This window comes from Candidatus Rickettsiella isopodorum (assembly GCF_001881495.1).
Lineage (GTDB): Bacteria > Pseudomonadota > Gammaproteobacteria > Diplorickettsiales > Diplorickettsiaceae > Aquirickettsiella > Aquirickettsiella isopodorum.
In genome coordinates, this window is the sequence record NZ_LUKY01000032.1 from 115,343 (window position 1) to 173,013 (window position 57,671).

General features: G+C 39.2%; 55 protein-coding genes, 6 tRNA genes and 1 riboswitch (2 of these 62 running past the window's edge). Of the genes, 22 read left to right on the top strand and 39 right to left on the bottom strand.

All coding sequences use genetic code 11. The features are described 5' to 3' along the window. On the bottom strand, positions 1-205 hold the 5' end (the start) of the coding sequence (uvrA, locus tag A1D18_RS02690; RefSeq protein ID WP_071662512.1) for an excinuclease ABC subunit UvrA. It extends 2,666 nt beyond the left edge of the window; 205 of the gene's 2,871 nt are visible here — the first part of the coding sequence; it begins with the start codon at positions 203-205; its stop codon lies beyond the left edge, outside the window. A 187-nt stretch (positions 206-392) separates the two neighbouring features. On the opposite strand from uvrA, the gene ssb reads away from it, so the two are divergent. Continuing rightward, entirely contained in the window at positions 393-863 is a 471-nt protein-coding gene (ssb, locus tag A1D18_RS02695) for a single-stranded DNA-binding protein (protein WP_071662287.1), read from the top strand. A 433-nt stretch (positions 864-1,296) separates the two neighbouring features. Continuing rightward, a complete protein-coding gene (locus tag A1D18_RS02700) occupies positions 1,297-1,626 on the top strand; it encodes a BON domain-containing protein (protein WP_071662288.1) in 330 nt (109 codons plus the stop codon). A gap of 131 nt (positions 1,627-1,757) precedes the next feature. Here the strand turns inward: A1D18_RS02700 and A1D18_RS02705 are convergent, their stop codons facing one another. Next, entirely contained in the window at positions 1,758-3,608 is a 1,851-nt protein-coding gene (locus tag A1D18_RS02705) for a transglycosylase SLT domain-containing protein (RefSeq protein ID WP_071662289.1), read from the bottom strand. Positions 3,609-3,635: 27 nt separating this feature from the next. On the opposite strand from A1D18_RS02705, the gene A1D18_RS02710 reads away from it, so the two are divergent. Further along, positions 3,636-4,832, top strand: a complete 1,197-nt coding sequence (locus A1D18_RS02710; RefSeq protein WP_071662290.1) for a DNA recombination protein RmuC — start codon at positions 3,636-3,638, stop codon at positions 4,830-4,832. A gap of 106 nt (positions 4,833-4,938) precedes the next feature. On the opposite strand, the gene A1D18_RS02715 is transcribed toward A1D18_RS02710, so the two are convergent. After that, positions 4,939-5,163, bottom strand: coding sequence for a DUF378 domain-containing protein (locus A1D18_RS02715; protein WP_071662291.1), 225 nt, complete (start codon positions 5,161-5,163; stop codon positions 4,939-4,941). A gap of 241 nt (positions 5,164-5,404) precedes the next feature. Between A1D18_RS02715 and A1D18_RS02720 the strand changes: the two genes are divergently transcribed. After that, a complete protein-coding gene (locus A1D18_RS02720) occupies positions 5,405-7,048 on the top strand; it encodes a hypothetical protein (protein WP_071662292.1) in 1,644 nt (547 codons plus the stop codon). A gap of 120 nt (positions 7,049-7,168) precedes the next feature. Here A1D18_RS02720 and A1D18_RS06855 read toward each other — a convergent pair whose 3' ends face one another. The 16 genes from A1D18_RS06855 to A1D18_RS02795 form a co-directional block, all read right to left on the bottom strand. Next, positions 7,169-7,309, bottom strand: a complete 141-nt coding sequence (locus tag A1D18_RS06855; RefSeq protein ID WP_171910809.1) for a hypothetical protein — start codon at positions 7,307-7,309, stop codon at positions 7,169-7,171. 326 nt (positions 7,310-7,635) lie between these two features. After that, positions 7,636-8,082 carry a universal stress protein gene (locus A1D18_RS02725; RefSeq protein ID WP_071662293.1) on the bottom strand — a complete coding sequence of 149 codons (447 nt, stop codon included), beginning with the start codon at positions 8,080-8,082 and terminating at the stop codon, positions 7,636-7,638. A gap of 203 nt (positions 8,083-8,285) precedes the next feature. Beyond that, positions 8,286-8,362 (bottom strand) — tRNA-Pro (locus A1D18_RS02730). Between the two features lie 123 nt (positions 8,363-8,485). After that, a complete protein-coding gene (locus tag A1D18_RS02735; RefSeq protein WP_071662294.1) occupies positions 8,486-8,785 on the bottom strand; it encodes an integration host factor subunit alpha in 300 nt (99 codons plus the stop codon). A gap of 6 nt (positions 8,786-8,791) precedes the next feature. Then, complete coding sequence (pheT, locus tag A1D18_RS02740) at positions 8,792-11,167, bottom strand: phenylalanine--tRNA ligase subunit beta (RefSeq protein ID WP_071662295.1); 2,376 nt, start codon at positions 11,165-11,167, stop codon at positions 8,792-8,794. 1 nt (position 11,168) lies between these two features. After that, the gene (gene pheS, locus A1D18_RS02745) at positions 11,169-12,188 is read right to left on the bottom strand and encodes a phenylalanine--tRNA ligase subunit alpha (RefSeq protein WP_071662296.1); all 1,020 of its coding nucleotides are present in this window, start codon (positions 12,186-12,188) and stop codon (positions 11,169-11,171) included. 86 nt (positions 12,189-12,274) lie between these two features. Next, complete coding sequence (locus A1D18_RS02750) at positions 12,275-12,463, bottom strand: Trm112 family protein (RefSeq protein ID WP_071662297.1); 189 nt, start codon at positions 12,461-12,463, stop codon at positions 12,275-12,277. Continuing rightward, positions 12,456-13,154, bottom strand: a complete 699-nt coding sequence (tsaB, locus tag A1D18_RS02755) for a tRNA (adenosine(37)-N6)-threonylcarbamoyltransferase complex dimerization subunit type 1 TsaB (RefSeq protein ID WP_071662298.1) — start codon at positions 13,152-13,154, stop codon at positions 12,456-12,458. Before tsaB ends, A1D18_RS02750 begins: the two co-directional genes overlap by 8 nt. 5 nt (positions 13,155-13,159) lie before the next feature. Continuing rightward, positions 13,160-14,875, bottom strand: a complete 1,716-nt coding sequence (locus A1D18_RS02760; protein WP_071662299.1) for a hypothetical protein — start codon at positions 14,873-14,875, stop codon at positions 13,160-13,162. Positions 14,876-14,964: 89 nt separating this feature from the next. Further along, on the bottom strand, positions 14,965-15,288 hold the full coding sequence (gene fdxA / locus A1D18_RS02765; protein ID WP_071662300.1) for a ferredoxin FdxA: 324 nt from the start codon (positions 15,286-15,288) through the stop codon (positions 14,965-14,967). 73 nt (positions 15,289-15,361) lie between these two features. Beyond that, positions 15,362-15,448 (bottom strand) — tRNA-Leu (locus A1D18_RS02770). A gap of 29 nt (positions 15,449-15,477) precedes the next feature. Then, positions 15,478-15,551 (bottom strand) — tRNA-Cys (locus A1D18_RS02775). Positions 15,552-15,720: 169 nt separating this feature from the next. Next, a tRNA-Gly gene (locus tag A1D18_RS02780) sits at positions 15,721-15,796 on the bottom strand. A gap of 36 nt (positions 15,797-15,832) precedes the next feature. Then, positions 15,833-16,381: a CDP-diacylglycerol--glycerol-3-phosphate 3-phosphatidyltransferase gene (pgsA, locus tag A1D18_RS02785; RefSeq protein WP_071662301.1), complete on the bottom strand. Its 549-nt coding sequence runs from the start codon at positions 16,379-16,381 to the stop codon at positions 15,833-15,835. A gap of 176 nt (positions 16,382-16,557) precedes the next feature. Then, on the bottom strand, positions 16,558-18,393 hold the full coding sequence (gene uvrC / locus A1D18_RS02790) for an excinuclease ABC subunit UvrC (protein WP_245756771.1): 1,836 nt from the start codon (positions 18,391-18,393) through the stop codon (positions 16,558-16,560). Between the two features lie 190 nt (positions 18,394-18,583). Continuing rightward, entirely contained in the window at positions 18,584-18,883 is a 300-nt protein-coding gene (locus tag A1D18_RS02795) for a hypothetical protein (RefSeq protein ID WP_071662303.1), read from the bottom strand. Positions 18,884-19,222: 339 nt separating this feature from the next. Between A1D18_RS02795 and A1D18_RS02800 the strand changes: the two genes are divergently transcribed. Continuing rightward, positions 19,223-20,119, top strand: a complete 897-nt coding sequence (locus tag A1D18_RS02800) for a hypothetical protein (RefSeq protein ID WP_071662304.1) — start codon at positions 19,223-19,225, stop codon at positions 20,117-20,119. 53 nt (positions 20,120-20,172) lie between these two features. Further along, positions 20,173-21,048 (top strand): hypothetical protein, encoded by an 876-nt coding sequence (locus A1D18_RS02805; protein ID WP_071662305.1) that lies wholly within the window; start codon positions 20,173-20,175, stop codon positions 21,046-21,048. Positions 21,049-21,076: 28 nt separating this feature from the next. On the opposite strand, the gene uvrY is transcribed toward A1D18_RS02805, so the two are convergent. The 5 genes from uvrY to rlmB all read right to left on the bottom strand — a co-directional run bounded on the left by uvrY (position 21,077) and on the right by rlmB (position 23,893). Further along, on the bottom strand, positions 21,077-21,754 hold the full coding sequence (gene uvrY, locus A1D18_RS02810; protein ID WP_071662306.1) for a UvrY/SirA/GacA family response regulator transcription factor: 678 nt from the start codon (positions 21,752-21,754) through the stop codon (positions 21,077-21,079). A gap of 34 nt (positions 21,755-21,788) precedes the next feature. Beyond that, positions 21,789-21,878: transfer RNA gene (locus A1D18_RS02815), tRNA-Ser, on the bottom strand. A 329-nt stretch (positions 21,879-22,207) separates the two neighbouring features. Then, positions 22,208-22,669 (bottom strand): tRNA adenosine(34) deaminase TadA, encoded by a 462-nt coding sequence (tadA, locus tag A1D18_RS02820; RefSeq protein WP_071662307.1) that lies wholly within the window; start codon positions 22,667-22,669, stop codon positions 22,208-22,210. 122 nt (positions 22,670-22,791) lie between these two features. After that, positions 22,792-23,028: a hypothetical protein gene (locus tag A1D18_RS02825; RefSeq protein WP_071662308.1), complete on the bottom strand. Its 237-nt coding sequence runs from the start codon at positions 23,026-23,028 to the stop codon at positions 22,792-22,794. Between the two features lie 103 nt (positions 23,029-23,131). Further along, positions 23,132-23,893: a 23S rRNA (guanosine(2251)-2'-O)-methyltransferase RlmB gene (rlmB, locus tag A1D18_RS02830; RefSeq protein WP_071662513.1), complete on the bottom strand. Its 762-nt coding sequence runs from the start codon at positions 23,891-23,893 to the stop codon at positions 23,132-23,134. A gap of 47 nt (positions 23,894-23,940) precedes the next feature. Here rlmB and A1D18_RS02835 point away from each other — a divergent pair, with 47 nt between their 5' ends. Next, positions 23,941-24,987 carry a hypothetical protein gene (locus tag A1D18_RS02835; RefSeq protein WP_071662309.1) on the top strand — a complete coding sequence of 349 codons (1,047 nt, stop codon included), beginning with the start codon at positions 23,941-23,943 and terminating at the stop codon, positions 24,985-24,987. A gap of 9 nt (positions 24,988-24,996) precedes the next feature. Here the strand turns inward: A1D18_RS02835 and rnr are convergent, their stop codons facing one another. Together rnr and A1D18_RS02845 are read right to left on the bottom strand one after the other, a co-directional pair. After that, the gene (gene rnr, locus A1D18_RS02840; protein WP_071662310.1) at positions 24,997-27,210 is read right to left on the bottom strand and encodes a ribonuclease R; all 2,214 of its coding nucleotides are present in this window, start codon (positions 27,208-27,210) and stop codon (positions 24,997-24,999) included. A gap of 281 nt (positions 27,211-27,491) precedes the next feature. After that, a complete protein-coding gene (locus tag A1D18_RS02845) occupies positions 27,492-28,217 on the bottom strand; it encodes a 16S rRNA (uracil(1498)-N(3))-methyltransferase (RefSeq protein ID WP_071662311.1) in 726 nt (241 codons plus the stop codon). Between the two features lie 40 nt (positions 28,218-28,257). Between A1D18_RS02845 and lolB the strand changes: the two genes are divergently transcribed. From lolB to A1D18_RS02890, 9 genes are all read left to right on the top strand, one after another. Further along, entirely contained in the window at positions 28,258-28,869 is a 612-nt protein-coding gene (gene lolB, locus A1D18_RS02850; RefSeq protein WP_071662312.1) for a lipoprotein insertase outer membrane protein LolB, read from the top strand. Between the two features lie 4 nt (positions 28,870-28,873). Then, a complete protein-coding gene (ispE, locus tag A1D18_RS02855; protein WP_071662313.1) occupies positions 28,874-29,752 on the top strand; it encodes a 4-(cytidine 5'-diphospho)-2-C-methyl-D-erythritol kinase in 879 nt (292 codons plus the stop codon). Beyond that, a tRNA-Gln gene (locus tag A1D18_RS02860) sits at positions 29,732-29,806 on the top strand. The genes ispE and A1D18_RS02860 overlap by 21 nt, the downstream gene beginning before the upstream one ends. A gap of 59 nt (positions 29,807-29,865) precedes the next feature. Beyond that, positions 29,866-30,816 (top strand): ribose-phosphate pyrophosphokinase, encoded by a 951-nt coding sequence (locus A1D18_RS02865; protein ID WP_245756776.1) that lies wholly within the window; start codon positions 29,866-29,868, stop codon positions 30,814-30,816. A gap of 217 nt (positions 30,817-31,033) precedes the next feature. Further along, the gene (locus A1D18_RS02870; RefSeq protein ID WP_071662315.1) at positions 31,034-31,744 is read left to right on the top strand and encodes a 50S ribosomal protein L25/general stress protein Ctc; all 711 of its coding nucleotides are present in this window, start codon (positions 31,034-31,036) and stop codon (positions 31,742-31,744) included. A 9-nt stretch (positions 31,745-31,753) separates the two neighbouring features. Further along, on the top strand, positions 31,754-32,344 hold the full coding sequence (pth, locus tag A1D18_RS02875) for an aminoacyl-tRNA hydrolase (RefSeq protein ID WP_071662316.1): 591 nt from the start codon (positions 31,754-31,756) through the stop codon (positions 32,342-32,344). Positions 32,345-32,356: 12 nt separating this feature from the next. Further along, positions 32,357-33,448: a redox-regulated ATPase YchF gene (gene ychF, locus A1D18_RS02880; RefSeq protein ID WP_071662317.1), complete on the top strand. Its 1,092-nt coding sequence runs from the start codon at positions 32,357-32,359 to the stop codon at positions 33,446-33,448. A 276-nt stretch (positions 33,449-33,724) separates the two neighbouring features. Then, complete coding sequence (locus tag A1D18_RS02885) at positions 33,725-35,467, top strand: hypothetical protein (protein WP_071662318.1); 1,743 nt, start codon at positions 33,725-33,727, stop codon at positions 35,465-35,467. A gap of 167 nt (positions 35,468-35,634) precedes the next feature. Further along, positions 35,635-37,401: a glycosyl hydrolase family 18 protein gene (locus tag A1D18_RS02890; RefSeq protein WP_171910810.1), complete on the top strand. Its 1,767-nt coding sequence runs from the start codon at positions 35,635-35,637 to the stop codon at positions 37,399-37,401. Positions 37,402-37,520: 119 nt separating this feature from the next. On the opposite strand, the gene A1D18_RS02895 is transcribed toward A1D18_RS02890, so the two are convergent. The 10 genes from A1D18_RS02895 to rluB form a co-directional block, all read right to left on the bottom strand. After that, complete coding sequence (locus A1D18_RS02895) at positions 37,521-38,498, bottom strand: PLP-dependent cysteine synthase family protein (protein WP_071662320.1); 978 nt, start codon at positions 38,496-38,498, stop codon at positions 37,521-37,523. After that, entirely contained in the window at positions 38,495-39,364 is an 870-nt protein-coding gene (gene sucD / locus A1D18_RS02900) for a succinate--CoA ligase subunit alpha (RefSeq protein WP_071662321.1), read from the bottom strand. Before sucD ends, A1D18_RS02895 begins: the two co-directional genes overlap by 4 nt. Positions 39,365-39,426: 62 nt before the next feature. Continuing rightward, the gene (gene sucC, locus A1D18_RS02905; RefSeq protein ID WP_071662322.1) at positions 39,427-40,602 is read right to left on the bottom strand and encodes an ADP-forming succinate--CoA ligase subunit beta; all 1,176 of its coding nucleotides are present in this window, start codon (positions 40,600-40,602) and stop codon (positions 39,427-39,429) included. Positions 40,603-40,707: 105 nt separating this feature from the next. After that, on the bottom strand, positions 40,708-41,937 hold the full coding sequence (gene odhB / locus A1D18_RS02910) for a 2-oxoglutarate dehydrogenase complex dihydrolipoyllysine-residue succinyltransferase (RefSeq protein ID WP_071662323.1): 1,230 nt from the start codon (positions 41,935-41,937) through the stop codon (positions 40,708-40,710). A 46-nt stretch (positions 41,938-41,983) separates the two neighbouring features. Next, complete coding sequence (locus A1D18_RS02915; protein ID WP_071662324.1) at positions 41,984-44,773, bottom strand: 2-oxoglutarate dehydrogenase E1 component; 2,790 nt, start codon at positions 44,771-44,773, stop codon at positions 41,984-41,986. Positions 44,774-44,900: 127 nt separating this feature from the next. Beyond that, a complete protein-coding gene (locus tag A1D18_RS02920; protein WP_071662325.1) occupies positions 44,901-45,599 on the bottom strand; it encodes a succinate dehydrogenase iron-sulfur subunit in 699 nt (232 codons plus the stop codon). Between the two features lie 82 nt (positions 45,600-45,681). Then, entirely contained in the window at positions 45,682-47,448 is a 1,767-nt protein-coding gene (gene sdhA / locus A1D18_RS02925; RefSeq protein WP_071662326.1) for a succinate dehydrogenase flavoprotein subunit, read from the bottom strand. A 3-nt stretch (positions 47,449-47,451) separates the two neighbouring features. Continuing rightward, positions 47,452-47,808: a succinate dehydrogenase, hydrophobic membrane anchor protein gene (sdhD, locus tag A1D18_RS02930; protein ID WP_071662327.1), complete on the bottom strand. Its 357-nt coding sequence runs from the start codon at positions 47,806-47,808 to the stop codon at positions 47,452-47,454. Then, positions 47,802-48,173 (bottom strand): succinate dehydrogenase, cytochrome b556 subunit, encoded by a 372-nt coding sequence (gene sdhC / locus A1D18_RS02935; protein WP_071662328.1) that lies wholly within the window; start codon positions 48,171-48,173, stop codon positions 47,802-47,804. Before sdhC ends, sdhD begins: the two co-directional genes overlap by 7 nt. A 208-nt stretch (positions 48,174-48,381) precedes the next feature. Then, positions 48,382-49,119, bottom strand: a complete 738-nt coding sequence (gene rluB, locus A1D18_RS02940; protein WP_071662329.1) for a 23S rRNA pseudouridine(2605) synthase RluB — start codon at positions 49,117-49,119, stop codon at positions 48,382-48,384. Positions 49,120-49,274: 155 nt separating this feature from the next. Here rluB and A1D18_RS06860 point away from each other — a divergent pair, with 155 nt between their 5' ends. After that, entirely contained in the window at positions 49,275-49,442 is a 168-nt protein-coding gene (locus A1D18_RS06860) for a hypothetical protein (protein ID WP_171910811.1), read from the top strand. An 89-nt stretch (positions 49,443-49,531) separates the two neighbouring features. Here the strand turns inward: A1D18_RS06860 and A1D18_RS02945 are convergent, their stop codons facing one another. Genes A1D18_RS02945 through scpB form a run of 3 tightly spaced genes read right to left on the bottom strand, consistent with a single transcriptional unit; the run spans position 49,532 to position 51,071 of the window. Further along, positions 49,532-49,876 carry a transporter gene (locus A1D18_RS02945; RefSeq protein ID WP_071662330.1) on the bottom strand — a complete coding sequence of 115 codons (345 nt, stop codon included), beginning with the start codon at positions 49,874-49,876 and terminating at the stop codon, positions 49,532-49,534. Between the two features lie 47 nt (positions 49,877-49,923). Then, complete coding sequence (locus tag A1D18_RS02950) at positions 49,924-50,466, bottom strand: gamma carbonic anhydrase family protein (RefSeq protein ID WP_071662331.1); 543 nt, start codon at positions 50,464-50,466, stop codon at positions 49,924-49,926. Positions 50,467-50,477: 11 nt separating this feature from the next. Further along, positions 50,478-51,071: an SMC-Scp complex subunit ScpB gene (gene scpB / locus A1D18_RS02955; protein ID WP_084028707.1), complete on the bottom strand. Its 594-nt coding sequence runs from the start codon at positions 51,069-51,071 to the stop codon at positions 50,478-50,480. Between the two features lie 80 nt (positions 51,072-51,151). Continuing rightward, a riboswitch (TPP riboswitch) is annotated at positions 51,152-51,259 on the top strand. Here scpB and thiM point away from each other — a divergent pair. The 5 genes from thiM to A1D18_RS02980 all read left to right on the top strand — a co-directional run. Continuing rightward, the gene (thiM, locus tag A1D18_RS02960; protein WP_084028708.1) at positions 51,249-52,118 is read left to right on the top strand and encodes a hydroxyethylthiazole kinase; all 870 of its coding nucleotides are present in this window, start codon (positions 51,249-51,251) and stop codon (positions 52,116-52,118) included. Its footprint overlaps the riboswitch before it by 11 nt. Further along, positions 52,115-52,756, top strand: a complete 642-nt coding sequence (gene thiE / locus A1D18_RS02965) for a thiamine phosphate synthase (protein WP_071662332.1) — start codon at positions 52,115-52,117, stop codon at positions 52,754-52,756. The genes thiM and thiE overlap by 4 nt, the downstream gene beginning before the upstream one ends. Further along, complete coding sequence (thiD, locus tag A1D18_RS02970; RefSeq protein ID WP_071662333.1) at positions 52,743-53,561, top strand: bifunctional hydroxymethylpyrimidine kinase/phosphomethylpyrimidine kinase; 819 nt, start codon at positions 52,743-52,745, stop codon at positions 53,559-53,561. The genes thiE and thiD overlap by 14 nt, the downstream gene beginning before the upstream one ends. A gap of 11 nt (positions 53,562-53,572) precedes the next feature. Further along, positions 53,573-54,223 carry a thiaminase II gene (gene tenA / locus A1D18_RS02975; protein ID WP_071662334.1) on the top strand — a complete coding sequence of 217 codons (651 nt, stop codon included), beginning with the start codon at positions 53,573-53,575 and terminating at the stop codon, positions 54,221-54,223. A gap of 210 nt (positions 54,224-54,433) precedes the next feature. Beyond that, positions 54,434-57,671 carry the 5' portion of a hypothetical protein gene (locus tag A1D18_RS02980; protein ID WP_071662335.1) on the top strand. Its footprint extends 479 nt past the window's final position, so only the first 3,238 of its 3,717 coding nucleotides appear in the window; its start codon is at positions 54,434-54,436; its stop codon lies beyond the right edge, outside the window.

The following is a 57,671-nucleotide window of genomic DNA, read 5'->3' on the forward strand; positions in this document are numbered from 1 at the left end:
CCATCATGGACAAAAATTGCCGGGCATAAGACGACAGAGATTCTACATAACGACGCTGACCTTCAGCATATAAGGTATCAAACGCTAACGAAGATTTACCTGAACCGGATAATCCAGTCACCACAATTAATTGATCACGTGGAATATCCAGATCAATATTCTGAAGATTATGGGTGCGAGCACCACGAATGCGAATTGTATCCATAGATAAACATGAAAGCTCTGGTACAAAAGTTAAAAACTTTATCAACCTTTGTGGAAACCCCACACTATAACCTTGAAAATAACGAAAAGAAACCTTTAAAAAACTCCTTTTTATTGCTTTCTTTTTTACGCTACAAGCTTTAGAATTTATAGTTGTTTTGATTTTGTTACTGTGGGAGTATTCAAACATGGCCAAAGGTATTAATAAGGTTATTTTAATCGGCAACTTAGGTGCTGATCCGGAGATTCGTCATATGCCTAACGGTGCGGCGGTTGCTAATATTAATCTAGCCACCAGCGAAAGCTGGAAAGACAAAAATACCGGTGAACTTCAAGAACGCACCGAATGGCATCGTGTCGTTTTATTCCAACGCCTTGCTGAGATTGTCGCCGAGTATTTAAAAAAAGGCTCTAAAGTTTATATTGAAGGTCGCTTACAAACACGTAAATGGCAAGATAAAACGACCGGTCAAGATCGCTACACCACCGAAATTATTGCCAATGAAATGCAAATGTTAGACAGTCGCAGCGGCGGTGCGACAGGCAGCGAGCCCCCCCTTTCTACCACACAGAATACTTCCGCTACGCGACCCAAACGCGAAACTACCCCATTACCTGAAATGGCCAGCGAAGCATTTGATGACGATATTCCTTTTTAGCTGATCATTTTTCGTTTCAACGCTCTCCGAATACAAACGTTGCAGGCGCTGTATATAAATTGTACAGCACCTAGCGCCATTAAAATGAGTTAACTTGATTTATCTGTCGACTTGGCTAATCTTTTTATAAGGAACATTTATTCTCAAAGAAGAGTGTAAACGAGGAGAGAGGATTATGAAATATTTAATTGCTTGGTTATTAGGCATCCCTATTGCTGTATTGTTACTTATTTGGTTATTCAGTCATCTATTTTAAAATCTAACTCTATATAGAATAAAATTTACACTCAAAAATGCTCCAGGTTTATGATCCAGGTTCTCACTCACAGCAATTGGATTTTTGGCGAGTACCGTGAAGAAGATTGCGAGTTAAGCGGACGCAGACAAAAATTCAAGTGCGAAGAGTATATTTTCAAGTAGGAGTATTCATACTATGAAAGCAAAGTTATTTGTTATCTTAGGCTTAATCGCATTACCTATGGCCGCCACGATAGCCATGAGCAATCATCGTGCTATGCAAAAAGAAACCACGGGTCAATATGTTGACAGTAGTGTCATCACTTTAAAAGTAAAATCTAAACTATTAGCCGACCCTGCGATAAAAGGTCTTGCTATTTCAGTCATGAGTTATAAAGGTCAAGTCAAACTCACCGGTTTTGCGGATAATTGGTCACAAAAACAAAAAGCCGGTATGCTTGCTAAACAAGTCGAAGGTGTCACCGGTGTCACCAATAACATTGTTGTGAAAAAAATGCATCGCTAAGCTTGAACCGTATTTTTTTCCAGGTAAAAAATAAAAAAAGTTAATATAAAGAAAAACAAGGTTTAACCTTGTTTTTCTTATTTCTCACCCAACAACCCACTATCAAAAAACGCTGTATGAGAAAAATTAGTTTAAATTTGACTATAAATACTACGCGCTAAGCGCACACTTTTTACGTAATCACGTGTTTCTTTCCAAGGTAAAATTTCCACCCAAACATCTTTCGGTAATCGCTGATACAAACCTTGAAAGCGTTTAATCCGATTAGGACCCACGTTATAAGAAGCTGTTGCTAAAGTTGCATTACCATCAAATAATTTTAATAATTGTCTTAAATAAGTACTGCCTAAACGAATATTCTGTTCTGGATCGAGTAAATTGACTCGACGTAAAGCCAAATCACGCGCCAACTGCTTACCCGTACTCGGCATAATTTGCATTAAGCCTAATGCCCCTGCACTGGATTTAGCATTCCACATAAAAGCACTTTCTTGGCGCATAATCGCCCAGACCCAAGCCGAATTTAAATGCGTTTTACGCGCTGCAGCCAGTACTGAACGTCGATACGCAAAAGGGAAACGTAATCTAATATCATTGTGAATATTTGCTTTGCTGGCACCAACGATAGCTAAATCATACCAGCCCCATTGTTTAGCCAATTGTGCAGCCGCTTCGCGTTCTGGCACACTTAAGCTATCCAATGCCCATAACCATTCCTGGCGTGCCTCACCAACAAAACCTAAGGCCAGCAATTCTTTAGCACGTTGTATAGCTGAATTATTTTTCAGCGCTTGACGATCACCCACCCTGCTGCGCGTAGTAGGATGATAGTTTAATTTCAAACGTTGACTCGCTAACACACCATAATAATCAACCTCTTTAGCTAGGCTTGCATAAATGCTATTCGCCGCTGCGGTTTGTTGTGTCTCCGCTAATGCCCTCGCCCGCCAATATCGCCAACACGCTTGGTGTTGTTCTTTTCGTGATAGATGATCCAACCAAAAAAGCACTTTCTCCCATTGACCCGTTAATAAACTATTTCGTACCCGCCACTCACGTAACGTCGCATCTGCATAAGCCGGTTTAATTTGTTTTAACCAATCACCTGCTGTGCTGTGACCTCGCCTGGCTAAACCGACAGCTAAATCGGCTAATATCCTCTGTTTTTCTGATTCGGTTAAATCATAACTTTTACTCATTTTCGACCAGTTTTCTGCCAATTCTATCGGATCCTTATTCGCTAAGCGTTTCATACCAAACAATACAATTTTTCGGTCGATAGCATTATCAAGATCAAATTGATCACTCTGCTCAACTAATAAAGGATGACGTTGTACTTGATACCAACGCTTAATTTTTTGGCGTTGTGTCGGCGGTAAAAATTGTGCCATATGTTGTACGACATTCCTATTATTTTTGCTCATTGCTCGATCTAATTTTTTCCAAATTAATTCCGAATTCAATCCTCCTGATTGTTCCCAACGACTAAAAACTTTACGACACACGCTAGGAGGTGAATTAACGTGTAACCAAAGTGTTGATATTTTTCTGAAAGCTAATGATTTCTGCTGAGTGGCTAATAACGATTGCAGGTAGTAACACTGTAATGGTGTACCATAAATAGGTTGATAATAATGGATAAAATCTTCCCAATGTTGTTTTTTAGCTAAATAACCCAACCAATCAGCACGTAACCTTACGGCTAATGGTGTATCATTATAGGCTTGCAAAAACTCGTCGATTTCATCACTACTTGTATAAGGCCATTGTTGTTTTAATTTGATAAAAATTAAGTAAGGATATAAAGGATAATCTTTTAGTTTGACTTTTAAAACAGAGAATTGTTGATAATGTTTACTCATTAACAACTGTCTCGCCTGCCAAAATAGTTTTCGTTGTTGATCTTTATTCTCAGCGTGAGCTAAACATGGCCAAGTTAATACTAAACCTATAATAAAAACGGTACTTTTTATCGTCCCCATAGCACATTCTAAGAGTAGGAAAAATTTATGCCCCTCTATTTTATATATATCACTTTAGCTCTGCTTACCAGCTTAATCGGTTTTACGTTGTTGCATTTTTATAAATTAGAACGTCAACATGACAAACTCATTCAAATGGAAAGTCGTTGGACAGATATCAATCGTTTATTAAATCAACTGCATGATGCACGGGTAATTGATCAACGTCATACGGCTGCCAATAAAGAGCAGCTGTTACTTGAGCTCAATACCTATCGACAACAATTTGATCGACACCAACTCAGTAGTTTAAAACTGCTACAAGATAGTTTACAGCAAGGGTTGCAACATATTAGTCAACGTATGGATAAATTAACCGAAAACACGCAAGAAAAATTACTTGCCATTAGTGGTCAAGTTGAAAAACGTTTATTCGATGGGTTTGCCCAAACCACTGCCACCTTTGCAGATGTTGTGAAGCGACTGGCATTGATTGATGAAGCACAAAAACGCATCACCGAACTTTCCAGTAATGTCGTCAATTTGCAACAAATTCTTGCCGACAAACGTTCGCGCGGTGTTTTTGGTGAAGTGCAATTAAATGCCTTAATCGAAAATGTCTTACCCGCTAAAAATTACAGTTTGCAACATACCTTAAGTAACGGTAAACGTGTCGATTGTCTGTTATTGTTACCCGCACCCACTGGTAGCATCGCCATCGATGCTAAATTCCCTCTAGAAGGCTTTCGAAAATTAACCGAAATCGATCAGCCAAAAAGTGAGCAGCGCGCCGCAGCGGCACAATTTCGTCAAGATATTCGCCATCATATCCAAGCCGTCGCAAGTAAATATATTATTCCCGGTGAAACCTCAGAAGGTGCGTTATTGTTTATTCCTGCTGAAGCTATTTTTGCTGAAATTCACGCCCATTATTATGACTTAGTCGAAGAAGCGCAGCGCCAGCGTGTCTGGTTAGTCTCGCCGACGACTATGATGGCGGTACTAACCACCACCAGCGCTATCTTAAAAGATGCAGCAACCCGTGAACAAATTCATTTAATCCAAGAACATCTCAGTGTTTTGGCCAAAGATTTTTCACGTTTTAAACAACGAATGGATCATTTATTCCGCCATATTCAGCAAGCTTATACCGATATTCAAGACGCTAAAACCTCTGCAGATAAAATCACCTCGCGTTTTGAAAAAATAGAAAAAGTAGAGTTAAGTGCTGATTTGTTGGAATAACACACTGCCCATTCGGGTAATTTCTTCAATTGGTTATGGGATAAACAAAATCCTAATAGAACCCCCCCGTACGAGACGGGAGGTTTTTTGACAAACCGATTAGAATTTAAGGTACTGAAACATGGTTTTTACAACAACTAATCGCACGGACAAGTACATAAATAGCACTTAAACCAACGATAATATAAATAATTCTCGCTATCGGACTGTAATCTCCAAAGATGCCGGTAATTAAATCAAAGTGAAATAAACCGACTAAACCCCAGTTCAAACCACCGATAAATAAGATAACTAGTGCAATCCAGTCTAAAACGCTCGGACTTTTGAACATAAATACTCCTTTATTTAAGCAAGTGAAACTCACATACCACACTAAAACGTCTTATTTTTGGTTCATTTGTCAGTAATACCCCCTTACTGTAGCTCAAAAATTTAAGATAAACAAATTTTACAACGGAAGAATCTTTCTATAAATTTTTATAGCATCGTAGGAGATCATTACATTTTAAGATTTGTTAATAATTAATAATAAGTATTTAAACTAATACTAAACCTCAATTAAGGAGTGATTAATGAAAGATAACTGTTATGTCTACGTTATCGATCTCAGTCTTCGTAAAGGGAAAATCGGGCAATATAGCGAAGCCCTAGTTTTTGAGTGTCAACCTTTTCTTAGCTCCCATTTAGGCGGAAACTCAAAATGGAGTTATAAAAAGGCCTTTGCAAAAGCCTTTCCTCATGCACATATGAAGATAGATGTACAAGGAAATTTAACCCACGTAGTTTCCGATAAACCCTCGCACCGTATATTAATAAAAAATTCTGAACGGGTCTCAACCAATGACTTTGTTAAAATTAGCCAAGGTAACTATTATAAGCATGTCCATACCGGCTCTTTTGAAATCGAGATTGATAAATTAAACAATAAAGTCTTACAACGACTGTATTTACCTGATGAAGTCTCACCCGAATATCGTATACTTCAGTCAAATACTGCACCTGAAGCATTAATAGCCGATATTTCTATGTATTTTAGTGTTAAAGGGATCTCAAAAATCGTTTTAAAATCAGCTATCAGTCATGAAGGCAAAGGAAATCTCTTTATTGACATCAAAGATAAAGAAGCACTAAAGCAAGGTATCAAGCAAATGCGCAAACTCAATGCGAATACCAAATACTTTCTTGCTGAAGAACAAAAAGAATTTCCGCGCGTAAGTAGAAAAACCGAAGAACAAAAATCTGGTCATTTAACTTATCGCCTGGTTGGCATTGCTAACCCAGAGGGCGATTTAGGTCATTTTATTGCGTCTAAATCGATCTCAGACAGCATAGACTCTCACCAACGGATAAAAATGAAATGTTATTTTGATCACCCTGGAAAAACACATGATCGCAAAAGCGGATGGCCACTGGAAGCCTGTGGACCCAAAGATAAATATTTTGGCCTAGGTGAAAATAAAGTCGACATCGATCCCGTCTTAATGGATAAACTCAGCAAACGTATGTATCAACTGTATGCGGATATCAAATCGATGAGCGAAGAAGAATTTGCACAACATTTTGATTCTTTAGTTGCGTATAAAAATACGTTAATCTCAAGAGAAGAAAAAATAAACCAATTTACAATTGAAGAAAAAAAAGAAAATGAATTAGTCAACACACCCAATCTGCGTGCCTATACACTAGCGGCAACTGCCCATCCCCCCTTAGCGAGTTCTATCGCCAGTGAAATGATTAAAACTAACACCGTTGAGCTATCAAAGTTAGAGAAGCTACGCTACTACAATAATAATGACATTGAGCCCTTTTTAAATGCAATGCGCAACCAAAATCAATTTGCTGGATTGAAAACAGCAAGTACCGATCAATTAAACTATTGTATACAAGAATATGGCTTTGACGTGCAAATAACGAGACGTGCTAAACAATTACTTACTAAAAAGCAGCGTATTAATCCAGACAAACAGACAGATCCTATCCCGCCACAAGCAGGGCCTTCCGATTACAAATGGTACAAGGCTTCCTTTCTTAATCATCCTGGACAATCAGCAACAGAAATCACAGAAAATTCCTCATCTGGACTTGCTACGTCAAATAACCGCCCTATTACAATCTCTCGATTATCTGGATCTACTTTATTTAGCATGATCCAATCAGACTCTGCTCAAGCAAAAAAAGATCAAGAAAAGCAAAAAAAAAGAGATTATGCAAAATAAATACTAATCCGTAGTTAACGAGTTAATCAACACGCACTGAGCCTATTGATTAACTCTACTAAATCTAGACTAATCGGGGTTTTTCTTTTTCCATGTCAGACACCGTTGGCTGATCAAAAATTAACGTAGCAAGCGTTTCATCATAATTTCATCATAAGATTGCTTAGTCAATGTGCTTTTTCTATCCATTCTGAGTTTACCTTCCTCTTCGATATATTTAAAACAATCGGGCAAATCAGCTTCTCGTAATGCAATCGACATTTCGACCCGTCGACGAGTCACTCATAAAAATAAAGATGATATAACCCACCTACTTTAAATAAAGAGGCTTCATGAGGGGAACCATCAATAATGAAAGCATTATCCAAGACTTGCTCAAATTCAAAAAAAATTTCTTATTTTTTTCGAGGAAATTCACTATCTAATTTTGTCAATGCTTCTTTATCAATTTGCGCAAAAATACTCGGTAATATTTTTTATACTAAAAAAATTTAAATCGAGCCATTAAAAAACTAAAGAGTAGCAAGACAGTTTATCTCGCTGATTGACGTATAGTGACTGACTTATCAGGTTATGATATGAACACTTCAAGCTTTTAGCTCAGGTATTTTCACCACTAACGCATCACAAGATAAGTGATGGATGACCGCGCTGGCGGTAGAACCAAACAATACACCAATACCATGTCGACCATGACTACCAATGATAATTAAATCTGCTTTTAACTGCTTCATTTTATCCAGTATCACCACCTTAGGCGATCCGACTTCGACAAATTGCTGTTTAGCGGGAATATCAAATTTTTTCGACACTTCAGCCAATTGTTTTTGCGCTTCAGCGAGCATTTCGCCTTCTAAATCGATGACGGCAGGATAAGCTTGTGCCACACCGTAGGCATTGATATGTTCCACCGCATGGATTACGGACAAGCGGCTATTCCCTCCTTTAACTAAAGCATGAGCGCGCTTTAATATGATTTCATCACAGGTTGGATGTAAATCTATCGCTACTAAGATATTTTCATAAATGGCCATAGCTTATCTCCCGATTTTAGGTAACAGCACAAATTCCTTTTAATGCAAATTTCCATTCCACCAATTTATCCTACACTAAGCCAACAAAGATAAACAGTAATTATTGGTAAACAGCGAATGATTTTAGCGCACTTAAAATCTTTTTGGTCATTATTCATTCTATTTAATCGGTAAAAACAGGTAAACGATGAGTCAATCGATGTTGGTCGGGGCGACTGGATTTGAACCAGCGACCACCTACACCCCATGCAGGTGCGCTACCAGGCTGCGCTACGCCCCGAAGAGCGCACATTGTAATGTCCGTCGTGTAAACTCGCAACTACAAATTAATCACCGTAATAACATCCCCTCTCTAAAGATCATCATAGCGATAAAACCAGCCATATAATAAATGAAACGAATATTAACTTTTTTGAGTCTTTAATTGTGATTTTAATTTCTGACTTGCTTGAAACAACACTACATTCCGCGAAGTCACCAAGGTAGTAGCGCCGGTTTTTGGATTTCGCCCTGGCCGTTCCTTTTTTCTACGGCGTCGAAAACTCCCTAAACCGGAAATTTTTACTGACTCTCCTCTTTCTAAAGCTAATATAATCTCTTCAAAAAAAGCATCCGCTAGTTTTGTGGCTAAAGGCCGGCTAAGACTTGGATCTTGTTGTCTCAAGCTGTAGATCAAATCCGCTTTGGTTAAAACTTGACTCACAGTACTCTATTCCCGTAATTGAATAGAAAAATTCTGTTTTAGTTCGCCTATGATAGTTTCCATTAAGCTATCTACTTCGACATCTACCAAAGTACGTGTGGGATGCTGCCAACATAACGCTAAAGCTAAACTATGCTTTTGTGGTTCTTGCTCGTTAAAATATACATCAAACAAAAAGGATCGATACAGCAACTCACCCCCTTTATGATTCACTGCCTGTAAAATAGTTTGGGCAGGATATTTTTTATCGACCCAAAACGAAATATCCCGTCGCACCATAGGAAATTTAGAATAAGTTTTAAAATGAGGTAACGGTCTCTCACTAATCGCAGAAGTTTCAAGTTCAAAACAAAAAACAGGACCGATTAAATCTAATTCTGTGATTAGTTTAGGGTGTAATGCACCCATATAACCAATAATCTTATCAGAAATTTGCAAATTACAGGATAATCCAGGATGTAAAGCCGGATGGGTTCCTGGCATAAATTGAATATCCGTTTTAGTGGTTAGACTAATCAATGCTTCCAGATCAGATTTAATCGTAAAATAATCTAAGGGGGTATTCGCAACACCCCATTGTTCCGGTAAGCTTTGACCGCTAGCAACCGCCGCTAAATACTCTTGCTGTTCCAATTTCCCTTTCTGATGATGAAAACAAAGGCCCGTTTCAAATAAACGGCCGCTCAACTGCTGTCGTTGTTGATTATAGCGCAAAGCATTCAATAAACCCGGCCACAAACTGGTGCGCATCACAGAAAGCTCACTGGATATCGGATTCAACAAACGTAAAGATTCTCGTTGCGGGATGAGTGCTTGCTGTCGTTTAGGCTCAGTAAAACTATAATTGATGGCTTCACGGTAGCCCCGGTCGATCAGTAAATCGTGTACGCGTGTTAACGAAAGTTGCGTTTCCGGTTGTGGAAGAAACTTTACTGGATTATTCGGCATAGTGATCGGAATATGTTGATATCCATGAATCCGCGCGATCTCTTCAATCAAATCCACTTCTAATGAGAGATCAAAACGCCAAGTCGGCGGTGTCGTCTGCCATACGTGTGCGTCAATACGCTTCACATCGATCCCTAAATTGGAAAAAATAGCCCTTATTTTTTCTTCGCTTAAGGAAAACCCTAAAAATTTTTTTATATGCGCCGGATGAAATTTTATCGTGGTGATCGGCTTGGCCGCTGATTGCACCTGTGTTATCGGCCCTGCTTGACCACTGACTATTTCCGTGAGTAATTGTGTAGCACGTTCTAAAGCCGACACAGTCATAGCAGGATCAACGCCTCGTTCAAAACGATACGCAGAATCGGTATTCAAACCATAGTGTCGAGCACGTCCGGCTATACAGGCAGGGCTAAAATAAGCACTTTCCAAAAATAGCGCTTGAGTTTGCGAAGTCACGGCTGAATGGGCTGCTCCCATAACACCGGCAATCGCTTGTACTTGGTTATTATCTGCAATCACTAAGGTGGTTTCATCTAAAACAACCTGTTTACCATCTAATAAATGGATGCGCTCTTGTGACTTGGCGTAACGTACACAGACTTCATCTTTTAATTGCTTCAGGTCAAAAGCATGCAGTGGTTGACCCAGTTCTAACATCACATAATTGGTCACATCCACCACAGGATGAATACTCCGCACACCACTGCGACGCAAACGTTCTTGCATCCATAAAGGTGTTTTAGCCTGAGTGTCGATGTTACGGATTATCCGTCCAACATAATGCGGACAAGCTTCAGCAGCTAGGACATTAAGTTTAATTTTATCCTTTATAACAGCAGGTTGTTTAACGATAGGAAAAGAAGTCATAGGCTGCTGCGTTATGGTGGCTACGTCGCGTGCTAAACCTTTGATACTTAAACAATCACCACGATTGGGTGTCAAATGGATATCCACGCAATGATCATTTAATTGCAAATAGTCATGAATATCTTTACCCAACGGTGCATCGTTAGGTAATTCCAAGATCCCGGTATCTAGCGGTACCTCAGAAAGCCCCAGTTCACTACTGGAACATAGCATGCCCTGTGAAACGACGCCGCGTATTTTTGCTTCTTTAATCAACAGATTCTTTGGTAATTGCGCACCCACTTGTGCGACAGCAACTTTTAAACCCGCTCTACAATTTTTGGCACCACAAACTATCTGCAGAGATTGATCAGCACCGATATTCACATCACAGACCTGTAAACGCGAAGCATCCGGATGAGGCGCCGCGCTTAACACTTCGCCTACGACGACTCGATTAAACGATCCGGCAACCGGATGCACTGCAGCCACTTCTAAACCGGCTAAGGTCAGCTGTTCGGCCAATTGTTCAACACTTAACTTAGAATTAACCCAAGTACGTAACCATTGTTCACTCAATTTCATATTAAAATTGCTCTAAAAAACGACTATCATTTTCAAACATCAAACGTAAATCGGGAATTCGATAACGTAATAAAGCTAAGCGATCGATGCCCATACCAAACGCATAGCCTTGATATCTATCGGAAGCTAAACCGACTTTTTCTAGTACGTTAGGGTGCACCATACCGCAACCTAAAATTTCTAACCATCCGGTTTGACTGCATACGCGACAACCCGATCCGGCACACATCACACATTGTATATCCACTTCAGCCGAAGGTTCAGTAAAGGGAAAATAAGCGGCACGAAAACGAATTTCTAGATCGTTTTTTTCAAAAAACTGTTGTAAAAATTGAGTTAATAAACCTTTGAGCTCAGAAAAATTCGCGGATTCATCGATTAACAATCCTTCGACTTGATGAAACATCGGTGTATGCGTGACATCGGAATCACAACGATAGACACGACCAGGTGCTATCATTTTTATGGGTGGTTTAGCGTTTTGCATCGCACGTATTTGCACCGGCGAAGTATGCGTACGCAGCAGTAAACCATTAGGAAAATAAAACGTATCATGTAAAGCGCGCGCCGGGTGATTGCTCGGGATATTGAGTGCCTCAAAATTATAATAATCATCCTCAATTTCAGGACCTTGCTCCACAGTAAAACCTACACTCGTAAAAAAACGCTCAATGCGTTCGCGCGTTCGTGTCACCGGGTGTACACTGCCAATAGATTGACCGCGACCCGCTAAGGTGATATCCACTTTTTCGCGTGCTAATTGTGCATTGATTTCTTGATTGACTAATAATTCATTCTGCGCTTTCAATAAGGCTTCTATCTGTTGCTTCGCTTGGTTAACGGCTTGCCCTACTTTAGGTTTCTCTGCGGCCGGCAACTGAGCTAGTTTTTTAAGGTAATCATTTAAAGCACTTTTTTTACCTAAAAGCGTACTACGCAATTGTTCTAAATCAAAAGAACGCTTTGCTTGAGCAATCGACTGAGCCGCTTGATCAATAATTTGTTGTAAATCATCTGTCATGACGCCTTAACCTTTTTTATCTGTTTAATTTAATCTATTGTTTAGTTTGAAAAGTGAGTACTTCTTCATAAACTCCTGACGACGGATTAACTTAATCGATCATATTCTTCTAAAGATATCCTTCTCGCTTCCGACTCTAACATAATAGGAATTTCATCTCTAATGGGGTAAGCCAAACGATCAAAACGACAAATAAGTTCTTGAGCTGATTTTTCATACACTAGACTCGCTTTGCATAATGGGCAAACTAAAATGCTGAGCAAATATTTATCCATCGGAACCTCGTCGTAAAGCGACTGTTTCTCTTAAATAAGTAGGTAAAGCTTCGACCGCTGTCACTATTTCGCCACGCTGATAAGCATCGGCAGCAATCACAGCGGTGTCATAAGCCCTAGGATAGCGTTGTGGCAGCCATTGCTGCAACTGATTCTTGAATCGTTCTTCAAATAACGCATGATATCGATCCCAACCACTGCCAACACCGACAAAATTTGTTAAATCTGCTTCGATTTGTTGGGGTAAGCTTAATTGCTCAGGACTGCTAGCTTGCATGATAGTGGTTTCTGCCTGTAGACGATAAGTGGCTGAAAAAACCTCCTGCAAGCGCGCATCGATCGCTACAAACACTTGTTTCGCTTGCAACTCTCGATAAACACCTTGAGCCAAACAGTGTAAACTAGAAACTAACACAACTGGCAAATCGGCGACAAAAGCACTGGCTTGAACAATACTGGCCGCTATGCGTATTCCTGTAAAACTCCCCGGCCCGCGAGTAAAAGCTAATGCATCGAGATCCTTTAGTTTGAGACCTGCTTCATCCAACAAGGACTGCATCATCGGTAAAATCAATTGTGTATGCGCGCGCGGTGCACATTGATAACGTTCCTGAACCTGTCCTTGGTGCATCAAGGCTGCCGAACAGGCTTCAGTACAGGTATCAATTGCTAACAGTGTGATGGGTTTCATTTTAATTATATTTTATAATGCTTAGCCTCAGTTGAAAGCAATTCGCTGGAATCATTTTCAGGGATACTAAAAAACTTTGCTTGAAACTTGGGTTTGATAGTAACATTACCGCACCCGTCTTTGCTAATGTTTGCGTAGACAGGTTGCTGTTTTTCTAAATAATTGAGCAGCGCCCATCTTTTTAGCGCCGTCAGTGGCAAATAAGGATGAAAAAAAATCAGTCCGTGTTCGATCAAGTCCAACAGCTCTTCCGCCCGATCCCCATTACCCGTCATTTCCTGCCAGAGCTCTTCACTCGTTCGGCTTGAATTTAACAGTCTTTGCCAATCCAATACACTCACCTGACATCCAGGCAGATCATGAGCAAATAAAACTTCTGGATGAGAGGTTGTATTTTTAGCTAATAATTTCAATGCGTTAATGATACGTAGGTCTCGATAACTTTTTCCAATAGTAATATGGTTTATTAAAGTTTTATAAATTCTTTTAAATGCTTCTGGCAAATTTGGATTATACAAAGCGCAATGCAATAGAAAATAAATCGCATCGCCTTTTGCTCGACCTATTGCTTCATATTCATACATTCCGTTGTACAAACAACTCGGGTAAATCGGATTCTTACCCATCGTATGTGCCAAATAGATATCAAAACGTGTGTTGACATCGGCGTAATCCAAAATAGCTGTCAAATCAAAATCGTAAGCTTTTTTATCCACTTCTTTAAAAAATTCTATACTTGAATCATCCTTATACGCTTCCGCTACGTCTTTTAATCGACGTAATGCAGGAATATACGTCATGAAAATATAATTACGTTGATCTTTTGATAGCATGCTCGCCCAAAAGGTATGACCAATATCATGCAACCACATGGGGAATGGACCACATCGGTAACCATCCGCTTCTTTGGGGTTCGATAAAATTTGTGGGGCATACAGTGATACCGGATGATAATCCTGTGTATGCCAGCGGTATAAAGTGGCTAAACCCGGATTACCGAAAACCGGACGCATGCGCATCGGCTGACAAGTCAATGTGGATAAACAATAATTGATTATCGATGAAGAAGGAACTAAATAATGCGTGGTTGGATCTTCATAACACGCTGAAGCTAATTTTTGTACCAATGGTAGATTATTGATCAATACCCATACTAACCGATTAGCATCCCGTCTCGTCTCAAGCGATGTCATATGATGACTAAATTCAGTGTTGATTAACCACTGCTCGATACGTGGCAGCTTTAATATATAATTGGCTAATTGATCGAAATTCAAAGTAACCTGTAATTTTTCTAACTCATCAATCACACCTAATAAGTATTGATAACCCAGCTCGGTTATTTTCCCCGCTTTGACTAAAGGCACTATCTTGACTTGATAATTAAATTTAACATCGAGATCTTCAGTGCGTAAATCCTGTGTCTGTGTATATTGCATTTTTGCAATCAAATACACATAGGCCGTCATCCCATGCCAAAAAGGAATCATTTTTTCTTGAATAAGATAAATCAGATATAAATTACAATGGCGATTATTCCAAATCCGCGCCCGAAAATTCCCTTTATGTATGGCTTTTTTTAGGCAACGCAGTCTGGGATCATCGGGTGTCAGGCTACTTAAAAAAGTAGGAATCGTTTTATTTTTTTGCACTAATTCCAATAGATTGTTGTCAACGGGCTGTAAATTAGAATGGGATTTATTACTATTATTTTCATCCATAAATATTATTTATTTTAGGTTTAGGTATATTTAATCGAGAATAATTAAACGCTACTTTTATTGGCTAGATTCCATCCTTGTGAGTGATATTACTTTTCGAGGTATTGTAATTTATCTTCTTTATCTTTCCATTCATCCGCATCGGGCGGTGGATCTTTACGGTGGGTAATATTTGGCCATTTTTGTGCGAATTCTTTATTTAAGCTTAAAAATTCTTTATATTTTTCAGGTAGATCATCTTCGACATAAATAGCGTTGACCGGACATTCTGGTTCGCACAAACCACAATCAATGCATTCATCAGGATGTATCACCAGCATATTCGGTCCTTCGTAAAAACAATCGACCGGACACACCTCAACACAATCGGTATATTTACAACGGATACATTTTTCAGTGACTAAAAATGTCATTGGACTTCTTTAAATAACGCAATCAGTACAATCAGTAATAATTGACGAATGTAATCTATAAACTGAATTAATCTGGTGCCCGGGGCCGGACTCGAACCGGCACAGTGTTACCACCGAGGGATTTTAAGTCCCTTGCGTCTACCAATTTCGCCACCCGGGCAATAACTATTATCTTTCTTACTCTCTACTTGGAGGCTAGGGCCGGAATTGAACCGACGTACGCGGCTTTGCAGGCCGCTGCATGACCACTCTGCCACCCAGCCAATTTAACTTAAGACATCCTGAAGATAGCTTAAAAAAACAGTACCGATTTGATTGGATTGTAAATGATTACTTAAGATTTTAACAATCACTTTTCACCTTATCTCTACATCTTCTGTTTTAAAATAGCTACGCTCCGATGGCTGAAAGTCTATTCACAATAAAAAATCTTGGAGCGGGAAACGAGGCTCGAACTCGCGACCTCAACCTTGGCAAGGTTGCGCTCTACCAACTGAGCTATTCCCGCAAAACGGGTCATATTGTAACTGCATCAAAAATACTGTCAAGAAGATAAATCATGCCAAGCTGCTTTTAAATATAAACACATACTCCACAACGTTAAAAAGACAGCAAGATAAAGTAATACATAACCTGAGAAAGCAAATCCTATCCAAGCACCGGGTTTGTAAAGTAGTAACAAAATGATAGCTAACATTTGTAATGTTGTTTTTACTTTTCCTAACATCGTCACTGCCATACGTTTACGTTGACCAATTTCTGCCATCCATTCACGTAATGCCGAGACCATAATTTCTCGACAAATAATAACGATAGCGGGAACCGCTAAATAAGGTAAGGCTCGATCACCGACTAATAATATCAACGCCGTAACAACAATTAATTTATCCGCCACTGGATCGAGAAAAGTACCTAATTTAGAAACTTGATCCCAACTCCGTGCTAGATATCCATCTAACCAATCCGTCATGGCAGCAAAAATAAAAATGATCGCAGCCAATATATGACTACCGCGAAACGGTAAATAAAATAATAAAATAAAAACTGGAATTAAAATAATGCGCAGTAAAGTCAATATATTGGGGATACCCATGGGGTGTATACCAGTAGCTAGCCGATCTAAGATTTTATAGGCTCCACACTTGAATTTTTGTCTGTGTTGCCGCTCAATTCAATCAGCCTGTGGTTGTATCCATGCTGATTGCATGCTCGCAGCACTTGCCAAAAAGCCGATTGCTGTGAGTATATCGAGTAGTGTAACCTGTTAGTTTAAGCTTTTAAAGCTAAATAAATCTGCTCGGCTAAACGCTTACTAATCCCTGGTACCTTAGCGAGATCCGCGGCACTGGCATTTTGTAAGGCTTGTAATCCACCAAACTGACGCAACAATTCTCGCCGCCGTTTCGTGCCAATACCTGGAATATCTTCCAACACTGAAGTACGGCGTTTTTTTGCACGCCGTCCACGATGCCCGGTGACAGCAAAGCGATGGGCTTCGTCACGTAGAGTTAAAATAGCATGTAAAGCCAATGAATCGGCGGGTAACGTGATAGCTTGCGAACGTGACGAAAGATATAAGCTTTCCAGACCCGATCGTCGCCCCGGCCCTTTCGCCACACCAATAATTAGGATGCCACTAATCTGCAACTCTTCTAAGACTTGTTCGGCTTGTTTTAATTGACCTTTACCGCCATCAATCAGCAAAATATCTGGTAAATTCTCTTCTTCATTTTTCAAATACTTATAACGTCGCATCATTGCCTGGCGCATCGCCGCATAATCATCTCCGGGTATGATGCCTTCAATATTAAAACGTCGATAATCCATTTTTCGTGGACCTTGTTGATCAAAAACAACACACGATGCCACCGTTGCCTCGCCTTGTGTATGACTGATATCAAAACATTCTAATCGTTGTGGTAAATTATCCAGCTGCAAAGTCGTTTGTAAACATTCGAGTTGTTTATAAAAAACCCATTTATCAGAAAGATGCGCCACTAACGCATGTCGCGCATTTTCATTGGCTAAGCTTAACCAATGCTTTTTTTCACCACTCGGTTTATTCAATAGTTTAACTTTATGTTTCGAACGTTCAGTTAAGGTCGCCATTAACCAATCTTGTTCGGGCACTTTTAACGGCAAAATAATTTGTTCCGGAATGGTATGAGATACTTCAGTTTGACAATAAAATTGACTAATAAACGCAGATAATACTTCAGCAGCTGACTGTTTAAGAGGAACATCAGGGAAGTAGGCTTTACCGCCGAGTAATCTTCCATGACGTACATTCATGACATACAACACATAATGCGAGGTTTGTTGGGCTAAACCGATAATATCCAGATTCCCCTGCCCGGTAGTAATCACTTGCTTTTGTTGAATTTCACGCAAGGCTGCAATTTGATCCCGCAAACGAGCAGCCGTCTCATAATCTAAGTCCTGTGCAGACAATTCCATTTGTTCAGCAATATCATCAATAACGGTTTGGTTTTTTCCTTGTAAAAATAAGACGGTATTTGTAACATCACGCTGATAATTCTCTGGTGTAATCAAACCGACACAAGGGCCCGTACAGCGTTTAATTTGATACTGCAAACATGGCCTGGTGCGATTACGAAAAAAACTATCTTTACACGAACGAACTCTAAATAATTTCTGTAATAAATTTAAGGTTTCTCTGACAGCTAAGATACTCGGAAACGGTCCAAAATAGCGATAATCTTTGGCTCGGGCACCACGATAAAAAGCTAAGCGTGGATAACTTTGATGTTTACTTAAGATAATATACGGGTAACTTTTATCATCACGTAATAAAATATTGTAACGCGGTTTCAGCTGCTTAATGAGGTTACTTTCTAGTAATAAGGCTTGATTTTCAGTTTCTGTGCTGGTCGTTTCAATGGTCGTCACCTGTCTCATCAACAACGCAACGCGACTACTTTGCTGACCACGAAAATAGCTAGTGATACGTTTTTTTAAATGGCGCGCTTTTCCCACATACAGCACTTGTTGTTCGGCATTTAAAAATAAATAAACGCCGGCACTTTGACTGATAAAAGCAAGTTGCTGTTTTAATTTTGCCGTATGAACACGCTCAACAGTCACCACCATCACCCATTAAAAGCAAACAAAGCGCCATATTAGCGAATAGTTCTTGATCAATTCAAGATACATAGGCGGTACGTTTGCAATACCAACCAGTTGAAATAGGGGCTATCCCACAAAGAAAATGTGGGATAACTTGACTCTATAGCATTTTAACTTAATTGATGCCTATTGAATTAACCAAAATATCTTATTTATTTAAGTTATCAAAGATTTGTTTAACCGTTTTTAATGCGGGTAAATTAGGAAACTGCGTAGCCAAGGCATCCACCAAAACACCCACACCTTTAAAGCCAGTTTTGGTCGTCACCTGTTGTTGATTCAATTCCTTAGAGGCATTAATTTGTTGATTTTGTTGACTTTTCAATTGATCTTTAATCATTTGCACTTCATGGCGCAACTCAACACAACAATCCGTATCCTGCGCCCAAACGGGACTGAGCGAAAAAATCAATAGCAAGAATAATATGAATGATTTTAATAGTGACATCCGAAAAAACCTCCTTATATCGTAATATAAAAATGAATCCGCTGCGCACAGACTTTAAACTCACCTAGTAACGCGCTTCAGGGCCTAGGCACACCCTTCATTTCAATACCAAGCAAACGAAGCATAGTCTAAAGCCTAGCGTTATGCTAAATAGAATATTTTTGATCTATATTTTCGGTAATTTATTGCACTACTGTGAAAATTTTGACTCATTATTTGATAAAAAATTTTTATTTTTAATTTAAAAATAAATTCACAGAATTTTTATTTTTATTGTCACTCTACTAAAAAAAAAGTAAGATAAAAAATTAGGACTTTAGTAAAAAAATAGGATTTTTTATGCCTCGCACTATTCTCAAACCAAAAAAAGTTTTAATCGTCCCTTTATCCTTATTTATAATATTTAATAAAGACGTGGCTGGAGAAAAATTTGCCAATTTACTTGGAAAATTTCTTGACGATCTATTTAGTTGTGAGGAAATAATAAAAGAACACGAGGAATTTAGTAAAAAATTGCTTCAAAAAATTCTTCAATCCCAAGTTGTAAGTGATTTTAATTTAGGAAAGAAAACTAAAGACGAATTTATTTCGGAATTGCTGAATCTTTTAGGATTATCACGTGATAAATCAACGGATTTAGTAGCAGCCTGGAACTCTTTGATTGAGCTTGACCAAAAATCGAGTGAAGCATTCAATGCTTTAATCAAACTCACTCATCAAGGAAAATCGATTTATTTTATTGGTGATACTAATGCGCTTCATGCTGAAAAAATATTGACTATTTTTAGAAATTTTCGATTTAATCACGTCTATTTAGAATTTTTAGAAAATTTACCTGATGAACTACCTGCTTTGCCGCTAGCCGTGAGTCGGATTTCCGACTCAGCAGCAGATAATGTTTTAACTCAGCAACATGGAACAGTCTATTTTTGTTTGTCCTATGCTTATAAAATCCTGCTAAAACAATCTCAGAGTTTTTTGACCCAATTATTTAAACCTACTTCCAGCTTACTCACGCATCTGAAAATCTATTTAAATGAGATTAAAACTCAAGACGATATCCTATTCGTTAATCGTTATCCAAATGAACAGTCAATAGCCAGAAAACTAGCACTAGAAACTATCGACAAAGAAAATTTTTATACTGCTTTACTCAATAGGTCTGCAGACAGCACGCCTACAACCCCATGCGATCCTCAGCTCGTCGAAATACACGTATACAAAGCGGCTATCTAAGCACTTTGATCACATGCATTTTTAAACCCCTTAAATAATTTAGGAAACAAACTATGCAAAATAACCTCGATGATCCCATTTATATCATTAATTTATCGGCTATCCCTCGGCTTGCTTCCATTTCCCACGTCATAGATAATTTTTCAAGCTTGCATTACCAATATGCCGAATCCAGGTTACATTTCGAATGGTACAGCAAACTATGGGTTAGCTTAAAATACTTAACAATAACTTCCTCAATTAATGGTTATAAACTGGGGAAAATAGCTACTAATGCCTTTATCAGCAAGTTACAAGCTATTTTTTATTTCTTGCCTGCCCAAGAAAGCACTGAATTATTAGAAAGAACTTGGAATTCATTGATAATATGGGATATTGAATCAACTAAGCGCTTAGGAAACTTAATAGATAAAAATAAACCTATCTATTTCATATCGAATACAAATCCATTAAATATCGAAAGAATCATAGGTTTTTTCAATCAATATTCAAATATAGCTTGGGAATTACCTAAAGAACAAACGGAAGCGAAACCTTTAAAAATTGCCAACAATTTTTTTCTATGCCCTTCTTATCTATTTAAAGAAGGAACTCCCAGTTTAATAAGCACTTTAAAAAATTCCTTACTGGCTCAAGGAAAAAATTTAGAAACCCTGCTGTTGGTGAGTCAATTTCAAAGAGATTTAGGCAAAGCAAAAGAGTTGGGGATTAAATGGCAATCAGCAGATAGTTTTTTTAATAATTTTGTACCCAACCAACAATTATCATTCCAACCCTTAAACGGGCAAACGATGACAACTTCTACAATTCCAGTCCCTCTTCTTCTGAACAATTTAGCGATGAATAGCCGCCAAAATTTTTTCGGTGTAGAAAATGAGAGAGAAAGTATTCAAAATCACTCAGAAAAAACTCCCTTGCTCCGTCAATAAAAATTTAGAAAAATAATCCAGAAGAATATTATTCCTCTGAATTTTCTGGAGATTTATCGGTATAACTCTCTTCTTCTTCCAATAACCCATAACGCAAAGCAAGATGGGTTAACTCGACATCGTTATGCACACCCAATTTTTCATAGAGCCGATAGCGATAAGTGTTTACTGTTTTAGGGCTTAAACAAAGTTTTTTTGCTATACCGTTCACTTTAGTTCCATGCGTAACCATATACATAACTTGTAATTCGCGTTCGGAAAGTTGTGCAAAAGGTGATTTGGACGCATCAGAAACCTGACGCAAGGCCATTTTTTGCGCAATTTCTAAAGTAATATAAATTTGACCCGCAACAACTTTTCGAATAGCTGTAATCAATTCTTCAGCGTTGGTATTTTTGGTAATATATCCCGCCGCACCAGCACGCACGAGACGATCCGGAAAAGGACCTTCACTAAACACCGTGACAACAATAATTTTAAGTTTAGGATTAACACGTATCAAACGGCGCGTTGCATCTAATCCACCTATTCCAGGCATTTTTAGATCCATTAACACCACATCTGGTTTAGTTTCCTTCACTAAATTAATAGCCGCTTCGCCACTTTCAGCTTCACCGATAACATTAATATCACGAACATCCTCTAACAAGCGCTTCATACCTAAACGCACTAAGGCATGATCGTCAACGATAACGACGTTAATCATAGAACGCCAACTCCTCTTGTCAATTTCATTTTTTTGGCGGAGGGACAGGGATTCGAACCCTGGAAGGAGTTGCCCCCTTGACGGTTTTCAAGACCGTTGCTTTCAACCGCTCAGCCATCCCTCCTACTTTTAATCAGTAGCTACCGCTTAACAAAGCGGATATATACTTTTAGCATTTGAATTTTTTCTGCGATACCGGTCAATTCGCAATCCTCGTGTATTTTTGAATACCGATGTTTATTCTCGCGCCTTGCCAAAAAATCCAATTGCTGTGAGTATAGGTCGTTTGCACATGCAAATTATCGCTTTCGAGTTTGACCTGGAAGATATCTGTGGTCAACTTGAAGCGCCATGGCTATATTAGCATAAAGTATATAGGATGTAGACTATAAAGAAATACGTCAAACACTGAGCTGAAATTACGCGATTAACTTTTCATTCGCTTCGTGCAGATTAAGCGAATTGACGTTTGTGTTTAAAAAATTGCTGTAATTTCTCTGCGCAGACTTCGGTTAATACCCCATCCGTCACTGTAAATGTATGATTTAGAGCTTTAAAAAGATGCCATTGGTTCGTTAGCACACCAAAACGCGTATCGTACGCACCAAACACCAGTCGCTTAATTCTAGCTTGAATCATAGCACCTACGCACATTAAACAAGGTTCTAACGTAACATACAATGTCGTCTCTAATAAACGATGATTTTTTAGTTGTTTAGCCGCTTGTTGCAGCAATAGAACTTCAGCATGTGCGGTAGGATCGCAATGAGTAAGCGTTTGATTATAAGCTGTACAGATAATCTGGTTATTTAACACCAATACTGCCCCAACTGGCACTTCGCCAGACATTTCTGCAAGCTCCGCCGCCTTTAAGGCCTGTTGCATGTAAATTTTATCATTTTGCAAAAAATTCATCACACCGAACTATTTAAATTAATTTTTTTCGATTTCCCGCGGGAAAGGGCCGCGGGAAATTAAGATTGAGTTAAAAGATGAGCGATAGTACGCTCTATCGGAAAGATCTAAAAATAATCCATTTATTTTTTAGTATTACACATCTTACAGTGATCGCAACCACAGTGGCAGCCTTTGTGCGAGCGAGGGCAGCATAAATATTTGATCAAGGCGCCCACCGCTAAAATTGGCAGCATAATATCAAAGAAACGCGAAACCATGACTATGGTATCTACAGAATCTGGTTTAGCAAGACTTGCAGCGATAGCCATCAGAACAGCAATAATAATCACCACTGCTGGGAAGAATTTACGACACATATCAAGGTCTCCTTGCAAATTTAAATAAAGGTTTCTTTATCAACACACTATTGTATTTTATTTCACCATGACACTGGGGAGTAAATACTATCATAGTTGGATTTTATTGTCTTTGCCTAACCGCCTCGAATAAACATATCCCGGCAGCGACCGAAACATTTAAGCTACTAACACTGCCAGCCATTGGAATAGCCATCAAACCATCGCAGCGCTCTTTGGTTAAACGACGCAAACCTTTACCTTCAGCACCTAATACCAACGCCAATGCTCCCGTCAGTTCCTTATCGTAAATAAGCTGTGTAGCGGATTGATCTAAACCATAACACCACACTCCTAGCCTTTTTAATTTCTCTAGCGTACTGGCCAAATTAGTGACAGTAAAGAGCGGTGTTATTTCAGCCGCACCCGCAGCAATTTTTCGCACGATCGGCGTCATACTTACTGAACGATCCTGTGGGATAACGACGGCATCCACACCGGCTGCATTAGCAGAACGTAAACACGCCCCTAAATTATGTGGATCCTGAACTTCATCCAACACTAATATAAACAGTGGCCTAGTTTCGTTTTGTATTCGTGGCTCCAACAAAGTCAGTAGGTCACGTTCGTTTAATTGCGTAGAAATTTTTATCTCCGCTAAGACACCTTGATGCGCCGCACCATTCGCCCACCGATCACATTTAATTTTCGGCAAAGTTTGAATGGGAATATGATGATAGGCAGCCAACTCCAAAATCTCTTGGATGCGTTTATCTAGTCGACCTTCTTGTCGGTAGAGTTGATAGATTATTTGTGGTTGTGTGTTTAACAACGCCGTAATAGCGTGAAAACCAAAAATAAATTCTTTTTTAACACTATGACTCATGATAAAATACTCAAAAAAAAAATTTATATTTAAAGGATGAAATACCCATGTCTGATACACTCTCTATACGCATAAACCCTGAATGTTTACCTTTTTTAAATCAAGCTCAAGCTAAAAAAAACATTTCCGCGCGTCAAAATACCTTTATCGATAGTGTTAACGAATTACATGCCACCGTAAATCAATTAAAAAAGCAAACTGATTTTCAATTGGACAAAAAACAAGAGAAAGAAATCAGCCGCGGTGTTTTTTATGCCTTAACCCCGTCCTTAGAAAAAAAGAGCGCCACTAAACAACAAGCTATTACTTTAACCGATTTACAAAACGTTCTGAATAACGAATTTTATATTAAAGATAAGTCTGCCACGATTTTTATCATTATGTCACTGTTAGAACCTAACTCACTGCCTTTTGCATTAGCTACGCTGGCCTACTCTGTCTTAACTGACGATAGTATTTGGTCTAATGAGTGCACAACACTCGATTCAAAGTTTAAATATACGCTGAAAGCAAAGTCAGATGATCCTAGTAAAGCCAATATTATTTTTAATATGAGGATGCATTTAAAAAATCCTCAGTTTCCAGAAAGTTCATCCCTAGGCTCTTTATCTATACAATTTACGATTAATCAAGAAAAACAAATTAAACTGCTGCCACTAAATATGGAATTTAATTTTGTTGATAAAAAAGCATTTAAACAATTTAAAAAAGAATTGTGTCGCGACTTTCGAGGTTGGATTTTTCAACATAAAACTCACTGGAAAATTCCTGACTTATGGATCATACCAATGTTGATTGGTTACTTATTGGGCTTAATCGTTATGATTAGTCTACTTAGTTTAAGCTTAACGCCTATTTCACCGTTGCTACTGCCGCCCTTGGGTTTGATGCTGGGCTTAGGTTTATCGAGCTGTTTACACGTCTTTGTACAGGCAAATCTACAAAAAGAGCAAGAAATACGTAAACGACCCATCCATTTATTTAATGGAAAACCCTCTGTTAACCCTCATAATAGATCAACAACCTCATTTTTTGTTCGTCCTACCTGGTTTAACCACTCTGCAGTATCCGAAACTCATTTTAGATATCATTGATAAAGCGTATTATTTTCTTTTTTTAGCTTTTTTTGTAGATTTTTTATCTTCTGGCTCGAGCAATTCAAAATCAATTTTGCGCTGATCGAGATCGACACGCCCTACTCTCACTTGTAATCGATCTCCCAAACGATACACAATACCGGTACGTTCACCTTGCAAGCAATGTCGATTCGCATCAAATTGATAATAGTCATTATGCAGTGCGCTCACATGCACTAAACCTTCGACATAAATATTTTGCAATTCAACAAAAAAACCGAAACCCGTTACATTGGTAATAATACCATTAAAAACTTCACCCACACGATCGCGCATATATTCGCATTTTAACCAATCTAATACTTCTCGCGTCGCTTCGTCGGCACGTCTTTCAGTGGTAGAACAATGCTCACCTAAACGCGCAATGGTCACTTTGTCATAGAAAAAATCCTTAGGTTTGCGTTTGGCTAACACATGACGAATGGCACGATGTACGAGTAAATCCGGATAGCGCCGTATCGGTGAGGTAAAATGTGCGTAAGCATCGAATGCCAATCCAAAATGACCAATATTTTCCGGACTATAAATCGCTTGACTCAATGAACGCAGCATGACCGTTTGAATCAAATGCGCGTCGGGGCGATCAGCAATTAATTTTAATAATGTCGAATAATCGCTGGGAGTGATGATTTTTTTATTAGGAAAACGAATACCTAGCTCGGCTAGAAACGCTTTTAAATCGGATAATTTTTCCATAGCAGGAGCAGCATGATCGCGAAATAAGGTGGGTATTTTTGCTTTTAATAAAAAATGTGCGGCTGAAACATTAGCAAGTAACATACATTCTTCAATGATACGATGTGCCACTGTACGAACACTAGGAATGATCTGTTTAATTTTTCGATTTGGCCCAAAAATGACTTGCGTTTCAGTTGTTTCAAAATCAATCGCGCCGCGTGCTTCGCGTGTTTGACGTAACAATTGATAAAGACTATAGAGATTTTGTAAATGCGGTAACAAATTTTTATACGCAGGAGGACACTTATTGGCTTCTAACCAAGCAGCGACTTCATTATAAATCAATCGTGCTTTAGAATGAATCACGGCTGGATAAAACTGAAAACGTTTTAATTCTCCTTTGTTGGAAATCAACATATCGCAAACCATACACAGCCGATTGACTTTAGGTTTTAACGAACAAAGCTCATTTGAAAGAACTTCTGGAAGCATCGGTAACACACTATTCGGAAAATAAACTGAATTGCCACGTGCTTCAGCTTCTTTATCTAACTCACTTTGCGGATTGATGTAATAACTCACATCCGCGATCGCCACGACTAAACGCCATTGTTTTTTTTGTCGTTCACAATAAACCGCATCGTCAAAATCTTTTGCATCGGCTCCATCGATAGTAACGAAAGGCAGTTGTTGTAAATCAACCCGGTCATCCGATTCCTCATTGGGTAACACGCCCGCTTGTAATGCAGCAATTTCTTCTTGTACCGAATCTGGCCAAACATGGGGTAGATTATAATTACGTATCGCTATCTCAATTTCTAAACCAGGCGCCATATGTTCGCCCAGTATCTCGGTAATCCGGCCGATGGCTTGTTGACGAAAACTAGGAAAACGTGTTATTTCCACGACGACAATCTGGCCAGACGTCGCAGCACTTTCATCATCTACACCAATTAAAATATCTTGTGTAATCCGATTATTCGACGGTACAACAAAAGCAACCCCTTTTTCTTTAAAAAATCGTCCCACTAACGAGGGTGTATTACGTTCTAAGACTTCAGCAATCACGCCTTCACGTCGATTACGTCGATCGGTTCCAATGATGCGTGCTAAAACTCTATCGCCATGAAATACCAACTGCATTTGCCGTGCACTTAAATACAGATCATCGCTACCATCATCGGGAACCAAAAAGCCAAACCCGTCGCGATGACCAATAATTCGGCCGCGCACCAAATTCATTTTGTCTGGCAATCCATATCCTTCACGACGTGTTAACACAATTTGTCCATCTCGTTCCATCGCCCGCAAACGTCGTCGCAAAGCTTCTTGGCGTTCGGGATCCGTTAACCCTAAACGTTGATTAAGCTCTTCGCGTTTAACCAGATGACCACATTTTTTTAAATAATCTAAAATGTATTCGCGGCTAGGAATGGGATTATCGTATTTACCGGCTTCACGCACTGCATAGGGATCAACGATAGGTTTCGATTTTTTTGCCATAATTATCACTTGTTAATGAGTTATACCGATCGCACTGAAGATACAAAATTTTTAACGAGCGAGCGGCATATCCGGGTTATCTGGCTAGCACTAGCCAAACTTGGGCTCAAGCCATTCAAGAGGAGGATCGCGGTTCTCCTCTTGAAAATTCCATTTAGATGAGATCAGTATGTTGTATTTCTTAATCGCTTCATCCTAAACTATATTTAGTATGATGTCGCCCATGTTTCAAAAACAAGCTTGCGTATTGAGAAATACCTACTCATTAACGAATAGTCTATTCATAAATCACCATATAAACTTTGTAATATACTAACCGCTGCCAAACCGGCAGTTTCTGATCTCAACACCCGTGGCCCGACCTGCATAGCATGATAAGCGGCAACACGGGCACATTTCTGTTCGTTTTCTGACCATCCTCCTTCGGGACCTACCAATAACGCAACACTCTGACAAGGTGGTAAAGAATTGATATTTTGTTTGGCTTCAGGCTGCAAAATTATTCGCTGCTCGACTTTTATTGCCGTCGTAGCCACGTCAAAGGTCATAGGATTCTCTAACTTCGGCAAACGGGTTCTTCCGGATTGTTCACAAGCCGCCAGCATCACCCCTTGCCAATGTAAACAGCGTTTTTGCCAGCGTTCGGGGGCTAACTTGAGCGTACTATATGCCGTTAATAACGGGATAAAACGCGTCACACCTAATTCCACCGCTTTTTGTAACATATAATCCATTTTATCGGATCGCAATACCGCTTGCGCTAAAGTAATTTTCAAAGGCGACTCACGATTCACAGCAGAAAATTCACCGAGCTTAACACTAACCGTACTTTTATTTAACTCAATAATCGTGGCACGAAATTCTCCCGCTTGACCATTAAATACGATAAACTCATCACCGACCTGCAAACGAAGCACGCGAATTAAATGTCCGGCCGCTTCTTTAGATAGGTTTATAATTTGTTCCGTGTTTAAAGCTTGCGGTTGATAGATACGAGTTAGACGCATAGAATGTTAACGACCTCAATAATTTACTGATAAATTTTTTATGCAAAAGATTAGTGTAATTATTTTAGCGGTTTTTTTGAGCAGCTGCGCAAGCTTTACTCAAACACCCCCATCACTCCCCCGACCAAAAATAGTCAACCACTATCTTTCCTGGACGCAACGTAAGGTACAACTCAACGCCATTCAAAATTTTCGTGTCAATGGCAACCTTGCGGCACACGAAACATCTGGACATGGCGCCAATGCCTCATTCAGTTGGGAACAAACCTATCCTAACTATCAGCTGAGCTTTTTTGGACCTTTAGGCGCACAAAGTGCGGTACTTAACGGAAATCCTCAGCAAGTCAGTTTAACCGTGCATCAACAAACTTACCACGCACAAAGTCCAGAACAACTCTTATACGATCAATTAGGTTTAAATTTACCGGTATCACAATTTTATTATTGGTTACGCGGTCTGCCCGCTCCACAATCCCGTTATACCACGAACTTAGATGCTTATAATCGTGTCATGCAATTACGTCAATCCGGCTGGCGAGTCGTTTATCAACATTTTACTAACCTAGGTAAAATTGATTTACCGGATCGGATTGACCTATCCAATTGTCAGTGGCAAGTCCGCATTATACTCAATCATTGGGATATTAAGTAACACCATGTACTATTGGCCGGCCCCTGCTAAATTAAATCTGTTTTTACATCTTACCGGTCGTAGACCCAACCACTATCATGAACTCCAAACTGTTTTTCAACTGATTGATTACTGTGATGAATTAAGTTTCACACAGCGTACCGATCCACAAATTAATTGTACCTGTTTATCCTTACTCAATCCTGTCACCGCAGCCGTTATACCCGACGAGGATAATTTAGCGATTAAAGCCGCACAATTATTACAAGATAGAAATAAAAACTCACCCGGCGTTGATATACTGATCAAAAAACGTATTCCGATAGGCGGTGGTTTAGGTGGCGGTAGTTCCAATGCCGCCACCACGTTAGTCGTATTAAATCATTTATGGAATATGCATCTTCCCTTAGACGAACTTTTAAAGTTAGGCGCAACACTCGGCGCTGATGTCCCTGTATTTATCCAAGGAGAAACGAGTTGGGCTGAAGGTATCGGTGAAAAACTCCTAGCGATACAGTTACCGGAAACATGGTTTGTGATTATGATTCCACCACTCGCTATTTCGACTATAAAACTTTTTTCACATCCCCGATTGACATACAACACGACACCCATCAAAATACAAACCTTTTTAAGCGGATCATTAACAACACAGAATGATTTTGAATCGATCGTCAAGCAAGATTATCCCATGATGGCAGAAGCTTTAGACTTCTTAAATCATTATGCTCCTGCTCGCTTATCAGGGACCGGCGCTAGTATTTTTGCAACACTCAGTTCAAAAATAGCTGCCGAAACATTGTTAGAAAAAATCAAAGCACCTTATCGGGGCTTTTTGTGTAAAGGGTTAACCACTTCACCTTTACAACAAATAATGAAAAATTGGGGTGTCGCCAAGTGGTAAGGCACCGGGTTTTGATCTCGGCATTCCTAGGTTCGAATCCTAGCACCCCAGCCACAATTCATCCGTCTTTCTCTATTCTTTATTTAACACAATGAGGTTCCTCTGTGTCTGAAATGATGCTCTTTACGGGTAACGCTAACCGACCTTTAGCAGAAAAAGTCGCTAAACATTTAGGTAAGGAATTAGGTAAAGCCACCGTCGGTCATTTCAGTGACGGCGAAATCATGGTAGAAATTTTAGAGAATGTCAGAGGACAAGACATCTTTATTATGCAACCGACGTGTCCACCGGTTAATAGCAATTTAATGGAACTTATCATCATGGCCGATGCCTTACGTCGAGCATCCGCTAAACGTATTACCGCCGTTGTTCCTTATTTTGGCTATGGTCGACAAGACCGCCGAATTCGTTCTTCACGTGTTCCGATTACCGCACGCGTGGTTGCAGATATGATGACTGCTGTCGGCATTAGTCGTTTACTGACTGTCGATTTGCATGCCGATCAAATTCAAGGATTTTTTGATATTCCAGTAGATAATGTCTATGCCACACCCGAAATCTTAAAAGATATGGAAGGACAGAAAATCTATAAAGGAAAAGAGCAATTAATTGTTGTCTCGCCAGATATAGGGGGTGTCGTTCGGGCACGTGCTATTGCTAAACGTTTTAATGATGCGGATATCGCCATCATCGATAAGCGCCGTATTGGTCCGAATCGAACTGAAGTCATGCATGTTATCGGTGATGTCAAGGATCGGAATTGCTTAATGGTCGATGATATCGTCGACACTGGTGGTACACTTTGTTTGGCCGCGCAATCTTTAAAAGAAAATGGTGCGAATTTAGTCATGGCCTATTGTACGCACGCCGTTCTATCAGGGAATGCTATAACCACTATTCAAAACTCAAATATTCATGAACTCGTCGTTACGGATACTGTGCCACTGACGGATGAAGCTCGGCATTGCAAAAAAATTCGCCAACTGAGCTTGAGTGATATGTTGGCAAAAACTATCTGCCGCATTAATTCTGAAGAATCGGTCAGTTCAATGTTTGTTGACTAATAGCCACTCTAAAACACTTATTAAATCACTCAATTAACATTACGCCATTCTAATATGAAAGTAATTGGCAGGCGTTCCTTCTGTTTCGATGCAGAATCTCATTTTACTTCATTATTTCTAAAAAATGCCTGGAATTTCGTTACAAATCCCCGTAAACTACAGCCCACTTAATCCTGGTCGCGGGATGAGTATTTTTTTGAATTTGAGGAATAAACTGATGTCGACTAACCATTCATTTGAACTAACTGCGCAAGCTCGAGAGGCGTTTGGGTCGGGTGCGAGCCGCCGTCTCCGCCGTCTTGAGAATCGCATTCCTGCTATTTTATATGGTGCTTCAGAGCCACCCTTGCCGATTTCCTTGGAACATAATCAGGTATTACGGGCATTGGACAATGAAGCCTTTTACTCGCATATTCTAACTATCAAAATTGATGGCATCGAGCAAAAAGCCGTACTAAAAGATCTACAACGGCATGCTTATAAGCCACGCATTCTACATGTGGATTTACAGCGGGTTTCAGCGAAAGAAAAGATTACCATGTCGGTGCCTTTACACTTTAAAGGCGAGACTGATGCCCCCGGTGTCAAAGACACAGGGGGTGTGCTAACCAAACTATTGAATAGTGTCGAAGTTCGTTGTTTACCTGCCGCCCTTCCGGAATATCTAGAAGTGGATGTATCTAAATTAGGACTGGATGAATCCATCTTATTGTCCGAGCTCAGCTTACCAGAAGGGGTTGAGTTAACGGCAGCAATCAGTCATGAAGAAGACAGACCGGTGGTCAACATTCACATACCGCGTGCGGTTGTCGAAGAAGATCTAACCGCAGCGCCTGAATCAGCCGAAGTACCGGCTATCAATGTCAAAGATGATACCGAACAGGAAGCGAGTGAAAGCAAAGAAAAGGCCGAAAAGGGTAAAGACTAAACTTTCGGCATGACATCTCACTCAATACAGCTGATTGCCGGCTTAGCAAATCCTGGTAAGGACTATGCAAAAAGCCGGCATAATGCCGGATCGTGGCTGATAAGCGCACTACTCCATTCATTGTCCTTATCCCCTTTAAAGATGGAAAATAAATTCCATGCCTCCGTGACTGCCTGGTCTCTTCCCACTGGGAAATGTTGGTTGCTGGTTCCTAACACCTATATGAACGATTCAGGACGTGCGATTAAAGCCATAACTCATTTTTATCATATCCCACCTGAAGCGACATTAATTGTCCACGATGATTTGGATTTATTACCAGGTGTGGCACGCTATAAAGAAGGGGGTGGTGATGGCGGACATAATGGTTTAAAAGATATTATTAGACATTTACAGTGCAAAGATTTTTGGCGGTTACGACTCGGCATCGGCCACCCTGGCCAGCGCGACCGCGTACATGATTATGTTTTAAGTTCACCTTCTGTTTCCGATAAACAAAGAATAGAGCTTGCTATCGATCAGGCGCTGACGACAATCACGCTATTTGCTGAAGGCAATCAAGCACAAGCCATGCAAATGCTACACACGCAACAAGAATAACTGGAAAACATTATGGGATTTAAATGTGGCATCGTTGGGCTTCCCAATGTGGGAAAATCCACCTTATTTAATGCGTTAACTAAAGCCGGTATTGCAGCCGCCAACTACGCTTTTTGCACCATCGAACCAAATATAGGCGTTGTACCTGTTCCCGATCGACGTCTCAACGAACTAGCCAAGATTGTTAAACCACAAAAAATATTACCCACAACCATGGAATTTGTTGATATCGCCGGTTTAGTGCAAGGAGCTGCACAAGGTGAAGGGTTAGGAAATAAATTTCTAGCGCATATACGTGAAGTCGATGCGATTGTGCACGTTGTACGCTGTTTTGAAGATCCCGATGTAGTCCATGTCACAGGCCAAGTTAATCCAGTCGCTGATGTACAGACTATTCATACCGAATTAGCCTTAGCCGATCTAGAAAGCGCTGAAAAAGCGGTACTACGTCTTAACAAAGCCAGTAAATCTAATGACAAATTGGCTCAACAAAGCAAAAGCTTACTTGAGCATATCATTCCAGAATTAAATCAAGGTCGTTTATTACGTCAACTCGATTTGAGTCCTGAAGATTTAAAGTTATTGCGTCCTTATTCTTTTTTAACACTCAAATCAACCTTATACATTGCCAATGTCGATGAACAAGGTTTTGTTAATAACCCATTACTTGATCAATTAGAAACTTATGCCATTGCAGACAAAGCCAAAGTCGTCGCAATTTGTGCGAAATTAGAAGAGGATTGTATCGAGTTAAGTGATGAGGAAAAACAAGAATTTTTACAAGAATGTGGTTTAACCGAAACCGGTTTGGATCGCTTGATACGTGCCGGTTATGAGTTACTGGATCTACAAACCTATTTTACTGCGGGTGTCAAAGAGGTCCGTGCTTGGACAGTACACAAAGGTGCCACTGCACCCCAAGCGGCAGCGTGTATCCATACTGATTTCGAAAAAGGATTTATTCGTGCTGAAGTCATTAGTTACGATGACTTCATACATTATCAAGGTGAACAAGGTGCCAAAGAAGCCGGTAAATGGCGCTTAGAAGGCAAGACTTATCTCGTCAAAGATGGTGATGTCATGCATTTTTTATTTAATGTCTAGTTTAAAATTCCTTCTTAAAAAAACAATTTTTTTCTCATTTTTATGAATATATTTTTTTGTGTCGAATCTAATTAATAATTAATTTTTTATTTTAATTAAAAATTTATTAAAGTCTTATTAGATAAAAGATAACGGCATCATGCGTTTTCTACAAAATGAATAAATTATTAAATTTTTTTATGTTGTTTTTTATTATCTAAATTAAATAATTTTTGTTATAATTTAATAAAAAAATATAGACTATATTATTATTAAACTCCAGAATAAGGAGGGCTTATGAATTTAGATTATTTAGATAACAAAATACCTCAACGTTGGCTATTGTTACTGTGTTATTACCTACCCTTTTGTAATTTATTATCTTTTTATATAAGGCCTAGCAGTTTTTATTTTAAATGTCGCACATTTATCAATGAACTGAAGCACAGCGGTCAGAAAGATTTTCCTTTAGCACAGCTGCCTGATTTTTTATATCTTTTGGAAAAATATTCGTTTAAAGAAACTGAGAAAAAACTAGCCAACGAAATAATTTCCGAAATTTTGATTAAAGATCATAAAAAATTCAAAAAAGATCATTTAATTGCGTTGTTGGCACGATTTGATCCTGATGATAAAAGTAGCCGTACACCTATCCTCAACAACGCCCTGGAACATATCCCCTCTAAATTTTACGCTGAATACTTGAGCAGTTTAAACGCCAGTCAATGTACTTTACGAGACTTAAAATGGTGTGTACGCTTAAAAATTAAACTGAAACTAGAAGATAGATTAGCACTCACCTTATCATTGCCTGATGACAAATTAATTACCTACCAATCAATTATTTTTCCATTAGTAGCCCAAGAATGTAATGAGCTCCTAAATCCTCAATTCGGTTTGAATAAATTTTTAAGTGATCATATCATTAGCCAATTGCTAGAATTTATCTTTATACGTAATCCTCGTTTAATTTTTTCTTCTACTTTCATTCAAACATTACTAAGCCAATTGTTGGAAATTCAAGACCCATTATTAACTTCACGTATTTTAAAACTGGATATATCAGAACGATTTACTTTTTTTGAAAACTTTTTAGTCAATAGCGAAAATTTCCAGCAAACCAGTCACCATTTCCTTAGTTTTTGCCAGGAAGATCGATGCTCTGCTATGATCGATCACTTGATCAATTGCGTATTTAATACTCAAGAAGCTGCGCAGGATGAAACCTTACAGGAAGAAAAAAAATTGACTCTGGATAGCTGGAAGAATTTTTTATTAACAAAACTCTTGGAAGGAAGCTATCGATTGAGTTTATTTCAATTTCTTGCTATCCAAACATTAACCAAAAAACAACTGGATTTAGAAAAACTAAAACAACTTTTTAACACGTGCAATTCACCTGAACAGGAGAAAAATTTTTCACTTGCCTGCCAATCCTCTGTTGTTGAATATAGTATTCTCGCAATAAAAACCTATATTAAAGATAATTTCATGATACACGTACGCAAAGAAAACACTCGTCACGATATTCACCGTGCTTTTTATCGATTTTTTAACAACGAGTATACGGGTAAACCTCTCAATGTTTCGAAACTTATTTTAAAAAAATTACCTGAGCATTTACAAGCTACCTACGAAACAGATTTAAACTTTTTACAACAATTATTATCGCAACTCTATTTAATAGAAAACAACCCTAGCTTAGTGGAATTTAAAAATAAACGTTGGATGGCATGGAATAAAGCTCAAAGAGAATATGAAGAAATCAGCGAGGCGCGTAGAGAACTTCTACAACGCATCCACGATGGACTACAAAGTAGTGTTTCTTATCAACGCATGAATGAGATTTTTGGCAGCAAAGCACAAATCGTGCAGGAAAAATGGAAACAGACTTTAGGTGTTCATTTTTTTGATGCCAATGATAAAGAGGAGCGTAAACTCGCATTACAAGATGCGGCTAAAATTATCCAATTTAAACGTGAATATAATGATACTTCTTCCTTGGGCACTTCACCCATGGCAGGCAGTTATTTTAGCTAACACTCCATCATACCCATTAAGAAAATCCGATCTTCATTTTAGGCCGCTTCAGACTGGTTTAATATCCCCCCAGCGATTAAACAGCTTATAAAGCAATTGAAAGACCTACTCCTCCGAGTAAACTAATTTATGATCATTTAAATAATTTAATAATGACAAGGAGATTTATGGATATTATTAAAGATATAAAAGTAGTTCCCTGGGATCACCAAAGTGGTACGGGACCTTTTCATGTTATTTTTTCGAGTCAAATTTGGAAAAACGCTTGGTGGGTAGAACGCGAACATTGCCCGGGAAAATGGCAAGAAGACCCAAATCATAATCCTTGGCGTATATTTCGCGCGGCAACGAGTGAAGAAATAGCCCTAGGCAATCCTACAAGTTGTGATAGTGCCGAAGATTGCAACAAATTATTATGCAAGGATCCAAAAACCGAAGCTACCTATCAGAAAGTGGGTTATAAAGCCGATGGATCGGGTACTAATCTTTCGTACACTTCAGCGCGTGTCGCAAAATCTGTTTACAATATTTACGAAAAATCTGAGACCAAACCTAAGTTATCTGCTTATATAACTGATTGGTGCCAATATGATGCCAGATTGCAAAATGAAACGGATCCTACTCAAGCTGGACGTGGTTTTGATCTTACTAAAATCGATCCTAACGTATTTGACCGACTTATCTTTTCTTTCATGGGTATTTATGGAGACTTTGGAGAAAAAGCCCACGTTTTGCAAAAATCAGTGGATGGCTGGAATAAACAAGCATCCACTGCAATGAGAAAGGGCCACATCGTGCTAATGGATCCTTGGGGCGATCTCGCCACTTATACGAATGTAGGTTTAAGCGCAGCTCAAGGACATATGGATTTAACTTATGATAATTATCTCAACTATTATCAACAAAAAAAGGCAGCCGGCTTATTAGGTGGGATGAGAGAACTTAAGAAAAAAAATCCCGCTTTAAAATTCTCTTTTAGTGTAGGTGGTTGGACTTTATCAGGATTTTTCTCGGATATGGTTAAAAATCAAGAAATGCGCGAAGAATTTATCAATAGTGTCATTGATTTCATCGAGAGATTCCCGATGTTTGATGGTATTGATATCGACTGGGAATATCCAGGCACCACCGGAAATGCGGGTAATCATTTTGATCCAGAAAACGATGGTAATAATTATGCTCTATTAATTAGTGAATTACGTACCGCATTAGATATTAAATTTGGAAAAAAAACCAAAACTATCACCATTGCGATGAGTGCGGATCCTGAAAAAATGAAATTTAGCAACATAGCAGGCTTGAAAAAAGCAGGCTTAGATTTTATTTTTCTGATGAGTTATGACTTTTTTGGTACTGGTTGGGCTCCTAGTTTAGCACACCATAGCAACTTGCAAAAATCACTAGTATCTGACTTTTCTGCGATCAAAGCATTAGCTTATTTGGTAAGTGAAGGTATTCCAACCCAGATGATTCATTTAGGTGTGGCCAATTATGCACGTGCTGCAGCAGATGCGAATTTAAGCTCATTAAAATATAATATACAAGGTAAGGCTTTGGGCAGTTTTGAAAACGGTGCCTATGAATTCTTTGATTTAATTAAAAACGTTCTTGATTTAGAAGCAAACGCAGCGCAAGGCAAAAATGGTTTCAACCTAATGACCGATACCGATGCCGATGCGGATATTCTGTATAGTACGAATACCCAACATTACATCTCGCTGGAAACACCCCGAACAGCAAAAAACAAAGGTGAATACGTTAAAAATCATGGTCTAGCAGGCTGTTTCAGTTGGTCTTGCGATCAAGATGATGGTTTATTAGCCAACGCTTGCAGAGAAGGAATGGGTTATAAGGTCATTAAGGAAAATTTTGCGATGGATCACCTATATAATAAGGGTATAGAATTTAATATGCCTGGAAAACTTAAAAAATAAATAATACTTACAATTTAATTTTAAGAGTGCTCTTCAGGCACTCTTTTTTTTAATCAAAACTTTGTTTTATTAAACTAATATTAAACAAAAAAGTTGAATCTTTTTATTTTACTTAGTTATCATGAAAGCAGATTATTTTCCTGCATCCAATCGTCATTATAAATCTTGCTCAGATATTTAATACCACTATCCGGTAACACTGTCACAATAGTGGTAGGTTCGGTTAATTCGGCGGCAATCTTTAATGCCGCCCATACGTTGGCACCCGATGAACCTCCCACTAATAATCCTTCTTCTTTAGCTAAGTGTCGCGCGGTTATAAAAGCATCTTTGTCATTAAAAGGAACAATTTCATCCAATACTGAAAAATCGAGTGCTTTCGCAATGTGATCTTCACCGACACCTTCAATTAAATAATTACAATTCCCTTCTTTAGAAATTTTTCCCGTCTTAAAGTATTCAAAATAAATAGAACCTATCGGATCGGGCATCACCACTTTAATGGCTGGATTTTTTTCTTTGAGAAAACGACCTATACCAGAAACTGTCCCGCCAGTACTGCCAGATGCTATAAAAATATCGATTTTACCACGTGTTTGTTGCCAAATTTCTGGGGCCGTGCTGACATAATGTGCTTCAGGATTTTTTGGATTATCATATTGGTCGATTCGAAAACTATTTGGCGTTTCGGCAGCGATACGTTTAGCCACATTGACGTAATGTTCAGGAGAATCCGGAGCAGCTGCGGTCGGTGTTACCACTATTTCGGCACCATACGCACGTAAGGCATTTTGTTTTTCCAGACTGACTTTATCTGGCATCGTCAAAATAGCACGGTAACCTTTTATAGCGGCTAGCATCGCAATAGCGGCACCGGTATTACCAGAGGTATTTTCAACCAGCGTACCGCCAGGTTTTAACCAGCCTTTTTGTTCCGCATCGGCAATAATATACTCAACAATTCGATCCTTGATACTACCGCTAGGATTAGCAAATTCACATTTTACTAAAATAGTAACCTGCTTATTAGGCACAATTCTTTTTAATTTAATAAGCGGTGTATTCCCTATCGATCGTAAAAGAGAATCTATCATCATAAAAATTGAGCAATTACTTTACCCATATCGGCAGGCGATTTTACCGTATGTACACCAGCTGCTTCCAAGGCTTTAAATTTTTCAGCCGCAGTACCTTTACCACCCGAAATAATCGCACCGGCATGGCCCATACGTTTTCCAGCAGGTGCTGTCATACCGGCAATATAAGCCACCACAGGCTTAGTAACATAGGTTTTAATAAAATCTGCCGCTTCTTCTTCCGCCGTACCACCAATTTCACCGACCATTAAAATAGCTTCCGTTTGCGGATCTTCTTGAAACAAACGCAATATATCAACAAAGTTCATCCCTGGAATAGGATCTCCGCCAATACCAACACAAGTACTTTGACCGAAACCTAGATCAGTCGTTTGTTTAACCGCTTCATAGGTTAACGTACCCGAACGTGATACGATCCCCACGCGACCGGGTTTGTGGATATAACCAGGCATAATACCTATTTTACATTGGCCGGGTGTAATCACACCAGGACAATTCGGTCCTATTAAGCGCGCATGGGTATTCGTTTCTAAATAAACCTTCACATCGAGCATATCCAATACAGGTATCCCTTCAGTAATACAAACAATTAATGAAATACCCGCATCGGCGGCTTCAACAATAGAATCTTTACAAAAAGGTGCGGGAACATAAATAACACTCGCATCAGCACCGGTTTTTTCAATAGCATCAGCGACGGTATTAAATACCGGCAAATCTAAATGCTGTGCTCCCCCTTTTCCAGGCGTTACACCACCGACCATCTGTGTACCATAAGCGATGGCTTGCTCAGAATGAAAAGTTCCTTGTTTCCCGGTGAAGCCTTGACAAATGACTTTGGTGTTTTTGTCGATTAATATACTCATACATCTAACCTTTTAAGAAAATATGTTTTATTTTGTAGCCAAAAAATCAAGTGCGAAGAGTATCACGCAATTATTGGAGATTTAACAGCCGCTACTATCTGTTCCGCTGCACCGGTTAAACTATTCGCAGCAATGATATTCAAACCACTTTCAGATAGTTTTTTTGCCCCTACCGCTGCATTATTACCTTCTAAACGCACCACAACCGGAATTTTAACGCCCACATCTTTAACTGCACCAATAATTCCATCGGCAATCATGTCACAACGGACAATACCACCAAAAATATTCACTAATATCCCTTTGACTTTTTCATCGGATAAAATAATCTTAAATGCTTCCGTCACCCTTTCTTGTGTAGCACCACCACCCACATCTAAGAAATTAGCCGGGTTACCACCGTGTAATTTAATTAAATCCATCGTCGCCATGGCGAGACCCGCACCATTCACCATACAGCCAATGTCGCCATCTAAAGCAATGTAATTTAATTCCCAATCATGGGCACGATTTTCACGTTCATCTTCTTGGGAAGGATCACGCATAGCGCGTAACTGAGCTTGTCTAAATAAAGCATTATCATCGACTACCACTTTGGCATCTAAACAGATTAGCTGATCATTTTTATCGATAATCAAGGGATTAATTTCGACTAAACTCAGATCACGCTCGACAAACATCTTACCTAGACCTAATAAAATTTGCGTAAATTCTTTTAATTGATTCGGTGTTAATTGCAATTTAAAACCAATATCACGTGCTTGATAAGGCATCACTCCTAACAAGGGATCCATGGTAATTTTTAATATTTTTTCGGGTGTTTCTTCAGCCACCTTCTCAATTTCAACACCCCCTTCGGTACTTGCCATGATAACCACCCGACGTGTACTGCGATCAAGCACCGCGCCTAAATAGAGTTCGCGTTTAATATCACAAGGCTGGGCAATCAATACTTGACTAACCGGTTGACCCTGCTCATCCGTTTGAAAGGTCACTAAACGTCGACCCAGTAGACGTTTACTTTCCGCTACTACGGCTTCTTTACTCGTAACGTATTTAACACCCCCTGCCTTGCCTCTTCCACCCGCATGTACCTGAGCTTTGACCATCCATGCATTTCCACCTAATGCTTCTGCAGCAGCCAAGGCCTCTTCGACTGTGCTAGCGGGTTTACCTAAGGGGATCGGTAGACCATATTCGCTAAATAGTTCTTTACCTTGGTATTCATGTAGATTCATGGATTTCTTTTTCTCCTAATTATTACTATTACTTTTTAAAAAAAATGTAACGGATAGTTCTCACTCACAATGTCTGCTTATTGGAAGTCATTCATTGCTGCTAGCTTACACGTCAATCAACAAACGAGATGGATCTTCAAGTAGTTCTTTAATGGTTTTTAAAAAGCTCACTGATTCTTTGCCGTCAATAATACGATGATCATAGGATAAAGCAACATACATCATGGGTCGAATAACCACTTGACCGTTTTCTACCACAGGTCGTTCCTCTATTTTATTCATCCCGAGTATCGCACTTTGCGGTGGATTAATAATGGGTGTGGCAAGTAGCGACCCGAAAACTCCGCCATTGGTAATAGTAAATGTACCTCCGGTCATGTCTTCAATAGCGATCTGATTTTCTTTGGCTTTACGACCATAATTGGCAATCGTCTTTTCTATATCAGCAAACGATAAACGATCCGCATCGCGCACAATAGGTACCACCAAACCCCGATCGGTCGAGACAGCAATGCCAATATCAAAATAACTATGATAAACCACTTCGTTACCATCAATGGATGCATTCACAGCGGGAAAACGCTTCAAAGCTTCTATAACCGCCTTAGTAAAAAACGACATAAAGCCCAAACGTGTACCGTGTCTCTTTTCAAAACTGTCTTTATAGAGACTACGCAGTTCAATGACTTTTTGTAGATTAATTTCATTAAAAGTTGTCAAAATAGCCGCATTATGCTGCGCCGCCACAAGTCGTTCAGCGATGCGCGCACGTAACCGTGTCATGGGTACACGTTTTTCCAAACGTTCATTGCGGGCAGGCGTATCCGATACAGGGGCATCAGCAGCCATCCGCTTGGATAGATCCGAAGGTAATGTTTGTGGTGCAGGTGCTTTTGCTTGCTGCAATACATCGGATCGCGTCACACGACCTGATTTACCGCTACCTGAGATATTCTCTAAAGGTAAACCTTGTTCTGCTGCGCTACGTCTTGCCGCAGGACCTGCCAAATGGGTGTCACTATCCGCAGGTTTAGTTTTTTCTGCGACGGGTGCTGCTGCTGATTGAGAGGGTTGATCTGTTTTCATACTCGCTTCCTTGTCAGTGTCTAGATGCGCTAAAATTTCACCCGCTTTAACCACAGTTCCTGCTTGTTTTATAATTTCGCCCATCACACCGTCGGCGGGTGCCGGTACTTCTAAAACCACTTTATCAGTTTCCAGATCGACTAGATTATCATCCCGTTTAACCTTTTCACCTGATTTTTTATGCCACGTGATGACGGTCGCATCAGCAACCGACTCAGGCAACATCGGAACTTTTACTTCAATACTCATCTCTGGATTCCTCTAAGTTAATTCAGCTTTTTGGCTTAAAAAAAATCTAGGTTAAAGCTTCTTTAACCAATGTTTGTTGTTCTTCTGCATGCACTAAAGGTGAACCTACCGCAGGAGCTGCGGAAGCGGGTCTACCTATATATCGTAAGGTTTGAGTTTTTCCAAGACACGAAACAAGATGATGTTGGACACCATACCAAGCCCCTTGGTTTTTAGATTCTTCTTGGCACCACACTACATCTTTGACTTTAGAATAACGTTTTAGTTCGGCATTGAGCTCGATGTCTGGGAAAGGATACAGTTGTTCGATACGTATCAGTGCAATATCATCACATTTTTTCATGCGACATTGTTCAAGTAAATCATAATAAACCTTACCGCTACATAAAACGACACGTTTTACTTTTTTGACGTCGACTTCACGGTCAGAAATAATAGATTGCCAACCGCCGCTGCTTAATTCATGCAAAGTCGATACCGCTAATTTATTGCGTAACAAACTTTTCGGTGTCATCAGGATCAAAGGTTTCCGATAGCGGCGTAACATTTGCCGCCGCAAACAATGAAAAATCTGTGCGGGTGTACTGGGGACACAGACTTGCATATTATCTTGTGCGCATAGCTGTAAGAAACGTTCTAAACGGGCTGAGGTATGTTCAGGACCCGAACCTTCGTAACCATGAGGAAGAAATAAAACCAAACCACACAATCTTCCCCATTTTTGTTCCGAAGAACTTAAAAATTGATCAATAACAACTTGCGCGCCGTTAACAAAATCACCGTATTGTGCTTCCCAAATAACTAAACTATTCGGATTAGAAATCGCATAACCATATTCAAAACCCATGACTGCCGCTTCTGAAAGTATGGAGTCAATAACAGAAAATGCATTGGGATGTTTGGCAAGCTGCGCTAAAGGGACAATGGTTTGATTGGTATTAAAATCGTGAAGTACCGCATGACGGTGGAAAAAGGTACCCCGTTCACTGTCTTGACCGGATAAACGCACTTCATAATCTTCTTGCAATAAAGTGGCGTAAGCCAGCGTTTCGGCATAACCCCAATTTAATGGTAATTGACCCGCGGTCATTTTACGTCGATCTTCCATAATTTTGGCGACTTGTGGTTGCAATACAAAACCTTCGGGTAAGGTTTCAATTTGTGTAGCCAATTTTTTAAGAAGTTTTAAATTGACCGCGGTATCAACCACGGCACGCCAATCTTGATAACGATAAGGGCGCCAATCAATACGATACGGATTGTCGTAATCGATAGTAAGACGTTGCACAACGGGCTCACCATTATCTAAGCAATTTCTATAGGCATCGGACCACTGTTGAACCTCGTCTGCAGTTACTACACCTTGACTCATTAAGACATCGGCATACTGCTGTTTTGCTGTCGGTAATTGCTTGATAGTTTGATACGTTATCGGCTGGGTTGCGGCAGGTTCATCAGCTTCATTATGGCCGTGACGACGATAACAAACTAAATCAATAACGACATCTTTTTTAAACGTTTGCCGAAAGTCAAATGCCAGTTGTAAAGTAAACAATACCGCTTCGGGGTCATCTCCATTGACATGAAAAATCGGCGCATCAACAATTTTAGCTGGGTCGGTACAATACCAACTCGAACGCGCGTCTTGCGGGTCGGTGGTAAAACCGAGTTGATTATTCAACACAATATGTAAAGTCCCACCGGTTCCATAGGCTTCGGTTTGTGATAATTCAAAATTTTCCATAACGATGCCCTGACCAGAAAAGGCCGCATCACCATGAATAAGTAAAGGTAACACCTGACTTCTACCACTATCTTGACGTCGCTCTTGGCGTGAACGTACTGAACCTTCTACCACAGGGTTAACAATTTCTAAATGTGAAGGATTAAACGCCATAGCGACGTGCATGATGCCATGATCAGTTTTTAAATCGGCAGCAAAACCTTTGTGATATTTCACATCTCCCGAGCGATTTTCTTGTGTTAGCTTACCAACGAACTCTTCAAACAATTTAGCCGGTGATTTACCTAAAATATTAATTAAGACATTTAATCGACCACGATGTGCCATGCCAATCACAATTTCTTGTACCGAATCAGCACTGGCATACGCGATTAATTCTTCGAGTAAAGGAATTAAACTATCACCGCCTTCCAAAGAAAAACGCTTTTGTGCGACAAATTTATTACCGAGAAATTTTTCTAAACCATCCGCCTTGATCAAACTTTTTAAAATAGTTTTTTTAATTTGTGCTGAAAAACTCGGTTTACCCGCAACCGATTCAATACGCGATTGCAACCAGGATCGTTGTGCGTGATCGACAATATGTTCATATTCAAAGCCTATAGTTCGACAGTAAATCTTTTTTAAATGCGCTAGCAAGCTTTCTGCCGTAACACTTTGTAAACCGAGTAAGCCATTAAGATTAACGGTACGACCCAAATCTTGCTCATTAATATCGTGGCTTTCTAAACTTAAATCGACTATTTTTCGTTTGGAGGCTAATGCTAACGGATCCAAATGCGCTTGATAATGACCATAGCGCCGATAAGCATCAATTAATCCTAGCAATTTATATTGAAAATCGCTGGTCTGGCGAGTCGTTCTCTTCTCAATAGGACGTTGCGCTAATTCAGTGAAATAAGAACGTATGTCGGTATGCGAAACATCCTTTTCTTTATCACTGAGTTGATTAAAATAGGTTTGCCATTCAGCACTGAGCTGATTCGGGTCACGTAGGTATTGCTCATAGAGGGTTTCTAAATAAGTGCCATTGCCACTAAATAGATAGGAATTTTTTTGTAAGGCCTGTGCCGATTTTAATTGCTCAGTCATGATGGTTAAATTTTATCCTATTAAGTGCTCACCGTTAAGTAAACTTATATACTCGGTGTGAGTATAGTTTATTGTATTTATCTAAATAACAGAAATCATCGCTGACTCAGTGTTCTGCTAAAAAGCTTCACACTTCTTCCTGTAAAAGCTCAGAACGTATATGACCTATTGCCTTAGCTGGGTTAAGACCCTTAGGACAGACCGTGGTACAGTTCATAATAGTCCGACAACGAAATAAACTAAATAAATCATTTAATTCCGCTAAACGTTGTTCTTTGGCATCGTCGCGATTATCTACCAAAAAGCGGCAAAGCCACAATAAGGCTGCTGGACCCAAAAATTTATCCGGATTCCACCAATAAGAAGGACAAGCGCTAGTGCAACAAGCACATAAAATACATTCATAAAGCCCGTCTAATTTTTCGCGTTGCTCAGGTGATTGTAAACGTTCTTTGGCGGGTGGCTCTTTATCATTAATAAGATAAGGCTGAGCTTTTTCGTATTGACGATAAAAAGGTTCCATGTCCACCACTAAATCACGTATCACCGGTAAACCTGGCAACGGTCTCAAAATAATCGGCGAGCGCAAAGAAGAAACCTGCGTGATACAAGCCAAACCATTTTTACCATTGATATTCATGCCGTCGGATCCACAGACACCTTCGCGGCAAGAACGACGAAAGCTCAAGGTTTGATCTTGTTCCTTCAAACATTCCAAGGCTTCCAATAACATCATGTCTTTACCGGACACAATCTCCAGCGTGTAATCCTGCATATAAGGCTTTTTGTCGATCTCGGGATCATATCGATAAATAGAAAATTGCATAATTTAGCCTAATGAGTGAATATATAGAACATACAAAAAAGCCATTCAACAACACAATCCATTAAAAGATAAAGAGGTTGCATTAGTAAGATCGCTCTTTAAGCTCCATCGGCGGTACCGTTAAAGGTTTCCGATTAACCGATCTAAAATCTATCGTATCCGCTTTAGAAAAGTATAGTAAATGCTTTAACCAATTTTCATCATCCCGTTTCGGAAAATCTTCACGACTATGCGCACCGCGACTTTCTTCACGCGTTAATGCAGATAGTGCAGAAGCAGTAGCCACTTCCATCAGGTTATCGAGCTCTAAGGCTTCCACGCGCGCGGTATTAAAAATTTGACTATGATCGGTTAAGACCGCATGGTTTAGACGTTCTTGCAATCGTTTTAATTTAACTAAGCCTTCTTCCATATATTTCGCCGTACGAAACACGCCAAAATCGGTTTGCATAATTTTTTGCATCGCATGCCGAATCTCGACCAAACTTTCTCCTTGCTTGGATTGCTCCCAACGGTTCAATCGACTTAATGCCACATCTAAATCATCCTGTGTAATATTAAGTAGTGGTAAATCTTGGATTAAGGATTCGCCGACATGTAAACCGGCTGAACGACCAAACACAATTAAATCAAGCAAAGAGTTACCACCCAATCGATTCGCACCATGCACAGAAACGCAAGCACATTCACCCGCTGCGTATAAACCTTCCACCACTTGATCCTGACCTTCGATATCGATCGTGATGACTTGACCATGCACATTAGTAGGTATTCCACCCATCATGTAATGACAAGTTGGAACAACGGGTATCGGTGTGGTAATGGGATCGACATGCGCAAACGTCAAGGCCAATTCACGAATTCCAGGTAAACGTTTTTTAATAATATCTGCACCCAGATGATCCAACTTTAATTTGACATAATCAGTGCCTTCTGGATTAAATCCGTTTCCAGCACGTAATTCTAAAGCCATTGCACGCGCGACGACATCCCGCGAAGCTAAATCTTTGGCATGGGGGGCATAACGTTCCATAAAACGTTCACCCTTTTTATTAATGAGATATCCCCCTTCACCACGACAACCTTCTGTCACCAATACACCGGCGCCGGCGATCCCAGTCGGATGAAATTGCCACATTTCCATATCTTGAACCGGAAAACCCGCACGTAAGGCCATACCGATGCCATCACCCGTATTGATCATCGCATTGGTCGTCGATTGGAAAATTCGGCCTGCACCACCTGTCGCTAAAATAGTGGCACGACTATGAAAAAAAACCACTTCGCCGGTTTCAATACATAAAGCAGTCAACCCCGCGACTTGGCCTTGTGGGGTTTTAACCAAATCAATAGCATACCATTCATTAAAAAAATGTGTTTTAGCTTTTAAGTTTTGCTGATACAAAGTATGTAACAAGGCATGGCCCGTTCTATCTGCCGCGGCACAGGTACGAGCAGCTTGATCCCCACCAAAATTTTTGGATTGGCCACCAAAAGGACGCTGATAGATCTTTCCTGACTCCATCCGTGAAAACGGTAAGCCCATATGTTCCAGTTCATACACTGCTTCAGGACCCGTTTTACACATATACTCAATACTAGCTTGATCTCCTAAATAATCAGAGCCTTTAACGGTATCATACATGTGCCAACGCCAATCGTCTTCATGCGCATTACCTAAGGCACAGGTGATACCACCTTGCGCAGAAACCGTATGTGAACGCGTTGGGAATACTTTAGAAATCAACGCAACTTTCTGACCTGAGTGGGCTAATTGCAAGGCCGCTCGCATACCCGCGCCTCCCGCACCAACGATCACCGCATCAAATGTGTATGTGGGTAAAGCCATAGGTTAGTTGCCCCAGAAAATCACTAAACCCCAGATAAAATAGAGGAATAGCGCAATGATAATGATGAGTTGACTGAATAAACGTAAACTCGCTGATTTAATATAGTCCGTCACTATCGTCCATAAGCCAATCCATGCATGCCAAAATAAACTTAATAAAAATAAGCTGCTGAACAAACGCATACCAAAATGACTAAATAGACTCTGCCAGGTCACATAATCCAGAGGCTGATGACAAAGAATAAACGTCAATAAAAAGATAATATAGGCTGCCAAGATCAGCGAAGTGACGCGTTGGATTAACCAATCACGCAAACCGTTACCGCTCAGACTGGTTACATTGGTTAATTTTTTTACCATAAATAAATTCCCATCACACCAGTCAATAGTATCGCCAGCACCATCACCACACCTCCGCTAAAGCGAGCTGACTTCAGTTCTTCGCCAATTCCACCATCCATTAACAAATGGCGTATACCGGCAAATAAATGGTAAAAGAGTGCCAATAAAAAACCTAAGAGCATCAATTTAATTAAAGGGTGTGTAAAACACGTATGTACGGTAAAAAAAGCCTCTGGACTCTGCAGTGTCAGTGTCATAACGACTAAAAAGACCGGGATAATTAAAAATAAGAAAAAACCCGAGATTCGATGCAAAATTGACACGATTGCGGTAATAGGAAAGCGCATCGTCAATAAATTAAGGTTAATGGGACGTTTACTCACAGATTGTAAGCCTTTAAATGAAACTAGAGGAAAAAGACTGGGCGATTATACGCTTAAATAGAGCGCAAATACAAATTAGTTTACTTTGATACCGGTGGGTGTTTAAAGTAAGTCTAATGACTCTATTAATAAGCAAATTCAACCGCGGAAGTGATGCATTATCTACTACTTGCTTATCCTTCAATTCGTAAAAACTCCTAAATAAAATTTAATTTAAACCCACCAAACCTGCTAATTTTTTCATCTCATCAGCTTTTAACTCACGGTATTGGCCTCTACTCAAATCCTCAGGCAATGCCACATTGCCGAATCGCACACGCATCAAACGACTGACGCTAATACCTTGCGATTCCCATAAACGTCTCACTTCTCGATTGCGACCTTCTTTCAACACCACATGATACCAATGATTGGCACCGGATCCACCGCGCTCTTCGATACGCGTAAAAGCTGCTTTGCCATCTTCTAATTCCACGCCTTGAGTTAAACGTTGCAGAATTTTCTTATCTACTTTGCCTAATACACGCACGGCATATTCTCTTTCAATTTCGTAAGAAGGATGCGATAAACGATGCGCTAATTCGCCATCATTGGTAAAAACTAATAACCCTAAGGTATTGATATCTAAACGACCGATCATGATCCAACGTTGACCGCGCAATGATGGCAAGTGTTCAAATACTGTCGGCCGCTGGTCTGGATCCGAACGTGCACAGATCTCACCTTCTGGTTTATGATAGATCAACACACGGCGCTTAAAATCGGTAGCGGGTATTAAAGAGACGGGCTTACCCTCTATCAAGATTTTTGCTGTCAAATCAATTCTATCACCCAGTTTAGCAGGCTTCTGATTAATCCGAATTCGACCTTCGCGGATCCAACGTTCTATTTCACGGCGCGAACCGATACCTAAATTGGCCAATACTTTTTGGATTTTTTCATTCATGCCAGGTAACCTGTTAATTCTCTCATGTTATGCTAAATTAAAAATCGGTGTTTGTATTTCTTTTTCTCTTTCGAATAACAATTTCCTTGTAACAATTAATTTAATGATATACTTAAAAATGCTTTTCAGGATGAAAAGTTTGATGCGGGAGTCGTATGTTAGCCAGGATATTGATTACACTATTATTGATACTCATCGCTGTAACCACTTACACACAAACCCATCACACTATTATTTACCAACCCTATGCCGCGCATCGCTTGAAAATACGGATGGATCAAAATCAGCTAACACACAAAACGCCTATCTCTGACACTTCCTAGGTATCACCGTCATGGTAAGCGAACGTAATGACAAACCAGAAGCTTTAGCCGAAAAAAATCTTTTATTAAGTTAGTTTTTTAACCTGAAATTAAAATTTATACGTGAGTGATAAGGTATAGATTCTACCTTGGAAACGTGCTTTAGCATTAAATTCCTGCATAAACTTACCCGTCACGGTTAAATTCCATGGACTATACCTATAACCTAACTCTGCGCCAGCTGCATGCACTTCGTTAGTAGTGACATTCGTTAATAACGTCGAACCGCTATCCTGTCTAACCTGCCATTGATCATAGCCAGGAATACCGATTTCTAAGGTTCCATGATCGAATGGTATATACTTACTGATTCCCCAATTTAAGGAAAAATAATCTCCTGGTTTAATATCCACATCCGTTTTTCGTTGATTGATATCGTAAGTAGCCGTTAACAAAAAAGCTTAAGATGATACAACTAAAATAAACCTTAGCCCATTTTAATTTAACCCGTTTTATTCTGTTTAGAATCAAATCGTTTAAGTCCTTTTTGATAACGGTGAATTTTTTCTAAATAATGCGATGCATACCATTGCATATCAGTTATTTGTTGGGTGGATAATGGCTTTATTTTGCCTGGAGAACCCATTACTAAGGAACCATCTGGAATAATTTGGTTTTCTAACACCATGGCATTGGCAGCAATCAAACATTGCTTACCTATCACAGCGTTATTCAATACTTTAGCACCGATCGCAATCACTGAATAATCTCCCACGGCACGCGCATGAACCATTGCGTGATGAGCAATCGTTACATTTCTACCAATTTGCATGGGCATATCCGGATCGGTATGTAACACTGCACCATCTTGGATGTTCGTATTTTCACCAATTTCTATCACGGTATTATCGGCACGAATCACCGCTTGAGGTAAGATAATGACATGATTATGAATGATCACTGCACCAATGACATCCGCACTTTCAGCAATAAAAATATCGTCACCTAACAAGCTTGGAATTCTGTCTTCAAAAGAATAAAGCATTTAAAAGTAACCTAATTATCCAGGACATCGAGTGAAGCCTTGGATTCATTATCGGCCACATGTGGTCGCTCGGGAGATTCACTCATCCCAGGTAAGGGAAAAGGCGGTAATTCTGCTAACTCTTTTAAGCCAAAATGATCAAGAAATAATGTCGATGTAGCATACAGATTAGGTCGTCCCGGTACTTCACGTTGCCCGACCACCTGTATCCATTCTTGTTCCAATAAAGTTTTAATCATATTGGGATTCACCGCTACACCGCGTATCGCTTCAATGTCGCCGCGTGTCACTGGTTGCTTGTAAGCGATGATACTTAAGGTTTCTAAGAAAGCTCGCGAATAACGGGGAGGTTTTTCCGGCCAGAGTCGTTTTACCCACACGTTGAGTGGACTAGCCGTTTGAAAACAATAACCACTCGCTAATTGTTTTAATTGGATACCGCGATCGTGATAATCCTCGGCAAGATTCAGTAGAGTTTTTTTTAGCGTCGATGTATTAGGCCGCTCTTCCTCAGTAAACAAATCCAAAAGACGCTTCAAACTCAACGGTTCGCCGGCCGCAAGAATAGCTGCTTCACATATTGATTTAAGCCTTTGGTTTTCCATAAGCAAACTATAGCAGCTTAACAATAAGCTGGCTATTGCCCAAACAACTTGATCCAACCCATTAATTGATGTCTAATAAAGTAAGTCACCAGGGGTGCCTTTAACAGGCTGAGAGAATGTTAATTCATTCAACCCTTATAACCTGATCGGGTTAGAACCTGCGTAGGAAGAAGTGTCATGAAAACAAAAAATTGTTTAGGTACGTTGTTAGCACACCCCTCGTCGTCTACCTCGAGTGCCTGTGCATTCACCTTAGAATCGCTATTCCGTGATGTTGAGCAAATCCGTCAAATCCAGCCATTAATCCACAATATTACGAATTGGGTCGTTATGCCAACGACGGCTAATATGTTACTAGCCTTAGGTGCTGCGCCGATAATGGCACATGCCAAAGAAGAGTTAGATGATATTATTCAAATAGCACAAGCCTTAGTCATTAATATCGGCACACTCGATAATGATTGGCTATCTTGCATAGAGTATGCCCAACTTGCTGCTTTAAAACGCGGTATTCCAATCCTATTGGATCCGGTGGGCGCGGGTGCAAGTGCCTATCGTACCACTTCGGCCTTAACTATCCTCGAGCGCGGTGTTGACATTATCCGTGGTAATGCTTCAGAAATTATGGCTTTGCAAGATAGTTCAATCAAAACCAAAGGGGTTGATACATTACATGCCAGTGAAAATGCACTTAGCGCTGCATTCGCCTTAGCTCAGCAATACCAATGTATCGTCGTTATTAGTGGCAAAATTGATTTTATTGTTAGTGTATCAAGTTCCGTCGCACTCGATTATGGAACCCCGCTACTCACTAAAGTAGTCGGCATGGGATGCTCCTTAACCGCTATGATGGCCAGCTTTTTAGCTGTAAACCCAGATCAATTTAGCGCTTGCATTCATGCCATGGCCTGGATGGGACTCGTTAGCGAAGTTGCGGAAAAAAAATCGAATGGACCGGGAAGTTTTTACAATTATTTATTGGATAGTCTTTATACCGTACAAAAAAAAGAGATACAAAGTTTACTTAAGCCAAATGTTGCCATATGACTATAAATTATTCCTATTATTTGCTTGCTGATGAACAAGCGTGCGCACCGTTCTCGATAGTCGATGCCGTCCAACTCGTCCTAAACCAACACATAACCTGCGTTCAATTACGCATGAAAAATCAAAAGCGCGAAAACATCATCAATACGGGTAAACAATTATTACGTTTATTACGAGCACGGAATATTCCTTTAATTATCAATGATGACCCTGATATTGCACTCGCCATTGATGCGGATGGTGTGCATATTGGTCAAACCGATCAATCCTATGCCGTGGTACGTCAACAATTAGGCCATAAAAAAACTATTGGCCTTACGATAGAAAACATTCAACAAGCACAGCAATGTCGTCATTATGATTGTGACTATTTTGGTGTGGGCCCAATCTTTACGACTCAAACCAAAAAATATCTTACACCGCCGATCGGGATTGCTCATTTAAAACAAATTAATAAAATACTGAATGCGCCTGTCGTAGCAATCGGCGGCATCAATCTAGAAAATATCTCCTCTGTGTTAGCCACAGACGTGGCTGGTGTGGCTATTGCATCCGCTATCTTTTCAGCCGCCGAACCCCGTCTTATGAGTCAACAATTAGCGCAAACTATTTTGCAAAGCTCGTATGTCGTCGTTTAACCCTTCGTTAGCTCAAGTTGTCAGTATAGCGGGTACCGATCCGTCCGGCGGTGCTGGTATACAAGCCGACATCAAAACTATTTCAGCCACCGGAAGTTATGCGGCCAGTATCATTACCATCTTAGTCGCACAAAACACACAGTCTGTTACTGCAATACAAGAAATTCCATTAGACTTTATTCAACAACAAATTGATGCCGTGTTCACCGATTTATCCATAACCGCTGTTAAACTTGGCATGCTTTATCATGAAAATATTATCCAATTAGTCAGCCGTAATCTAAAAAAATATCAACTCCCTTATGTTGTACTGGATCCGGTCATGATTTCTCAAACCGGTCATGTGCTATTAAAACCGCAAGCCGTACACGCTTTAGTCACTGATTTATTCCCTTTAGCGACACTGATTACACCCAATATTCCGGAAGCCGAATCCCTCTTAAAACTTAAAATTACTGATGAATCCAGCATGCAAGACGCCGCTATCTTGCTGGCGACACGCTATAAAGTTTCAGTACTCCTTAAAGGTGGCCATCTCAACACGAAACATTCCTCAGATATTTTTTATGATAATCCACAAAAAAAAATACACCGTTTTGAAACGTTACGGATAAACACTAAAAATACTCACGGTACTGGATGTACTTTATCCGCTGCGATTGCTTCTTATTTAGCACAAGGCGAGAATTTATATACTGCCATTGCCCGATCAAAACATTATTTGACGCAATGTATTTTAGCGGCAAAAAATTTTAATCTCGGTCATGGTCAGGGCCCAGTCAATCATTTTTATTTTCTAGATTAAGGTATAACAACATGTTTGATGAACTAAAAAATGCTGTTGCAGATATCATGCCTAAAATTTATCAGCATCCTTTTAATCAAGAGATCGCTCAAGGAACATTACCTATTGAAAAATTTACCTTTTATTTAAGCCAAGATGCCTTATACCTCGTCGATTTTTCTAAAGCACTTGCGCTTACCGCAACGCGGCTGCCACACGATCAGCAAAGTGAATTATTCATTCAATTTTCCATGAATGCACTTAAAGCTGAGCGCGATCTGCATGTTAACATTCTAAAAAAATATGCTATCCATACTTCGACAACGCTTAAGCAAAGTCCTTTTTGTTTTATGTATACCAGTTATTTGTTACGAATGGCAAGTACCGCTTCGGTAGAAGAAGCCGTTGCGAGTTTATTACCTTGCTTTTGGATTTATCAACAGGTAGGGCAACGTGCTTATGCTAAAAAAACTTTATATAATCCTTATCAAGAATGGATCGATTTATATTCCAGCCATGAATTTAATCATTCGGTTGATTTAATGATAGCAACCCTAAATGATCTTGCCACACAGGCCAGCATTTACTGTAAACAAAAAATGGTCTACGCATTTAGACAAGCCAGTTTGTGTGAATGGCATTTTTGGCAAGGCGCTTACTCACAACAAAACTGGCCGATTTAAAATAAAATATATTTTCTAATCTTATTTATTTATCTTTTTTTCATTTAAAAACTATTTAAAATATAAGTTATTTAATTTAATCTTAATGCTATTGTGAATATAAAATTGACCTGATATTCTTATATTTTATTATAAGTAAAACAATAAAAAAAGTAAAATAAAAATTACTTAAATAATTAATTGTTTTTTCATAACATAGAGGGATAATCAATGTTAAATGAATATCAAGTGGATCCTGCCTTTAACAAAAATCTTGTTTTTTCTTTTGAACCTGCACCAGAAATAAATACGAATAAACTACCCGTTTTAGCTGAGAATTGGCTAGATGATTTCCAAGAAATTATTTGCCAATCAGATAGCACATTACCAAAAAATATTTTAGATCATCATTTAAATGAAACCTCCGATTACCGTGCCAAAAAATCTCTGCGAGAACAATTACAACTTATTTATCATCGCTTACAAGGAAATTTAGACTCAGAATTAGATATACTTTCGACGGATAATCGTGACGCTATCATTAGTCAATTAACTGACGAAATACTACACTGCACCGAAGGTTTTCATAACCGCGTTAATATTATTGTTGACTCATTTCACAAGCCGCGCAATTTAGGCGAATTACTATGCGCCGTACGTAAAGAAATAGTTCAAGAAGTCGCCTCAACACTAACAAAGGAGATTCATGCCTGGAATCGCGTTAGTGTCATTGCAGCGAGCGATGGCTTAGGCGTAAAAGCCAATTTTCCTGAGGACCATTACTCAGGCGATTTATCAGAAACTTTAATTAGACGTACTTTGCAACAAACATTTTATAAAAACTTCACGCCTTTTAATTTACCCAGTTTATTAATCACTGCATTTATAGAATTCATTCCCGAATTAGAAATTGAGAAAAATAATGAGCATGGCATAACGTTGCAAATGAGGAAAAAGATCATTAGTCTGATTAAACGTTTTTTACCTAACTATATCAATGAAATTCCTAATAATAAAAATAATTGGCAAAAGTATTTTAAAGCTTTTTATGACAAAAAAGATCCGTCAATTTTTAGTTTTGTTAATCTCGATTGGGAAAAATTGTATCGATCTTTTTACAATGCGCTATCTCATCAAAAGTATTTTACCAATCCGAAAATAAAAACATTGTTTGATAGTGCTTGTTATAATTTATTCTTAAAAAAAACTCCCGTCCATGAAACCGCAGAACTGATTTCCCAACTACTTAAAGAAGAAAGATATTCTGATTTATTAGAACAATTAGTCGAATTAAGCACTCGATTTCCAAATTATTACCTACAGTTAAGCAAAAAGAATATTTTTACTAAAAACTCTCTAGCTCTCATCGATCATTTGACACGACAATTAAGAATTAGTCGTGAATATTCCTCAGAAATTATGCAAGGTTTTCATTTAATCCTTCACTTAGATTTACGCCGTAAAAATTTTATCATTGGAAAAATAGCTGATTTGCTCGTTTCAAAAAATCAAGCGGACTTTAACCCATTGATGTTAGCTGCATTTAATAACCCTGATCTGGTAAAGGATATCCTAGATTTTCTCAGAACGCATGCAAGCATTATTACCGCCCACGATGCTGAAATACCAAAAAAAATATTTTTAATGAAAAATAAAACTAATTTGAATGCGTTAATGATAGCCGCTATACATCATTCTGATGCCGTAGAAATGATACTGGACTTTATAGGAAGTCATATCCAAGAATTAGATGATCATCTATTACAAGAATTCTTCTTAGAAAAGCAAGCCAATAATTACAATGTGTTAATGTTAGCCGCAAGCAAGCAAGCCGAAGCGATGGTCACTATTTTAAACTTTTTAACGACCCATATTGGACGCTTTGCAAATGATACATTACGCCACTTATTTACGCAGCAGCAAATGGATAGTTATACCGCTGTGACCTTAACAGCACGCGATCACCCTGATCGTGTACAAAATATTTTATCTTTTATAACCAATCATATAAAAATTGACAGTGAAATCTTACGTAAACTCTTATTTACTGAATATTCAAATGGAACCTGTACGGCATTGATGTTGGCGGTAAAAAATCAAGTCGATGCCACCTACTCTATTCTAAGATTCATTTCTGCCAATATTGAAAATTTTGATTCTAAAATTTTAGATAAAATGTTTTTAACAAAAGATCAAAATAATTTTACTATTTTAATGTTAGCCGCACGTTATCAGCCTAAAGCTTTAGAATTTATACTTGCATTTATTGATGAAAACATTGCTTTTTTTCCTGTAAAAAATCTTCCCGCATTTTTTATAGATAACAATTCCGATAACTATAATTGCTTAATGCTTGCCGCTGAATACCAACCTATCTCTGTGCTCCCTATTTTAAACTTTATTAGTAATAAGCCTGAAAGCTTTAAACCCTACTTAGAAAAAATAGTGTGGACTAAAAATAAAAAGGGCTACAATAGTTTGATGCTAGCACGTCATCATCCTGAAGTCATGGCCTCTCTTATTAATTTTATTAATACGCAATCAAAAGAGATCGTATATTTCACTTTAAATAAAATTTTCTTAGAAAAAGACGACTTGAGCTTAACGTTTTTGATGCTATTAGCCAGAGATAAAGCCTCCTCTTTAAAATTTAGCTTTGAATATATTGAAAAACACTCTCCGCTCTTTATTAGGGAAATTTTACCTCAGTTACTCCTTGAAAAAAATGAATTAGAATACAATAGTTTAATGTTAGCTGCGCGTAATCAGCCGGATGCTGTCGAACATATCCTAAATTTCATCCAAAATCACCCTCAGTTTTTTTCATCGACGTTTATTAGCAATCTTCTGTTAGCCGATGACAAAAATAAAACGAGCACATTAATGATAGCGGCACGGTATCAGCCAGAAGCTGTCAAAGTTATTCTCAATTTTATCCAAAAACAAACTCATATGCTTTCATTCACCTTTCTTAATAAACTACTGTTAGCACACGACGAATATGGCGTTAATGTATTAATGACTGCAGCGACTTACCAACTTAATGTGATTGATCTCCTATTAGATTTTTTAGCTCAAAATATTAAGTATTTCAGTAACGATGCCCTATATGAATTTGTTTTTAAAAAAATTCATGATAAAGCGGCAGCCATGGCGTTGTTTTTTGGAGGTGGTTATAATTTTAAAAAAAGTGTCTTGTCAGTCATTACTCAACTCAACGATCGGACGGCAGCTAACGTCTTGTTAAAGTTTATAGATAACCATATTGAAATATTGGGGATCAAAATCTTCGTTGATTTACTAACAGAACAAGACGATAAAGAAAATTATATTTTCCAGACGGCATGCTCCCAATATCCTTTTATCATGAAAAAAGTCTTAAACTTTATTGCCAACTCAGAAAATAGTGAAGCCTTAATGCCTATTCGTGGCTTATCCGCCTATTTTATATTCGAACAGATCTCTCGAT

Excerpts from the sequence above, each read along its gene's own strand:
- ssb (WP_071662287.1), top strand. The coding sequence starts at position 393 with ATGGCCAAAGGTATTAATAAGGTTATTTTAATCGGCAACTTAGGTGCT.
- A1D18_RS02750 (WP_071662297.1), bottom strand. The coding sequence starts at position 12,463 with ATGGATAAATATTTGCTCAGCATTTTAGTTTGCCCATTATGCAAAGCG.
- A1D18_RS02800 (WP_071662304.1), top strand. The coding sequence starts at position 19,223 with ATGCCTCGCACTATTCTCAAACCAAAAAAAGTTTTAATCGTCCCTTTA.
- fdxA (WP_071662300.1), bottom strand. The coding sequence starts at position 15,288 with ATGACATTTTTAGTCACTGAAAAATGTATCCGTTGTAAATATACCGAT.
- sucC (WP_071662322.1), bottom strand. The coding sequence starts at position 40,602 with ATGAATCTACATGAATACCAAGGTAAAGAACTATTTAGCGAATATGGT.
- thiM (WP_084028708.1), top strand. The coding sequence starts at position 51,249 with ATGAAAACAAAAAATTGTTTAGGTACGTTGTTAGCACACCCCTCGTCG.
- A1D18_RS02885 (WP_071662318.1), top strand. The coding sequence starts at position 33,725 with ATGAATTTAGATTATTTAGATAACAAAATACCTCAACGTTGGCTATTG.
- A1D18_RS02720 (WP_071662292.1), top strand. The coding sequence starts at position 5,405 with ATGAAAGATAACTGTTATGTCTACGTTATCGATCTCAGTCTTCGTAAA.
- ispE (WP_071662313.1), top strand. The coding sequence starts at position 28,874 with ATGTACTATTGGCCGGCCCCTGCTAAATTAAATCTGTTTTTACATCTT.
- sdhA (WP_071662326.1), bottom strand. The coding sequence starts at position 47,448 with ATGGCTTTACCCACATACACATTTGATGCGGTGATCGTTGGTGCGGGA.
- A1D18_RS02715 (WP_071662291.1), bottom strand. The coding sequence starts at position 5,163 with ATGTTCAAAAGTCCGAGCGTTTTAGACTGGATTGCACTAGTTATCTTA.
- A1D18_RS02950 (WP_071662331.1), bottom strand. The coding sequence starts at position 50,466 with ATGCTTTATTCTTTTGAAGACAGAATTCCAAGCTTGTTAGGTGACGAT.
- A1D18_RS02915 (WP_071662324.1), bottom strand. The coding sequence starts at position 44,773 with ATGACTGAGCAATTAAAATCGGCACAGGCCTTACAAAAAAATTCCTAT.
- A1D18_RS02895 (WP_071662320.1), bottom strand. The coding sequence starts at position 38,498 with ATGATGATAGATTCTCTTTTACGATCGATAGGGAATACACCGCTTATT.
- sucD (WP_071662321.1), bottom strand. The coding sequence starts at position 39,364 with ATGAGTATATTAATCGACAAAAACACCAAAGTCATTTGTCAAGGCTTC.
- pth (WP_071662316.1), top strand. The coding sequence starts at position 31,754 with ATGACATCTCACTCAATACAGCTGATTGCCGGCTTAGCAAATCCTGGT.
- pheS (WP_071662296.1), bottom strand. The coding sequence starts at position 12,188 with ATGACAGATGATTTACAACAAATTATTGATCAAGCGGCTCAGTCGATT.
- A1D18_RS02835 (WP_071662309.1), top strand. The coding sequence starts at position 23,941 with ATGTCTGATACACTCTCTATACGCATAAACCCTGAATGTTTACCTTTT.
- A1D18_RS02825 (WP_071662308.1), bottom strand. The coding sequence starts at position 23,028 with ATGTGTCGTAAATTCTTCCCAGCAGTGGTGATTATTATTGCTGTTCTG.
- pgsA (WP_071662301.1), bottom strand. The coding sequence starts at position 16,381 with ATGGGTATCCCCAATATATTGACTTTACTGCGCATTATTTTAATTCCA.
- sdhD (WP_071662327.1), bottom strand. The coding sequence starts at position 47,808 with ATGGTAAAAAAATTAACCAATGTAACCAGTCTGAGCGGTAACGGTTTG.
- rnr (WP_071662310.1), bottom strand. The coding sequence starts at position 27,210 with ATGGCAAAAAAATCGAAACCTATCGTTGATCCCTATGCAGTGCGTGAA.
- A1D18_RS06860 (WP_171910811.1), top strand. The coding sequence starts at position 49,275 with ATGTTAGCCAGGATATTGATTACACTATTATTGATACTCATCGCTGTA.
- A1D18_RS02795 (WP_071662303.1), bottom strand. The coding sequence starts at position 18,883 with ATGTCACTATTAAAATCATTCATATTATTCTTGCTATTGATTTTTTCG.
- A1D18_RS02725 (WP_071662293.1), bottom strand. The coding sequence starts at position 8,082 with ATGGCCATTTATGAAAATATCTTAGTAGCGATAGATTTACATCCAACC.
- A1D18_RS02890 (WP_171910810.1), top strand. The coding sequence starts at position 35,635 with ATGGATATTATTAAAGATATAAAAGTAGTTCCCTGGGATCACCAAAGT.
- rlmB (WP_071662513.1), bottom strand. The coding sequence starts at position 23,893 with ATGAGTCATAGTGTTAAAAAAGAATTTATTTTTGGTTTTCACGCTATT.
- tenA (WP_071662334.1), top strand. The coding sequence starts at position 53,573 with ATGTTTGATGAACTAAAAAATGCTGTTGCAGATATCATGCCTAAAATT.
- uvrY (WP_071662306.1), bottom strand. The coding sequence starts at position 21,754 with ATGATTAACGTCGTTATCGTTGACGATCATGCCTTAGTGCGTTTAGGT.
- A1D18_RS02705 (WP_071662289.1), bottom strand. The coding sequence starts at position 3,608 with ATGGGGACGATAAAAAGTACCGTTTTTATTATAGGTTTAGTATTAACT.
- A1D18_RS02845 (WP_071662311.1), bottom strand. The coding sequence starts at position 28,217 with ATGCGTCTAACTCGTATCTATCAACCGCAAGCTTTAAACACGGAACAA.
- A1D18_RS02805 (WP_071662305.1), top strand. The coding sequence starts at position 20,173 with ATGCAAAATAACCTCGATGATCCCATTTATATCATTAATTTATCGGCT.
- lolB (WP_071662312.1), top strand. The coding sequence starts at position 28,258 with ATGCAAAAGATTAGTGTAATTATTTTAGCGGTTTTTTTGAGCAGCTGC.
- pheT (WP_071662295.1), bottom strand. The coding sequence starts at position 11,167 with ATGAAATTGAGTGAACAATGGTTACGTACTTGGGTTAATTCTAAGTTA.
- A1D18_RS02920 (WP_071662325.1), bottom strand. The coding sequence starts at position 45,599 with ATGCAATTTTCTATTTATCGATATGATCCCGAGATCGACAAAAAGCCT.
- rluB (WP_071662329.1), bottom strand. The coding sequence starts at position 49,119 with ATGAATGAAAAAATCCAAAAAGTATTGGCCAATTTAGGTATCGGTTCG.
- tsaB (WP_071662298.1), bottom strand. The coding sequence starts at position 13,154 with ATGAAACCCATCACACTGTTAGCAATTGATACCTGTACTGAAGCCTGT.
- A1D18_RS02865 (WP_245756776.1), top strand. The coding sequence starts at position 29,866 with ATGATGCTCTTTACGGGTAACGCTAACCGACCTTTAGCAGAAAAAGTC.
- ychF (WP_071662317.1), top strand. The coding sequence starts at position 32,357 with ATGGGATTTAAATGTGGCATCGTTGGGCTTCCCAATGTGGGAAAATCC.
- A1D18_RS02760 (WP_071662299.1), bottom strand. The coding sequence starts at position 14,875 with ATGGATGAAAATAATAGTAATAAATCCCATTCTAATTTACAGCCCGTT.
- scpB (WP_084028707.1), bottom strand. The coding sequence starts at position 51,071 with ATGGAAAACCAAAGGCTTAAATCAATATGTGAAGCAGCTATTCTTGCG.
- thiD (WP_071662333.1), top strand. The coding sequence starts at position 52,743 with ATGTCGTCGTTTAACCCTTCGTTAGCTCAAGTTGTCAGTATAGCGGGT.
- A1D18_RS02710 (WP_071662290.1), top strand. The coding sequence starts at position 3,636 with ATGCCCCTCTATTTTATATATATCACTTTAGCTCTGCTTACCAGCTTA.
- thiE (WP_071662332.1), top strand. The coding sequence starts at position 52,115 with ATGACTATAAATTATTCCTATTATTTGCTTGCTGATGAACAAGCGTGC.
- tadA (WP_071662307.1), bottom strand. The coding sequence starts at position 22,669 with ATGAATTTTTTGCAAAATGATAAAATTTACATGCAACAGGCCTTAAAG.
- A1D18_RS02870 (WP_071662315.1), top strand. The coding sequence starts at position 31,034 with ATGTCGACTAACCATTCATTTGAACTAACTGCGCAAGCTCGAGAGGCG.
- A1D18_RS02700 (WP_071662288.1), top strand. The coding sequence starts at position 1,297 with ATGAAAGCAAAGTTATTTGTTATCTTAGGCTTAATCGCATTACCTATG.
- odhB (WP_071662323.1), bottom strand. The coding sequence starts at position 41,937 with ATGAGTATTGAAGTAAAAGTTCCGATGTTGCCTGAGTCGGTTGCTGAT.
- A1D18_RS06855 (WP_171910809.1), bottom strand. The coding sequence starts at position 7,309 with ATGTCGATTGCATTACGAGAAGCTGATTTGCCCGATTGTTTTAAATAT.